General features: G+C 72.6%; 50 protein-coding genes and 1 tRNA gene (1 of these 51 only partly in view). 27 read left to right on the top strand and 24 right to left on the bottom strand.

All coding sequences use genetic code 11. The features are described from left to right. From ACEPPI_RS16215 to uvrB, 3 genes are all read right to left on the bottom strand, one after another. A partial coding sequence (locus ACEPPI_RS16215) for a TerD family protein (protein ID WP_373915926.1) occupies nt 1–663 on the bottom strand: 663 nt, incomplete at its 3' end. A gap of 59 nt (nt 664–722) precedes the next feature. After that, on the bottom strand, nt 723–1301 hold the full coding sequence (locus tag ACEPPI_RS16220) for a TerD family protein (RefSeq protein WP_356221145.1): 579 nt from the start codon (nt 1299–1301) through the stop codon (nt 723–725). Nucleotides 1302–1389: 88 nt separating this feature from the next. After that, nucleotides 1390–3564: an excinuclease ABC subunit UvrB gene (gene uvrB / locus ACEPPI_RS16225; protein WP_373915927.1), complete on the bottom strand. Its 2175-nt coding sequence runs from the start codon at nt 3562–3564 to the stop codon at nt 1390–1392. A 201-nt stretch (nt 3565–3765) separates the two neighbouring features. Between uvrB and ACEPPI_RS16230 the strand changes: the two genes are divergently transcribed. From ACEPPI_RS16230 to ACEPPI_RS16240, 3 genes are all read left to right on the top strand, one after another. Further along, nucleotides 3766–4686: a glycerophosphodiester phosphodiesterase gene (locus tag ACEPPI_RS16230; protein WP_373915928.1), complete on the top strand. Its 921-nt coding sequence runs from the start codon at nt 3766–3768 to the stop codon at nt 4684–4686. Nucleotides 4687–4727: 41 nt separating this feature from the next. Further along, the gene (locus ACEPPI_RS16235; protein WP_373915929.1) at nt 4728–5291 is read left to right on the top strand and encodes a methylated-DNA--[protein]-cysteine S-methyltransferase; all 564 of its coding nucleotides are present in this window, start codon (nt 4728–4730) and stop codon (nt 5289–5291) included. A 252-nt stretch (nt 5292–5543) separates the two neighbouring features. Beyond that, nucleotides 5544–6920, top strand: coding sequence for an MFS transporter (locus ACEPPI_RS16240; protein ID WP_373915930.1), 1377 nt, complete (start codon nt 5544–5546; stop codon nt 6918–6920). Here the strand turns inward: ACEPPI_RS16240 and ACEPPI_RS16245 are convergent. Then, nucleotides 6910–7290, bottom strand: coding sequence for a cupin domain-containing protein (locus ACEPPI_RS16245; protein ID WP_373915932.1), 381 nt, complete (start codon nt 7288–7290; stop codon nt 6910–6912). The genes ACEPPI_RS16240 and ACEPPI_RS16245 overlap by 11 nt on opposite strands. A 270-nt stretch (nt 7291–7560) precedes the next feature. Here ACEPPI_RS16245 and ACEPPI_RS16250 point away from each other — a divergent pair, with 270 nt between their 5' ends. Beyond that, complete coding sequence (locus ACEPPI_RS16250) at nt 7561–8493, top strand: pseudouridine-5'-phosphate glycosidase (protein WP_373915933.1); 933 nt, start codon at nt 7561–7563, stop codon at nt 8491–8493. Then, nucleotides 8490–9392, top strand: a complete 903-nt coding sequence (locus ACEPPI_RS16255; protein WP_373915934.1) for a carbohydrate kinase family protein — start codon at nt 8490–8492, stop codon at nt 9390–9392. Before ACEPPI_RS16250 ends, ACEPPI_RS16255 begins: the two co-directional genes overlap by 4 nt. Before the next feature lie 25 nt (nt 9393–9417). On the opposite strand, the gene ACEPPI_RS16260 is transcribed toward ACEPPI_RS16255, so the two are convergent. Continuing rightward, nucleotides 9418–10089, bottom strand: a complete 672-nt coding sequence (locus ACEPPI_RS16260; RefSeq protein WP_373915935.1) for a uridine kinase — start codon at nt 10087–10089, stop codon at nt 9418–9420. Between the two features lie 92 nt (nt 10090–10181). Between ACEPPI_RS16260 and ACEPPI_RS16265 the strand changes: the two genes are divergently transcribed. Both ACEPPI_RS16265 and ACEPPI_RS16270 read left to right on the top strand, forming a co-directional pair. Further along, nucleotides 10182–11627 (top strand): WGR domain-containing protein, encoded by a 1446-nt coding sequence (locus ACEPPI_RS16265; RefSeq protein WP_373915936.1) that lies wholly within the window; start codon nt 10182–10184, stop codon nt 11625–11627. Nucleotides 11628–11804: 177 nt separating this feature from the next. Then, nucleotides 11805–12458, top strand: a complete 654-nt coding sequence (locus ACEPPI_RS16270; RefSeq protein ID WP_373915937.1) for a DUF2293 domain-containing protein — start codon at nt 11805–11807, stop codon at nt 12456–12458. A gap of 7 nt (nt 12459–12465) precedes the next feature. On the opposite strand, the gene ACEPPI_RS16275 is transcribed toward ACEPPI_RS16270, so the two are convergent. Continuing rightward, the gene (locus tag ACEPPI_RS16275; RefSeq protein ID WP_373915938.1) at nt 12466–12894 is read right to left on the bottom strand and encodes a MarR family winged helix-turn-helix transcriptional regulator; all 429 of its coding nucleotides are present in this window, start codon (nt 12892–12894) and stop codon (nt 12466–12468) included. Between the two features lie 266 nt (nt 12895–13160). Here ACEPPI_RS16275 and ACEPPI_RS16280 point away from each other — a divergent pair, with 266 nt between their 5' ends. Further along, the gene (locus ACEPPI_RS16280) at nt 13161–13964 is read left to right on the top strand and encodes an MBL fold metallo-hydrolase (protein WP_373915939.1); all 804 of its coding nucleotides are present in this window, start codon (nt 13161–13163) and stop codon (nt 13962–13964) included. Between the two features lie 25 nt (nt 13965–13989). On the opposite strand, the gene ACEPPI_RS16285 is transcribed toward ACEPPI_RS16280, so the two are convergent. Continuing rightward, a complete protein-coding gene (locus ACEPPI_RS16285; RefSeq protein ID WP_373915940.1) occupies nt 13990–14700 on the bottom strand; it encodes a chaplin in 711 nt (236 codons plus the stop codon). Between the two features lie 126 nt (nt 14701–14826). Here ACEPPI_RS16285 and ACEPPI_RS16290 point away from each other — a divergent pair, with 126 nt between their 5' ends. After that, nucleotides 14827–15375, top strand: coding sequence for a hypothetical protein (locus ACEPPI_RS16290; protein WP_373915941.1), 549 nt, complete (start codon nt 14827–14829; stop codon nt 15373–15375). Here the strand turns inward: ACEPPI_RS16290 and ACEPPI_RS16295 are convergent. Then, nucleotides 15356–16564 (bottom strand): SWIM zinc finger family protein, encoded by a 1209-nt coding sequence (locus tag ACEPPI_RS16295; protein WP_373915942.1) that lies wholly within the window; start codon nt 16562–16564, stop codon nt 15356–15358. The genes ACEPPI_RS16290 and ACEPPI_RS16295 overlap by 20 nt on opposite strands. Next, on the bottom strand, nt 16561–19401 hold the full coding sequence (locus ACEPPI_RS16300; RefSeq protein ID WP_373915970.1) for an SNF2-related protein: 2841 nt from the start codon (nt 19399–19401) through the stop codon (nt 16561–16563). Before ACEPPI_RS16300 ends, ACEPPI_RS16295 begins: the two co-directional genes overlap by 4 nt. Nucleotides 19402–19748: 347 nt before the next feature. Here ACEPPI_RS16300 and ACEPPI_RS16305 point away from each other — a divergent pair, with 347 nt between their 5' ends. Beyond that, nucleotides 19749–20012: a DUF6343 family protein gene (locus ACEPPI_RS16305; RefSeq protein ID WP_373915943.1), complete on the top strand. Its 264-nt coding sequence runs from the start codon at nt 19749–19751 to the stop codon at nt 20010–20012. 1 nt (nt 20013) lies between these two features. Here ACEPPI_RS16305 and ACEPPI_RS16310 read toward each other — a convergent pair whose 3' ends face one another. The 4 genes from ACEPPI_RS16310 to rpsA all read right to left on the bottom strand — a co-directional run bounded on the left by ACEPPI_RS16310 (nt 20014) and on the right by rpsA (nt 23863). After that, nucleotides 20014–20346, bottom strand: a complete 333-nt coding sequence (locus ACEPPI_RS16310; RefSeq protein WP_371681308.1) for a tetratricopeptide repeat protein — start codon at nt 20344–20346, stop codon at nt 20014–20016. Between the two features lie 166 nt (nt 20347–20512). Then, nucleotides 20513–21142, bottom strand: coding sequence for a dephospho-CoA kinase (gene coaE, locus ACEPPI_RS16315; RefSeq protein WP_373915944.1), 630 nt, complete (start codon nt 21140–21142; stop codon nt 20513–20515). 82 nt (nt 21143–21224) lie between these two features. After that, nucleotides 21225–22163, bottom strand: a complete 939-nt coding sequence (locus ACEPPI_RS16320; protein WP_373915945.1) for a PAC2 family protein — start codon at nt 22161–22163, stop codon at nt 21225–21227. Nucleotides 22164–22342: 179 nt separating this feature from the next. Continuing rightward, a complete protein-coding gene (gene rpsA, locus ACEPPI_RS16325) occupies nt 22343–23863 on the bottom strand; it encodes a 30S ribosomal protein S1 (RefSeq protein ID WP_373915946.1) in 1521 nt (506 codons plus the stop codon). Nucleotides 23864–24204: 341 nt separating this feature from the next. Here rpsA and ACEPPI_RS16330 point away from each other — a divergent pair, with 341 nt between their 5' ends. Together ACEPPI_RS16330 and hrpB are read left to right on the top strand one after the other, a co-directional pair. Next, nucleotides 24205–25053: a class I SAM-dependent methyltransferase gene (locus tag ACEPPI_RS16330; RefSeq protein ID WP_373915948.1), complete on the top strand. Its 849-nt coding sequence runs from the start codon at nt 24205–24207 to the stop codon at nt 25051–25053. Between the two features lies 1 nt (nt 25054). Next, nucleotides 25055–27637 carry an ATP-dependent helicase HrpB gene (gene hrpB, locus ACEPPI_RS16335; RefSeq protein WP_373915949.1) on the top strand — a complete coding sequence of 861 codons (2583 nt, stop codon included), beginning with the start codon at nt 25055–25057 and terminating at the stop codon, nt 27635–27637. Here the strand turns inward: hrpB and ACEPPI_RS16340 are convergent. The 3 genes from ACEPPI_RS16340 to ACEPPI_RS16350 all read right to left on the bottom strand — a co-directional run bounded on the left by ACEPPI_RS16340 (nt 27627) and on the right by ACEPPI_RS16350 (nt 30172). Beyond that, on the bottom strand, nt 27627–28598 hold the full coding sequence (locus tag ACEPPI_RS16340) for a DUF3068 domain-containing protein (protein WP_373915950.1): 972 nt from the start codon (nt 28596–28598) through the stop codon (nt 27627–27629). The genes hrpB and ACEPPI_RS16340 overlap by 11 nt on opposite strands. 12 nt (nt 28599–28610) lie before the next feature. Continuing rightward, on the bottom strand, nt 28611–28751 hold the full coding sequence (locus ACEPPI_RS16345; protein WP_106979781.1) for an SPW_0924 family protein: 141 nt from the start codon (nt 28749–28751) through the stop codon (nt 28611–28613). A gap of 137 nt (nt 28752–28888) precedes the next feature. Continuing rightward, nucleotides 28889–30172, bottom strand: a complete 1284-nt coding sequence (locus ACEPPI_RS16350) for a lytic transglycosylase domain-containing protein (RefSeq protein WP_373915951.1) — start codon at nt 30170–30172, stop codon at nt 28889–28891. Nucleotides 30173–30319: 147 nt separating this feature from the next. Here ACEPPI_RS16350 and ACEPPI_RS16355 point away from each other — a divergent pair, with 147 nt between their 5' ends. Continuing rightward, entirely contained in the window at nt 30320–31204 is an 885-nt protein-coding gene (locus tag ACEPPI_RS16355) for a DUF4184 family protein (protein WP_373915952.1), read from the top strand. 42 nt (nt 31205–31246) lie between these two features. On the opposite strand, the gene polA is transcribed toward ACEPPI_RS16355, so the two are convergent. Then, nucleotides 31247–33967 carry a DNA polymerase I gene (polA, locus tag ACEPPI_RS16360; RefSeq protein ID WP_373915953.1) on the bottom strand — a complete coding sequence of 907 codons (2721 nt, stop codon included), beginning with the start codon at nt 33965–33967 and terminating at the stop codon, nt 31247–31249. 303 nt (nt 33968–34270) lie between these two features. Here polA and ACEPPI_RS16365 point away from each other — a divergent pair, with 303 nt between their 5' ends. From ACEPPI_RS16365 to ACEPPI_RS16405, 9 genes are all read left to right on the top strand, one after another. Continuing rightward, nucleotides 34271–36541 carry an FdhF/YdeP family oxidoreductase gene (locus tag ACEPPI_RS16365; protein WP_373915971.1) on the top strand — a complete coding sequence of 757 codons (2271 nt, stop codon included), beginning with the start codon at nt 34271–34273 and terminating at the stop codon, nt 36539–36541. 51 nt (nt 36542–36592) lie between these two features. Then, complete coding sequence (locus ACEPPI_RS16370; RefSeq protein ID WP_373915954.1) at nt 36593–37051, top strand: PaaI family thioesterase; 459 nt, start codon at nt 36593–36595, stop codon at nt 37049–37051. A 56-nt stretch (nt 37052–37107) separates the two neighbouring features. Further along, nucleotides 37108–37257: a hypothetical protein gene (locus ACEPPI_RS16375; protein ID WP_373915955.1), complete on the top strand. Its 150-nt coding sequence runs from the start codon at nt 37108–37110 to the stop codon at nt 37255–37257. 308 nt (nt 37258–37565) lie between these two features. After that, complete coding sequence (locus tag ACEPPI_RS16380) at nt 37566–37889, top strand: hypothetical protein (RefSeq protein ID WP_373915956.1); 324 nt, start codon at nt 37566–37568, stop codon at nt 37887–37889. A gap of 300 nt (nt 37890–38189) precedes the next feature. After that, nucleotides 38190–39419, top strand: coding sequence for a branched-chain amino acid ABC transporter substrate-binding protein (locus tag ACEPPI_RS16385; protein WP_356222487.1), 1230 nt, complete (start codon nt 38190–38192; stop codon nt 39417–39419). 118 nt (nt 39420–39537) lie between these two features. Continuing rightward, nucleotides 39538–40467: a branched-chain amino acid ABC transporter permease gene (locus tag ACEPPI_RS16390; RefSeq protein WP_030237322.1), complete on the top strand. Its 930-nt coding sequence runs from the start codon at nt 39538–39540 to the stop codon at nt 40465–40467. Between the two features lie 5 nt (nt 40468–40472). Then, nucleotides 40473–42290, top strand: coding sequence for a branched-chain amino acid ABC transporter permease (locus ACEPPI_RS16395; RefSeq protein WP_373915957.1), 1818 nt, complete (start codon nt 40473–40475; stop codon nt 42288–42290). Between the two features lie 3 nt (nt 42291–42293). Beyond that, entirely contained in the window at nt 42294–43427 is a 1134-nt protein-coding gene (locus ACEPPI_RS16400; protein ID WP_373915958.1) for an ABC transporter ATP-binding protein, read from the top strand. Then, nucleotides 43424–44140 (top strand): ABC transporter ATP-binding protein, encoded by a 717-nt coding sequence (locus ACEPPI_RS16405; RefSeq protein ID WP_030237330.1) that lies wholly within the window; start codon nt 43424–43426, stop codon nt 44138–44140. The genes ACEPPI_RS16400 and ACEPPI_RS16405 overlap by 4 nt, the downstream gene beginning before the upstream one ends. A 75-nt stretch (nt 44141–44215) precedes the next feature. On the opposite strand, the gene ACEPPI_RS16410 is transcribed toward ACEPPI_RS16405, so the two are convergent. Beyond that, complete coding sequence (locus tag ACEPPI_RS16410; protein ID WP_030237332.1) at nt 44216–44869, bottom strand: ANTAR domain-containing response regulator; 654 nt, start codon at nt 44867–44869, stop codon at nt 44216–44218. Between the two features lie 92 nt (nt 44870–44961). Between ACEPPI_RS16410 and ACEPPI_RS16415 the strand changes: the two genes are divergently transcribed. The 3 genes from ACEPPI_RS16415 (at nt 44962) to ACEPPI_RS16425 (ending at nt 46216) form a co-directional block, all read left to right on the top strand. After that, nucleotides 44962–45044: transfer RNA gene (locus ACEPPI_RS16415), tRNA-Leu, on the top strand. Between the two features lie 85 nt (nt 45045–45129). Next, a complete protein-coding gene (locus ACEPPI_RS16420; protein WP_373915959.1) occupies nt 45130–45918 on the top strand; it encodes a helix-turn-helix domain-containing protein in 789 nt (262 codons plus the stop codon). A gap of 46 nt (nt 45919–45964) precedes the next feature. Beyond that, on the top strand, nt 45965–46216 hold the full coding sequence (locus tag ACEPPI_RS16425; RefSeq protein ID WP_030237337.1) for an EF-hand domain-containing protein: 252 nt from the start codon (nt 45965–45967) through the stop codon (nt 46214–46216). Nucleotides 46217–46232: 16 nt separating this feature from the next. Here the strand turns inward: ACEPPI_RS16425 and ACEPPI_RS16430 are convergent, their stop codons facing one another. The 3 genes from ACEPPI_RS16430 to ACEPPI_RS16440 all read right to left on the bottom strand — a co-directional run bounded on the left by ACEPPI_RS16430 (nt 46233) and on the right by ACEPPI_RS16440 (nt 49180). Continuing rightward, a complete protein-coding gene (locus ACEPPI_RS16430) occupies nt 46233–46718 on the bottom strand; it encodes a hypothetical protein (protein ID WP_373915960.1) in 486 nt (161 codons plus the stop codon). A 137-nt stretch (nt 46719–46855) separates the two neighbouring features. Then, on the bottom strand, nt 46856–48283 hold the full coding sequence (gene pyk / locus ACEPPI_RS16435) for a pyruvate kinase (RefSeq protein WP_373915961.1): 1428 nt from the start codon (nt 48281–48283) through the stop codon (nt 46856–46858). 192 nt (nt 48284–48475) lie between these two features. Continuing rightward, on the bottom strand, nt 48476–49180 hold the full coding sequence (locus ACEPPI_RS16440) for an SIMPL domain-containing protein (protein WP_280914711.1): 705 nt from the start codon (nt 49178–49180) through the stop codon (nt 48476–48478). A 128-nt stretch (nt 49181–49308) separates the two neighbouring features. On the opposite strand from ACEPPI_RS16440, the gene ACEPPI_RS16445 reads away from it, so the two are divergent. Beyond that, complete coding sequence (locus ACEPPI_RS16445; protein WP_373915972.1) at nt 49309–51120, top strand: bifunctional UDP-sugar hydrolase/5'-nucleotidase; 1812 nt, start codon at nt 49309–49311, stop codon at nt 51118–51120. Between the two features lie 106 nt (nt 51121–51226). Here the strand turns inward: ACEPPI_RS16445 and ACEPPI_RS16450 are convergent, their stop codons facing one another. Further along, nucleotides 51227–52636 (bottom strand): lysine N(6)-hydroxylase/L-ornithine N(5)-oxygenase family protein, encoded by a 1410-nt coding sequence (locus ACEPPI_RS16450; RefSeq protein WP_373915962.1) that lies wholly within the window; start codon nt 52634–52636, stop codon nt 51227–51229. After that, nucleotides 52633–54024 carry an aspartate aminotransferase family protein gene (locus ACEPPI_RS16455; protein WP_373915963.1) on the bottom strand — a complete coding sequence of 464 codons (1392 nt, stop codon included), beginning with the start codon at nt 54022–54024 and terminating at the stop codon, nt 52633–52635. Before ACEPPI_RS16455 ends, ACEPPI_RS16450 begins: the two co-directional genes overlap by 4 nt. 951 nt (nt 54025–54975) lie before the next feature. Here ACEPPI_RS16455 and ACEPPI_RS16460 point away from each other — a divergent pair. Then, nucleotides 54976–55611 (top strand): hypothetical protein, encoded by a 636-nt coding sequence (locus ACEPPI_RS16460; protein WP_373915964.1) that lies wholly within the window; start codon nt 54976–54978, stop codon nt 55609–55611. On the opposite strand, the gene pepN is transcribed toward ACEPPI_RS16460, so the two are convergent. Further along, nucleotides 55612–56691, bottom strand: partial view of an aminopeptidase N gene (gene pepN / locus ACEPPI_RS16465; RefSeq protein ID WP_373915965.1) — the end only. 1431 nt of this gene lie beyond the right edge of the window; 1080 of the gene's 2511 nt are visible here — the last part of the coding sequence; its start codon lies off the right edge, out of view; its stop codon occupies nt 55612–55614.

Here is a 56691-nt window from a genome sequence, read left to right on the forward strand (position 1 = left end):
ATGTGTGGTATTCAGATCTCCCCCGGGGGCGCCGGGCGCGCCGTCCCGCGCGGCGCTAAGCCGGTGGGGTACGTTGGGCGCGGCCCCGGTCGGCAGGGTGGCCAGGGTGATGTCCCCGGAGGCCGTCAGACCCAGGGCGGCGGCCGTCAGCGCGTCGGCGGCCGGGCCGGTCAGGCCGGCGTCGGCCAGGAGGGCGCCGAGGCCGCCCGCGTAGCCCTGGCCCACGGCCCGGACCTTCCAGGCGCCCTGGCGCCGGTACAGCTCCAGGGCCACGACGGCGCTCTCGGAGTCGAGGCCGGTGACGGTGTACGCCGCGAGTTCGGCGCCCTCCGGCTCGGCCACGGCCACGTGCGGGGCGGCGACCGCGCCGAAGCGCGCCGGCCCGCCGGGCGGCAGCACCAGCAGCACCCGGACCCGGTGGACGGCCGCCCCGACCGCGTCGAGGTCGACGGTGAACCGGTGGCGGTCGCCGACCCGGTCCGGCACCTCCAGGCCCGGCAGGGCCCGGGCCCCGGGATGCGCCAGGGCCCCGGGGCCGGCCGGCCCGCCCGCCTCGTCGCCGGTGACGGCCAGGGCCAGCACGGCCGTGCCGGCCGAGACCCGGATCTCCACCCGATTGCGGGACAGGGGGTGGTTCTGCCCCCGGACCAGTTCGGCCGTCATCGTGCAGCCCTCCCCCCGTGCCTTCTTCTCTTGTTCCGTGGTGCTCTTGCCCGGTACCGCTACAGGTGCGGCAGGATCGCCGGCATCAGGTCCTGGAAGGTCCGGCCGTTGGCCGGGTTGCCGAGGGCCGTCATCTTCCATCCGGAGCCCTCGCGGGACACCTTCGCCATGATCTGCGCCGTGTACTGGCCGCCGCCGTCGAGGGTGTAGCGGGCCAGCTCCTGGCCGTTGGTCTCGTCGACGATGCGGCAGAAGGCGTTCTGCACTTCCTGGAAGGTCTGGCCGGTGAAGGAGTTCACCGTGAAGACGATCTGGTCGATGTGCACGGGCACGCGCTGGAGGTCGACGAGGATGGCCTCGTCGTCCCCGCCCTGGCCCGCACCGCCGACGAGGTTGTCGCCGGTGTGGCGCACCGAGCCGTCGTCGCTCTGCAGGTGCCGGAAGAACACCACGTCCACGGGCTGCTTGTCCGCGAAGAGCACCGCCGAGGCGTCCAGGTCGATCTCCCGGGTCCGCGAGCCGAACAGGCCCCGGCGCTTGGCCGCCTGCCAGCCGAGGCCCATCCGGACCGCGGTCAGCGTGCCGCCGTCCGACTTCTGCAGACTGATGGCCTGACCCTTGGTCATGTTGACCGTCACGCGCTGTCCCCTCTCCGTAGCCCGCCCGACCGACGGGCGCGCAGCGTGTAACTGCGGCTGTGTCCCAACCCTACTGACCGCCCCCGGGTCAGGCGAGACCCGCTTCCTTCATCTGCCGGAGCTCCTTCTTGAGCTCGCCCACCTCGTCCCGGATCCGGGCCGCGACCTCGAACTGGAGCTCGGCCGCGGCGCCGCGCATCCGCTCGGTCATCTGCTCGATCAGTGCGGCCAGTTCGGCCGCGGGCCGGTCCGTGAGCACCTCGGCCGCCTGCGCGCCCTTCGCCCCCTTGGCGCCCTTGGCCCCCTTGCCCGCCTTGCCCCCGGCGACGGCCGCGGCCGCCCTGCCGCCGAGCGCCGGCACCGGCGCCTTGGCGCCCTTGCCGTCCTTGGCCTGCCGGTAGCCGCTGCCGAGCAGTTCCTCGGTGTCCAGCTCCTCGCGGGCGATGGTGGCGACGATGTCGTTGATCTTCTTGCGCAGCGGCTGCGGGTCGATGCCGTTCGCCGTGTTGTAGGCGATCTGCTTCTCGCGGCGCCGGTTCGTCTCGTCGATGGCCTTCTCCATCGCCGGGGTCATCTTGTCCGCGTACATGTGGACCTGGCCGGAGACGTTGCGCGCGGCGCGGCCGATGGTCTGGATGAGGGAGGTCCCCGAGCGCAGGAAGCCCTCCTTGTCGGCGTCGAGGATCGCCACCAGCGACACCTCGGGCAGGTCGAGGCCCTCGCGCAGCAGGTTGATGCCGACGAGGACGTCGTACTCGCCGGCCCGCAGCTCGCGCAGCAGCTCGATGCGGCGCAGGGTGTCGACGTCGCTGTGCAGGTAGCGGACCTGGATGCCCAGCTCCAGGAAGTAGTCGGTGAGGTCCTCGGCCATCTTCTTGGTGAGGGTGGTGACCAGGACGCGTTCGTCCTTCTCCACCCGCTGCCGGATCTCGTGGACCAGGTCGTCGATCTGCCCGTCGGTGGGCTTGACCACGACCTCGGGGTCGACCAGGCCGGTGGGGCGGATGATCTGCTCGACGAACCCGTCGCCGCGGGAGAGCTCGTACTTGCCCGGGGTGGCGGACAGGTAGACCGTCTGGCCGATCCGCTCCTGGAACTCCTCCCACTTCAGCGGCCGGTTGTCGAGCGCGGACGGCAGCCGGAAGCCGTGGTCGACCAGGGTCCGCTTGCGCGAGGCGTCGCCCTCGTACATGGCGCCGATCTGCGGCACGGTGACGTGCGACTCGTCGATGACGAGGAGGAAGTCCTCGGGGAAGTAGTCGATGAGGGTGTTCGGCGCGGAGCCGCGCTCGCGGTCGTCCATGTGCAGCGAGTAGTTCTCGATGCCGGAGCAGGACCCGATCTGGCGCATCATCTCCAGGTCGTAGGTGGTGCGCATGCGCAGCCGCTGGGCCTCCAGCATCTTGCCCTGCTTCTCCAGCTCCGCGAGGCGCTCGGCGAGCTCCGCCTCGATGCCGACGATCGCCTTCTCCATGCGCTCGGGTCCGGCGACGTAGTGGCTGGCGGGGAAGACGTAGAGCTCGCGGTCCTCGCTGATGACCTCGCCGGTCAGCGGGTGCAGCGTGGACAGGGCCTCGATCTCGTCGCCGAACATCTCGATGCGGACGGCGAGTTCCTCGTAGACCGGGAAGATCTCGATGGTGTCGCCGCGCACCCGGAAGGTGCCGCGGGTGAAGGCCACGTCGTTGCGCGTGTACTGGATGTCGACGAAGCGGCGCAGCAGCTGGTCGCGGTCCATCTCCTCGCCGACCTTGAGGGGGACCATCCGGTCGACGTACTCCTGCGGGGTGCCGAGGCCGTAGATGCAGGACACGGAGGCGACGACGATCACGTCGCGCCGGGTCAGCAGCGAGTTGGTCGCGGAGTGACGCAGCCGCTCCACCTCCTCGTTGATCGAGGAGTCCTTCTCGATGTAGGTGTCCGACTGCGGTACGTACGCCTCGGGCTGGTAGTAGTCGTAGTACGAGACGAAGTACTCGACGGCGTTGTTGGGCAGGAGCTCGCGGAACTCGTTCGCCAGCTGGGCGGCCAGGGTCTTGTTCGGCGCCATCACCAGGGTGGGGCGCTGGAGCTTCTCGATCATCCAGGCCGTGGTGGCCGACTTGCCCGTGCCGGTGGCACCCAGCAGGACGACATCCTTCTCACCTGCACGGATGCGCTTCTCCAGCTCGGCGATGGCCGTCGGCTGGTCGCCGCTGGGCTGGTAGGGGCTGACGACCTCGAAAGGCGCCACCGTGCGTTCGATCTTCGATACGGGCCGCATGGGTCAACCGTACGGCCCCCCACCGACAGTCAGCGCGGTCTGGTCCGTTTGTCGTAGTCCGTTGGCGGGGCCGTGATCGTCGGCCCCATGATCGCCGTGGAACGGTCCTCCGTCAGCGCACGGCGGGCGCCGCACCGCAACGTCCTGGGCGCCGCGCCCGTTTGAGGCGAGAGCAGGCCTCACGACCCGAGGAGATCGCACATGCACGTCGTCCGACCCGCCGCCGCGGCGGCCGCCGCCTTCCTGGGCCTCGCCCTCGGCCTGCTGGGCGGGACGCCGTCGTCCGCCGCCTCCGGCGCCCCCGGCACGCCCGTGGCCCCCTCCACCGCGCAGAAACGGTTCCTGGGGCCCGTCGTGTACGCCCACCGGGGGGCTTCGGCGTACGCCCCGGAGAACACCGTCGCCTCGATCGACCGGGCCGCGTGGATGGGCTTCGCCTGGGTCGAGAACGACGTCCAGCGGACCCGGGACGGCGAGCTCGTGGTGATCCACGACGACACGCTGGCCCGTACGACCGATGTCGAGCAGGTGTTCCCCGACCGCAAGCCGTGGGCGGTCAAGGACTTCACGGCGGCGGAGATCGCCCGGCTCGACGCGGGCAGCTGGTTCGGCGCGCAGTTCGCGGGCGCCCGGGTGCCGACCCTGCGGGAGTACATGGACCGGGTCCAGGACAACGGGCAGCGGCTGCTCCTGGAGATCAAGAAGCCGGAGCTGTACCCGGGGATCGAGGAGCAGACGCTGGAACTGCTCGACGAGCTGGGCTGGCTCGACGCGCAGCACGTCGCGGAGCGCCTGGTGGTGCAGAGCTTCAGCGCCGACTCCGTACGGACCGTGCACCGGCTGCGGCCCGATCTGATCACGGCCTTCCTGGGCACTCCGAGCGTGGCCGACCTGCCGGAGTACGCCGGGTTCACCGACCGGATCAACCCGCTGCACACCACGATCTCCGCGGACTGGGTGAAGGCCGTGCACGGGCTGCGGGGCGCCCACGGCAACGCCATGGAGGTGGACACCTGGATCGTCAACGACGCGGCCACGGCCCGCAAGGTGCGGGAGATGGGGGTGGACGGCGTGATCACGAACGCGCCCGACGTCGTACGGGAGGCCGTCGGCGGATTCTGACCGGCGGCGGGACTGTCGGCGGGGCGCCGTACCGTGGGGGCGTGGACACCAGCGAGCGGCCCCGCGGACCGCACCTCGAATGGACCGTCGTCCCCAGCGACATCGGCCCCCTCCTCCTGGCCGCGACCCCCGAGGGTCTGGTCCGGGTCGAGTTCCACGCCGCGCCGGAGCGGGTCGAGCGGATGATCGGCCCGCTCGTCTCCCGGCTCGGCGCCGACGCCCGGCGGCCGGCGCCGGGCGAGGAGGAGCTGCTGGCCGAGCCGGTGCGCCAGCTCGCCGCGTACTTCGCCGGCACCCTGCGGCGCTTCGAGCTGCCGCTGGACTGGCGGCTCAGCTCCGGCTTCAACCGCCAGGTGCTGCGGGAGCTCGACCGCTCCGTGCCCTACGGAGCGGTGGTCGGGTACGGGGAACTGGCCGCCCGGGTCGGGCAGCCGGGGGCGGCCCAGGCCGTGGGCAACGCCATGGGGTCGAACCCGCTGCCCGTGGTCGTGCCCTGCCACCGGGTCGTGGAGAACGACGGGGGCATCGGGGGCTTCGGCGGCGGGGTGGAGACCAAGCGGATCCTGCTCGCCCTGGAGGGGGTCCTGCCCCAGCCCCTGTTCTGACACCCCTCCGGGACGGGGCTCCCCGGCCCCTGTTCCGCCCCCCTCCCGATCCCCTCCCCCCTCCCGGCCCCGGTTCCGCCCCCGTTCCGACCTGCGCATTCCGCCCGTTCCCGCGCCCGCATACCCGGTTCCCCCGGGCGGTGGCGGGTGGGACACTGCGGCGGTGACCCCTCCTGCCGCCGCAACCGGCCCCTCCGCGTACGTGCCCGCCCCGGTGCCGCCCACCGCGTACCCGCGACGGGGGTGTCGGGCGTGACCTCCTCCCCCGGAACGACCCCCGGGCGCGGAGCGCCGGACGCCTCCCCCGCGACCCCCGGTGCCTCCCCCGTGTCCCGCACCGCCGGGGCGGGGCACGGCGGGCCCGTCGACGCCGCCGACCTGCCCCGGCTGCAGCGCCGGATCTCCGGAGTGCTGATCGCCGCCCAGATGCTGGGCGGCCTGGGCGTGCCCATCAGCATCGCCCTGGCCCCCGTGCTGGCCACCGAGATCAGCGGCACCGAGGCCATGTCCGGCTTCGCCTCCACCGCCGCGGTGATCGGCACCGCCCTGGTCTCGCTCCCGCTCGCCGCCCTGATGACCGCGCGCGGACGCCGCCCCGGGCTGGTGGTCGCCTACGCGATCGGCACCCTCGGCGCGGCCCTCGTCGTCCTGGCCGCCTCCGTCAAGAGCTTCCCGCTGCTCATGCTCGGCATGGCCGCCTTCGGCGCCGCGTCCTCCGCCAACCTCCAGGCCCGCTTCGCCGCCGCCGACCTCGCACCGCCCGACCGGCGGGCCCGCGCCATCTCGGTGGTCGTCTGGGCCTCCACCGTCGGCGCGGTGCTCGGCCCCAACCTCTCCGCCCCCGCCAGCGACAGCTTCGCCGGGACCTCCATACCCCAGACGGCGGGTCCCTTCGTCTGGGCCGGCGCCGTCTTCGTCCTCACCGGCACGCTGATCGCCGTGTTCCTGCGGCCCGACCCGCTGCTGACGGCACGGGCACTGGCCGGCCCCGAGGAGCAGTCCCGGCAGAGCCGCTCGCTGCGCGCCGGGTTCGGTGCCGTCCGCGTCTCCCCGCGCGCCCGCCTCGCACTGCTCACCGTCGCCGTGTCCCACACCACCATGGTCTCGATCATGGTGATGACCCCGGTCGACCTCGGTCACCACGGCGCCGGCCTCAAGCTGGTCGGCCTGGTCATCAGCGGGCACATCGCCGGCATGTTCGCCTTCTCGCCCGTCATGGGGTGGCTCGCCGACCGGCTCGGCCGGCTCTCCGTGATCGGACTGGCCGCCGGACTGCTCTCGCTCGCCGCGCTGCTCGCCGGCACCGCCGGGGGCGACCACGCCCAGAGCGCGGCCGGCCTCTTCCTGCTCGGCCTCGGCTGGTCCGCCGGGATGGTCTCCGGATCGGCCCTGCTGACCGACTCGGTGCCGCAGGCCGCGCGGGCCGCCGTACAGGGGCTGAGCGACCTGACCATGAACGCTTCCGCCGGGATCGGCGGAGCGGCGGCCGGGCTGGTCATGTCCCGGGCGGGCTACGGCTGGCTCAACGCGATCGGCGCCGCGCTGCTGCTGCCGATGGCGGCACTGGCCCTGTTCACCGCCCGGCGCCACCCCGTGCGTCCGGCGCCCGCGAAGGGCGTCAGTAGCTGATGTGGTAGGCCTTGCGGAGCGTCTCGTGCACGGTCCAGGTGGTCCTGTCGCCCTCCCGGAGCACGCACGCGGAGCCCGGACCGACCTCCAGGGTCTCTCCGCCCTCCACCTCGATCGTGGCCCGGCCGCCGACCACGACGAACAGCTCGTTGGCCTCCGTGTCGGTGACCACTCCCGGGGTGATCTGCCAGATCCCCCGGATCTGCGAGCCGTCCTCGGCCTCCCACAGCACCTTGCCCGTCACCACGGGGGTGCCAGAGACGATCTGTGCCGGGTCGAGGTCCTCCGCCTCCAGTTCGGAGTCGGGGACGTCCGCGACGGACACGGCGAAGGAGGCGGGGGCGGGGGCGGTGTGATCACTGGTGCTCATGGCGCGTCAGCCTAATCCGGCCCTCCCGGGCCGGGGGGTGACCAGAGCGTCCAGCATGGACGCGGCGGACGCGTCACTCCGTCGAGCGCAGGCGGCACCCGCCCCTTTTCGGCCAGAGCCGTACGGTCGCTCCCGAGGCCGGGCGGGTACGCCGGGGCGCTGCGGTGCGGCGACCGCGCCGCCGCCCGCGGGGCCGCGCCACGGGACGGGTTCGCGCCGGAGCCCGGACGGCGCGTTTGGGGGCGCGAATCCCGTGCCATGGATGGGGACATGCCACTGCACAGAGCATCCGAGGTCCCGGTCCTGTCGGAAGAGGTGCGCGAGGCGCTCGCCGCGCGCAGGCCCGTCGTCGCCCTGGAATCGACGATCATCGCGCACGGGCTGCCGCGCCCCCGCAATCTGGAGGTGGGCCTGGAACTGGAGGCCCTGGTCCGGGCGGAGGGCGCAGTTCCGGCGACGGTCGCGGTCGTGGACGGGGTGGCCCGCGCGGGCCTGGACAAGGCCCGTCTGGAGCGGATCGCCGCGGGTGAGGGCGTACGCAAGCTCGGCCACCGGGATCTGGCCCCGGCCCTCGCGACGGGGGCGACCGGCGCGACGACGGTGTCCGCAACGGCCCTGCTGGCCGCGCGGGCGGGGCTGCGGGTGTTCGCCACCGGCGGGCTGGGCGGCGTACACCGCGAGTGGACGCGCTCCCAGGACGAGTCGGCCGACCTCGCGCTGCTCGCACGGACCCGGATCACGGTGGTGTGCGCGGGGGTGAAGTCGATCCTGGACGTGCCGGCCACCCTCCAGCGGCTGGAGACCCTGGGCGTGGGGATCCTCGGCTACCGCACGCGCCGCTTCCCCGGGTTCTACCTGGCCGACTCCGGCGAGCCGGTCGACTGGACGGTGGAGCGCCCCGAGGAGGTGGCGGCGGTGATGGCAGCCCAGGACGCCGTCGGCGGCCCGGATTCGGCACTGCTGGTGGCCAACCCGGTGGCGGAGGACGAGCAGTTGGATCCGCGGCTGCACGACCGGGTCCTGGCGGAGGCCCTCGCCGAGTGCCGCGAGCGCGGGATCGCGGGGCAGGCGGTGACCCCGTTCCTGCTGGACTTCCTGGTACGGGCGACGGGCGGGGCCTCGCTGGAGGCCAACCTGGCCGCGGTACGGGGCAACGTGCGGCTCGGGGCGAGGATCGCCGGGGCCTGGGCGGCCCGCGCATGACGGCGGCACCGGGGGCGCTGGTGGTCGTCGGCGACGTGGTCACGGACGTGGTGGCGATACATCCGGAGCCTTTGGCTCCGGCCACCGACACCGCCGCCCGGATCCGCACCCTGCCGGGCGGCGCGGGCGCCAACGCGGCCTGCTGGGCGGCCCGCACGGGGACGGCCGAAGTACGCCTCCTCGCGCGGGTGGGCGCCGAATCGGCGCGCTGGCACGAGCGGGCCCTGGTCGACGCGGGGGTGCGGCCGCGGCTGGTGGTGGACCCGGCGGAACCGACCGGAACGGTGGTGGCCCTGGTCGGCAAGGACGCGGAGCGGACCTTCCTGACCGACAGCGGGGCCTCGCTGCGGCTGTCCCCCGCCGACTGGGCGCCCGCGCTGCTGGACGGCGCCGCACACCTGCACCTGTCGGGCTACCTCTTCTTCGCGGACAGCAGCCGGGAACTGGCCCTGGTCGCGCTGCGGGCGGCCCGGACCCGGGGCGTGCCGGTCAGCGTGGACCCCGCTTCGGCGGGGTTCCTGGCCGCGCTCGGTCCCGAGCGCTTCATGGCCGCGGTGGCGGGGGTCGGCGCCCTCCTGCCGAACGAGGACGAGGCCCGGCTGCTGGCGGGGCTGCCGGAGCCGGCCGGGGTGGCGCGGGCGGCGGAGGAGCTGAGCCGGCGGGTGCCGCTCGTGGTGGTGACCCGGGGCACGGGCGGGGCGCTCGTCGCCGAGGCGGGCCGGATCACCGCGGAGGTCGCGGCGGAGCCCGCCGATGCGGTGGACACCACCGGCGCCGGCGACGCCTTCACCGGCGGCTTCCTCGCGGCCCGGCTCGCGGGCTCCGACCCGGTGGAGGCGGCGCGGGCGGGCTGCCGCGCGGCGGCCGAGGCGGTCACCCGCATCGGCGGCCGCCCCTGACCAGGGGAGGTCGGCGGGGTCCCGGTCACCCCGTACCCGCCCGGCCGGGGCACCCGGTCCACGCCGGGTGCCGTGCGTCGTCCGCCCGCACCAGCACGTCGGCGGCCGAGGCCGGTCCGGTCTCGCGGGCGTAGCGGGCGAAGGCGGGCAGGGTCCAGCGCTCGCCCTCCTCCGTACGACGGGCCAGCGCCCCCGGCGAGAGGCTGATGTGCACGCTGAGGTCGAAGGGGAACCAGTGGCCCAGCAGGAGGGGCCCGTGCACGATCAGGACGCCGCCGGCGGGCAGTTCGACGTAGGGGCTGCGGGTGGCGCGGTCGGTCACCGGGTCCCAGAGGTCCGGCAACACCCGTCCGGTGCCGCCGGGGTCGGTCGGGCCGAAGACCTCCCGCCACAGTGCGCCGGTGTCGTACCAGCCGCCGAGGTACGCGTCCACGTCCTCCCGCCCGAACTCGAAGCGCAGCGAGGCCGGCCGCAGGAACCCCCCGGCGGCGACCACGAGCACCGAACGGCCGCGCAGCCGCAGCGCGTCGGCGAGCCGGCCCGCGAGCGGTCCGGTGTCGGCAGCGGGCGCGCCGTCGATGCCGACGCGCTGCCAGGACCCGGTCCCGACGCCGTCGGGGGAGCCCTCGCGGACGTCGTCGAGGTGGCCGGCGAGCTGCTCCGCCATCCGCTGCCAGGTGATCGCTTCGAGCTTCACGAACCCATTGTCAGTGGTGGGCCTTAGCTTTTTTCACGAGGGATCACCGGTGAGAAGGAGCCGTTGGCCCGGCTCGTGGGGAGGGGTCTGTCATGGCTCGGGAGACGACGTATCTGGAGCTGTCCCAGGAGGACGGCGCGGCGCACAAGTTCTACGAGGTGACCGTCGACGGCACCGCGGTCTCGGTGCGTTACGGGCGCATCGGCGCGACCGGCCAGCTGCAGAGCTCCTCGTTCCCGACGCCGGACAAGGCCCGCGCCGCGGCCGCCAAGAAGATCGGCGAGAAGGTCCGCAAGGGGTACGCGCCGGCGGTACGAGGCGCCCGCGCGGCCCGCGCGGTGACCCGCCGCCAGGTCACCTCGGCGCCGTCGACGGCGCGCGCCGTGGCGCCGGTGCTGTGGCGCTTGCGCACCGGTTCCGCGGCCTTCGGCATCCACGTGGACGAGGACCGCTGCTGGGTCGGCAACCAGGCGGGCGACGTCTACACGGTGAGCCACGGCGGTGAGGTGCTGGCCCGCTACTCGCTGCCCGACGGGGTGAAGTGCCTGGTCGCGGACGAGTTCTGGATATACGCGGGCTGCGACGACGGCACGGTGTACGACCTGTCCTCCAAGGTGCCGTTCGGGGCGTACGACATCGCGGCGGACGTGGACATCTTCTGGCTCGACATCCGCGAGGGCGTGCTGAACGTCGCGGACCGCGACGGCGGCCTGACGGTCATCGACCACGAGGACGAGTTCCAGTGGTCGCGCAAGTCCTCGGGGTCCAACGCCTGGATGGTCCGGGCCGACGACCGGGCCGTCTACCACGGGCACAGCCTGGGGGTGACGGCCTACGCCCCGGACGGCGGCGGCCAGCTGTGGCACACGAACACCAGCGGCTCGGTGCTGTTCGGCTGGCAGGAGCGGGACGCGGTGTACGCGGGGACGGGCCACAACAGCGTGCAGCGGCTGTCGAAGGCGACGGGCGCGTTGGAGGCCTCGTACCGGTGCGACGCGGCCGTGTACTCCTGCGCGACCTCCCCGGACGGGCGGCACGTGTTCGCCGGTGACCTCGCCTCGTCGGTGTACTGCTTCGACGCCGAGGGGAACAGGCTCTGGAAGCTGGGCACGGGCAGCGGTTCGGCCCTGTCCATGCAGTACCTGGACGGGCGGCTCTACCTGGTCACCACGGACGGGTCCCTGGTGTGCGTGGACGCGAGCGAGGCGGCGATCGCGGCGGCCCAGCAGGGTTCCGTCCCGGCGCCGGTGGACGTCAAGTCGGCCGCGGCCCTGCCGGTGTTCACCCCGGCGGCCTCGGCCGCGGCGGTGGCCACGGTCTCGGTGGCCGCGGTGCCTACGGGCACGGTGGTCGTCGAGTGCGTGCAGCAGGGCGGCCGGATGCGCGTGCAGGTGGTGTCCGAGGGCTTCGAGCCCTCCTGGAACGTCCAGTTCCCGCGTGGGATCCGGGAGGCCGGAGCCCGGTACGTGGTGGACGGGCTGCACCCGGCGTCCGGGGGCTTCTACCGGGTGCGCGGCGAGATACGCCGACTGGTCTGAGGACCACGGCGGGGGCGCGCCCCACGGCCCGTGCCCTGGGGGACGGGGGTCACCACGGCACGGCCCCTCGGGCGTGCGCGCCGGGAGGACCTCACGAGGTCCCGGCCGATGCCACGAAGGGCCGATTGCCTTCCCGGACAAGGTGATTTGCGCACCGTCCGGCGGTATCACAACGGCATGAGTCTCGTCGTTTTCGAGTCACTGAAGCAGATCCACTGCGCCGAGTGCCGACGGGGCCCGCTGCGCCGTCTGGTGCGCGAGGCCGGTGTGCCCCGGTGCCTGGACTGTGCCGATCTGGGGCACCTGGTGTACCTGCCGCGGGGCGATACCGCGCTCACGCGCCGCGCCCGGGAGGCCAGTTCGCTCTCCGCCGTCGTCGTGCGCCGGCACCGGCGCCGGCGTCGTTACGAACGCCAGGGCCTGCTGGTCGAGGACGCGGCCCTGGCCCGCGCCGAACGCGCCTGCCTCGCGGACGCCGAGGCCCGGGCCCGCCGCCGGGAGCGCGACCGGGCGCGCCGCGCGGCCGAGGACGTCCGGTTCACGGCGGCGTTCGCCGCCGAGATCCTGCGGCTGTTCCCCGGATGCCCTCCGGAGCGCGCGCGGGCGATCGCCGCCCACGCCTCCGTGCGCGGCAGCGGCCGGGTCGGCCGCACCGCCGCGGGCCGGGCCCTGGACGAGCAGGCGGTGTCGGTGGCGGTACGGGCCGCCGTGCGGCACACCGACACCGAGTACGACGCGTTGCTGATGTCCGGTGTCCCCCGGTTCGCCGCCCGCGCCCGTCTGGCGCCCCTGATCGACGCGGTGCTGGACGGCTGGCGCACGGCCGCCTGAGGCCGGTTCACGGCAAGGTGACGGCCTGCTCAAGCAGTTGGTGCAGGACCCGCTTCTCCTGGTCGGTGAGCCCGGACAGCGGGGAGTCCACGACGAGGAGTTCGAGCAGGCGCGTCCGCAGCGCGGCGCCCTCGGCCGTGAGGACGAGATGTTTGGCGCGGCGGTCGGTGGGGTGCGGATGGCGCTCGACCAGGCCCTGCTTCTCCAGCTTGTCGACGACGAAGGTGGTGTTGGAGGGCTCGCAGGTCATGCGTTCGGCGAGCTCCCGCATGGTCATCGGCCCGGTCATCTCGCGCAGCGCGGTCGCCTGGGCCGCGGTGAGGCCCAGGGTGGCGGCGCGCGCCCGTACGTGGTCGGTGATCCGCTGGGCCAGTCCGTTCACCAGACCGCACAGCTGTCGCTCGGCGATGGGCTGTGGATCGGGTGACGTCGTCATGCCGCCACCCTATCAAACCCGTCAAGCTTGAATGTTTACAGCTTGAATGATTTGAGCTTGATGCTTATGGTGGGCGCCGTCGCCGCGGGACGGACCGCGGCGGGCTGACGCGCGTTCAAAGGAGATGCCCCGTGGCCGATGCGACGGTGACTCAGGTGAATCAAGTGGCTCAGGCGGCTCAGGCGAATCAGGTGACTCGGGACGCCCGGGACGGGCGACGGAGCCGGCCGGCGGGGATCCGCTCGATACGGCTCGGCGACACGAAGGTGACGTACGTCCCTGACGGCGATGTGCGGCTCCGGCCGCTGCCACTGCTCCAGGACACCACCGACGAGGTGTGGGCCGCGCACCCGGAGTACCTGGACGCCGAAGGCCACCTCGTGGCGAGCATCGGCAGCCTGCTCGTGGAGCACGGCGACCGGGCCCTCCTGATCGACGCGGGCTTCGGCCCACGGACGTACCAGGCCCCGGACGGCCCCCTCGCCGTGATCCACGGGGGCGCCCTCCCGCAGCACCTGGCCGAACTCGGCCGCCGTCCGCAGGACGTCGAAGCGGTGGCCTTCACCCACCTGCACGTCGACCACCTCGGCTGGGCGTCCCTTCCCGCCCCCGACGGCGACCGGCTCCTGTTCGCCCACGCCGACCTCCTGGTCTCCGGGCCGGAGTGGGAGCGGCGCGACCTGCTGGAGGCCCAGGGCACGAGCGAGCAGGTGGCGGCCATGGCGCCACAGGTCCGCACGATCACGGACCGGCAGGAGATCTTCCCCGGCGTCCACGTCCGGATCACCCCGGGCCACACCGTCGGGCACGCCGAGTACGTCATCACCGGGGGCGGGCGTCGCCTGATCGCCTTCGGCGACGCCGTGCACTCGCCGATCCAGATCGACCACCCGGAGTGGTCCTCGGCCTTCGACCACGACCCCGTCCTGACCGCCGGTCACCGCCGGCGTCTCGTCGAGGAGCTGGCGCGGCCCGACACGATCGGCTTCGGCGTCCACTTCGCCGACGTGGTGTTCGGACACGTCCGCCAGGACGGGGACGGCCCGGCCTGGCAGCCCGTGGACGCCTGACCCCCATCGGGTCGGCGGAACCGGCTCAGTTCAGACGGAACCGGCGGTAGAGCACGACCCCGCCGAGCAGCAGGACGCCGCTGCCGGGCAGCAGGTAGCCGAGGCCCTCGGAGCCCGTGTGGGCCAGGGCCGAGGTGTGGCGCGGGGGTACGGCCGGGGCGGGCGCGGCCGGCGGGGCGGGTGGGGTGACGGGCCGCACCGCGGCGGGCGGCTGGGCCGGCTTGCCGCCGGTCGGGGGCTGCTGGCCGTTGACGGAGGTGTTCCCCTGGGAGGCGTTGCCGACCCCGACCACGCTCACCGAGTTGCCGCTGATGTTGAGCGGCAGGTCGACGGGGAGCTGGAGGCCGTTGCCGGAGAGCAGTCCCGGGGAATCCTTTCCGCGCCCGTCGGCGACCGCGCCTCCCGCGTTGCCGGACGCCGATGTCGCCGCCCCCTGTGTGGAGGAGGCCGGACCGGCGGGCCGCGGCCGCGGATTCGCCTCGCCCGCGGATCCGTTGGCACAGCGGTTGCCGCTCGCGGAATTGAGCATCCCGACGACGCTCACGGTGTTCCCGCACACGTTCACGGGGACGTGCACGGGCAACTGCACCAGGTTCCCCGAGAGGAGGCCCGGCGAGCGCTCGGCACGCCCGCCCGCGTCCGCGTCGGCGTGGGCGAGGGCGCCCACCCCCGCGACCGCCAGTCCACCGCCCGCGACCATCGCCGCGATCAAGCCATTCCGACGACTGTGACGCATCAGATTTCCTGCTTTCCGGAGGGGTTCGGGGCATCTCGCCCACACCGGAAACAACGCCGTGAACCCATTCGGGTTATAGAGCCGGTAGGTATTTCACTCCATCGTGTACTGGGTAGTGCCTATTTCATGAAGGAACGACCGTTGCTGCTCCTGGACGTGGACGGCCCCCTCAACCCCTTCCGCGACCCCTTCGCCACCCTGCGCGGGTACGCGAGCCACCGCATGCGCCCTGACGTCTGGCTCTCCTACCGCGACCCGGAGTCCCGCCGTGCCCGGCGCGGCCTGCGGGTCCGTCTCCACCCCACCCATGGGGCCCGGCTGCTGGCCCTGCCCTTCGACCTCGCCTGGGCCACGGCCTGGACGCACCAGGCCAACACCCTGATCGCCCCGCGCATAGGCCTTCCCGACGATCTTCCGGTCATCGAGTGGCCGGAACTCTTCGCCCGGGACCCGGACGGGCTCTTCTGGAAGACCCGGCCCCTCCTGGACTGGGCGGCCGGCCGGCCCTTCGCCTGGGTCGACGACATGATCACCCCGGAGGACCGGGCGTGGGTGGCCGCCCACCATCCGTCCCCGGCCCTGCTGCTGCGCGTCCACCCCCGCCACGGCCTGCGCGAGCGCGACTTCACGGCCCTGTCGACGTGGGCCGCGGCCGTCACCGGGGCAGGGCCGTGAGGGGGTCCGTGGAGGCGGGGGCGGGGGTGGGCCACCAGTCGTCGCCGCCGGGGCGGGACTCATAGCCGTACCAGAGGCCCTCACGGCTCAGGCGGAGCTGGTGGGTGCCGCAGGTGAGCCGGTTGCGGTCGGGGCGGAAGGAGCCCTGCCCGGCGGCGAGGAGGGCGGGCCGGGCCCGGTCGAAGGGGCCGGCCGGGGGGTCCCAGGGCTCGTCGAGGACGGTCAGCGCCGACAGGCCGCCCTGGCACCAGGCCGCGGCGGCGCGGGCCAGGTCGGTGCTGGTGCGGCCGGTGGCCCGGGCCAGGTCCCGGTACAGGGTGCGGGCGGCGCCGGTGAGGCCGGCCGTGGGATGCGCGGAGGCCAGCCGGACGGCGTCCTGCCACTGCGTGAGCCCGCCGGTCGGGTCGGCTCCGGTGCCGAGCAGGACGAGGGCACGGGCGGCGGCGTCGGTGGCGAGCTGGTCCAGGGCCAGCGGGTCCGGGGCGGCCGGATCCGCCGGGTAGGCGGGCGGCAGGCCGACGGCGGCGGGCGCGGCGAGCGGGGCGGGCAGCGGGGGCAGGACGGTACGGGCCACCGCCGCGCGGGCGGGGACACCGGGGAAGTCCGGTGCGGCGTCGGGCTGTTCGCGGGCGGCGTGGGCCGCGTTGCGCCGGGCCAGCTCCTCCAGGAGCTCGCGCTCCCCGCGGCCGCGCAGGAGCAGCAGGACGAAGGGGTCCGCGTCCAGCAGCCGAGCCGCCCGATAGCAGAGGGCCGCGGCGTGCTTGCAGGGTGGCCGCCCCACGTCCGGGCAGGAGCAGCGCACGACGAGCTCGCCCGCGCCGGGCAGGACCGTCCCCGCGAGGGACTGCGGGACCTCTCGCTCCAGCAGGGCTCCCAGGGCTGTCGGGTCCGCCGCCACCTCCTCCAGGACCTCGGCCCACTCGGTGTCGGTGAAGGCGTCCAGCGACAGCTCGGTACGGTACGGGCGGGCCCGGCTGCCCCGCACGTACGCCACGATCCGGCCCGGGGTGACCGTGACCGCGTCGACGTGGCCCTCGGCGGCGTACTCACGGCCCCGCGCGAGCCGGGCGGCGTCGTGCGCGCGCTCCTCCAGGGCGGCCACCCAGGCACGGCCCCACCAGGTGATCGCCTCCAGGCCCGCGGGCACCGTCTCGAAGGTGCGGCGGCGGTCGTCGCGCGCGGTGATCACGCCGGCCTCCGCAGGGATACGAGATCGGCCAGCTCCCGGTCGGTCAACTCGGTCAGCGCCGACTCGCCGGAGCCCAGCACGGCGTCGGCCAGGGCCCGCTTGGCCTCCAGCATCTCGGCGATGCGGTCCTCGACGGTGCCCTCGGCGATGATCCGGTGGACCTGGACGGGCTGGGTCTGGCCGATGCGGTAGGCGCGGTCGGTGGCCTGTTCCTCGACGGCGGGGTTCCACCAGCGGTCGTAGTGGACGACGTGTCCGGCGCGGGTGAGGTTGAGGCCGGTGCCGGCGGCTTTGAGGGAGAGCAGGAAGACGGGGACCTCGCCGGACTGGAAGAGGTCGACCAGTTCCTCGCGGCGGGCAACGGGGGTGCCGCCGTGCAGGAGCCGGCAGGGGACGCCCCGGTCGGCGAGGTGCTTCTCCAGGATCCGGGCCATGGTCACGTACTGGGTGAAGACCAGGACCGAGCCGTCCTCGGCCAGGATCGTGTCGAGGAGCTCGTCGAGCAGGGCGAGCTTGCCCGAGCGGTGCGGGATCCGGGGCGGATCCTCCTTCAGGTACTGGGCGGGGTGGTTGCAGATCTGCTTGAGCGAGGCGAGCAGCTTCATGATCATGCCGCGCCGTTCCATGCCCTCGCTCGACCCGATCACCGCCATCGCCTCCTCCACCGCCGCCCGGTAGAGCGAGGCCTGCTCCCGGGTCAGGGACACCGGGTGGTCCGTCTCGGTCTTGGGCGGCAGTTCGGGGGCGATCCCCGGATCGGACTTCTTGCGGCGCAACAGGAACGGCCGCACCAGCGCCGCCAGCCGGGCGACCGCCGCCTCGTTGCCCCCGTCCTCCTCCTGCTGGTGCTCCACCGGGCGGGCGTGGCGGGCCCGGAAGGTGGTGAGCGGGCCCAGCAGGCCCGGGGTGGTCCAGTCGAGCAGGGCCCACAGCTCCGAGAGGTTGTTCTCGACCGGGGTGCCCGTCAGGGCCACGCGGGCCGGCGCCGGGATGGTCCGCAGCGCCTTCGCGGTCGCCGAGTGCGGGTTCTTGACGTGCTGTGCCTCGTCGGCGACGACCATGCCCCAGCGCTGCCCGGCCAGCTGGGCGGCCGCGGCGCGCATGGTGGCGTAGGTGGTGAGCACGAAGCCGCCGGCCGGCCCGTCCAGGCTGCGGCCCGCGCCGTGGAAACGGCGCACCGGCGTCCCCGGCGCGAACTTCTCGATCTCCCGCTGCCAGTTGCCCAGCAGGGACGCCGGGCAGACCACCAGGGTCGGCTCGGGCCGCGCCCGGTGCAGGTGCAGGGCGATCAGCGTGACCGTCTTGCCCAGACCCATGTCATCGGCGAGACAGCCGCCCAGCCCGAGCGAGGTCATCAGGTCCAGCCAGGCCAGACCCCGCAGCTGGTAGTCCCGCAACGTCGCCCGCAACCCCTCGGGCGGGGCAATGGGCGCGAGCTCCCCGGTCAGTCGCTCGCGCAGCGCGGCGAGCGCCCCGACCGGAACGGCCGGCACGCTCTCCCCGTCGACCTCGGCGGACCCGCTCAGCACGGCGGCCAGCGCCTCCACCGGGTCCAGCAGACCCAGCTCCCGCTTGCGCGCCTTGCGCACCAGTTCCGGATCGACCCGGACCCACCGGTCGCGCAGCCGGACCACGGGCCGGTGCGCCTGCGCGAGGGCGTCCATCTCGCCCGGGGTGAGCCGGTCCCCGCCCAGGGCCAGCTCCCAGGAGAAGGCGAACAGCCCCGCCGCGTCGAAGAAGGCGGTGCCGTCGGTGGCGGAACCGGGCGCGGTGGACCGTACGACGGCGGTCGCCGAGAGCGTACGGGCCAGCTCGCGCGGCCAGTGGACCGTCACTCCGGCCGCCGCGAGGCGGGACGCGGCGACGCCCAGCAGGTCTTCGAGCTCCGGGTCGGACAGGGCCAGGGCGTCGGGTACGGGCTGGTCGAGCAGGCGCAGCAGCGGCGGCCAGACCCGGGCGGCCCGGCGCAGCGCGAGCACGGCGTCGATCCGGGCGCGGGGGCCGAATCCGGCGGCGGCCACCCCGGCCCACAGCGGCCCGGCATCGGTCACCAGGGTCGGGTCGGCGAGGCTGTGCACCTGGACGACGGCGGCTCCGGCGCGGCGCACGTCCTGCGGCTCGGCCTCGTCGAACAGACGGAAGGAGGACAGGTCGAGCCGCAGCGAGATGCCCACCCCCGCATCGGCGCCGGCCGCGACCTGCGTGGCCCACTCCCGTATCCCCGGCACCCGCTGCGGCTCCCGCGCGGCGAACGGCCGCCCGGCGGCGAACGGCGCGGCCGGGGTACGGGGCAGGGTGTCGGCCACGGCGTCGAGGAACGCCCGGAGCAGGGCCTCCGGTTCGGGCAGCGTCAGCGGGCGGCGGCCGGCGAGCGGGGTGGCGTACGCCTCGTGGGGGAGGGCGGCCGCGACGGCGCGCAGGTACGCGACGTCCTCGGCGTCGAGCGGCCCGGCCCGCCAGGCGTCGACCCCGTCGGGGGTGAGCCCCGGCAGCAGGCGGCCGCGCGCGGTGAGGGACAGCGCGAGCCGCGCGGCGGTGCCCCAGGCACGGGTGGCGGGATGCGCGGCGGGGCTGTGGGGCGCCCCGACGAGCACGGGCAGGGCTTCGGCCACGGACAGGGTCACGGCGGGCACGGTACGGGTACGCACCCCCGCGCCGTGCGGCCGGACCACCTGGAGCGGGCCGGGGGCACCGGTCTCGGGCAGCGGATCCCCTTCGGGGCACCAGAAGGCCACCCGGCCCTCACGGGGGACGGCGGCGGGAAGGAACACGGCGGCCCGGCGGAGCAGGGGCGACGGGGGTGCGGGCGGCGGCCCCTGCCGGTACTGCTGCGGCATGGTCTGCGGCGTGCTCACGGCGCCCCCTCCCGGGTGTCCGGCCCCGCCCGGTCATGGCGGATCCACTGCCGTCGAGTCTAGGCGGGCCCTCTGACAACCGCCGCTGACCTGCGCGGACACCCTCGGGTGACGGGCGGACGGGGCGGACGGGGCGACGGGGCGGACGGGGCGGTTCCACGGTGACCGTCGTGCTGTGGGGGCAGATGGGGCACCTGGCCGACGCCCCCGTACCCGCCTTCGGGAAGACGACCACCACGGCCGTGAACAAGCTCGATCCCCGACCCCCCGGCCCCTGACCCCGGACACCTGCTCCCCGCCGGTGGGACCATGGACGTGAGGCGATGTCCATGCGTACCGGAAACGAGCCGGTGACCGCCCGCAGCCCGCTGCGCCTGCGGCTCTGGCTGAGTCTGTGGGGGCTGCTGTGGGGAGCCGCCGGGGCGGCCGTGTTCTCGATGGCCGGCCTTCCCGGGTGGGCGGCGGCGTGCGCGGTCCTCGTGCTGGTCGCGGCGGTGGACATGGCCGTCGTGGTCCGGCACATCCACCAGGGGCCGCACTACCAGCCGGGCCCGGACGTGCCCCCGTACGAGCCTCCCCGCCGCCGCCCCTGAGTCACTTCTCGAAACGGGCCGCGGCCAGGTACTCGGGCTGCGGGTCGAGGGCGGCGGCGAGCCGGAAGTGGCGCCGCGCCTGCTCGTGCCGCCCGGACCGCTCGTGGGTCCGGGCGAGCGCGAAGTGGGCGAAGGCGTTGTCCGGCTCGCGCTCCAGCACCAGCGCGAACTCCCGCTCCGCCGAACGCAGCTGCGCCGATGCGAAGAAGGCCCGGGCGCGCAGCAGCCGGGCCGCGGTGTTCTCGGGGTGGGCGGCTATCACGGAGTCGAGGAGCCGGAGCGCGCCGCGCGGGTCGCGGGCGGCGAGCAGCCGCTCGGCGGCCCGGTAGTCGATGACGTGGGTCTCGGGACTGGTCTCCGGCGGGCCCGAGCCCGGGGCGGGCGGCTGCTGGGGCGGCGGGGGCGGGGTATCGGACACGATGTCTTTCCTTCCCTCCGGGGGCGCGTTCAACGCCCCCCGCCGCCGCGTCCGTTCCACACCGCCGGCCGACCGGGCGGACTCAGTCCCCGGCGGGGGACTGCGGGGCCGCGGACTCCGCCGCCCGCGCCACGAGTTCCTTCCACACGGCGCGCACCTGCGGCTCCAGCGCCTCCAGCGGCCCGTCGTTGTCGATGACCACCGTGGCCACCGCCAGCCGCTGTTCCCGCGTGGCCTGCGCCGCCATCCTGGCCCGCGCCTCCTCCTCGGTCATGCCGCGCAACGCGGTGAGCCGCGCCAGCCGGGTCGCGGGGGCGGCGTCCACGACCACGACGAGGTCGTACAGGGGCGCGAGGCCGTTCTCCGCGAGCAGCGGTACGTCGTGCACCACGATCGCGTCGGGCCCCGCGGCCCGTTCCAGCTCGGCGGACCGGGCCCCGACCAGCGGGTGGACGATCGCGTTCAGCGTCCGGAGGCGCTCCTGGTCGGCGAAGACGACGGCGCCGAGCGCGGGCCGGTCGAGCGCCCCGGCGGCGGTCAGCACGCCCTCCCCGAAGGCCCGTACCACGGCCGCGAGCCCGGGGGTGCCGGGCTCCACGACCTCCCGTGCGATCCGGTCGGCGTCCACGACGACCGCCCCGTACCCCGCCAGCAGCCGCGAGACCTCGCTCTTGCCGGCGCCGATTCCGCCCGTCAGGCCCACTTTCAGCATGCTCCGCACCCTAGGCCCCGCCGGCCCGCGAAGACCAGGCCCCCCCACGACCGCCCGCCCCGCCTGCGCCGCGTCCCTCCGCCTACGCCTCGCCCTCGCGCTCGGCGAGGAAGCGCTCGAACTCGCGACCGATCTCGTCCGCCGACGGGATCTCGGCGGGTTCGGCGATCATGTTCCCCCGGCTTTCGGCCCCGGCCGCGGCGTCGTACTGGTGCTCCAGGCCCTGAACCAGGCTGACGAGCTCCTCGTCGCCCTCACGGATCTGCCGGTCGATCTCGGTCTGCGTGCGGTGCGCCTCGGTGCGCAGGGCGTGCGCGACGGCCGGCAGGACCAGCCCGGTCGCCGCGGTGATCGCCTCCAGCGCGGTGAGCGCGGCGTCCGGGTACGCGGAGCGGGCGACGTAGTGCGGTACGTGGGCGGCGACGCCCAGCACGTCGTGCCCGGACTGGCCGAGGCGGAACTCCACCAGCGACTCGGCGCTGCCGGGCACCTGCGCCTCGTCGAAGGGGCTGCGGTGGCCGGGCATCAGGTCGGTCCGGTTGCCGTGCGGGGTGATGCCGACGGGTCGGGTGTGCGGGACGCCCATGGGGATGCCGTGGAAGTTGACCGAGAGCCGGACTCCGAGCCGCTCGACGATCTGACGGACGGCGACGGCGAAGCGCTCCCACTCCACGTCCGGCTCGGGACCGGAGAGCAGCAGGAAGGGCGCTCCGGTGGCGTCCTGGACGAGGCGGACCTCCAGCCGGGGCTCCTCGAATTCCGTCCAGTGGTCGCGCTTGAAGGTCAGCAGCGGTCGCCGGGCCCGGTAGTCCACCAGCCGGTCCGCGTCGAAACGGGCCACCACCTGGTGCGGCAGGGTCTCCAGGAGCCGCTCGACGATCTGCTCGCCGGCCTCGCCCGCGTCGATGTACCCCTCGAAGTGGTAGAGCATGACCAGCCCGGCCGAGTCCTGGGCGAGCGCCAGGTCGGCCACCGCCAGGCCCTTGGCGTCCCATTCGTACAGACCCTGTGGATCAAGCACCCTCACCACTCCTCCCTCGCGCCGTGTTCTCCGGTGCCAACGTCCAAGGGGGCCCTGCCATTCCCCAGTTGGCGGCATTCACAGGAAGAACGACGCGACGAGGCCCGCCCCCCGGAGGGGACGGGCCTCGTCTTTCAGCTCAGCTCACGCCGTGGCGCGATGCCCGTGCTGCACTGCGATCAGCTCTGGCCGCCGGCCAGCTTCTCGCGGAGCGCGGCCAGGGCCTCGTCCGACGCCAGGGCGCCGGAGGTCTCGTCCGCACCCTCGGAGGAGTACGAACCACCGGAGAGGCTGGCGCCGCCACCGGCGTTGCCACCGGCGGCCGGGGCGGCAGCGCCCTCGGCAGCAGCGGCCTCGTCGGCCTCGCGGCTCTTGATGACCTGCGCCTGGTGCTGCTCGAAGCGGACCTGCGCCTCGGCGTACTGGCGCTCCCACGTCTCGCGCTGGGTGTCGAAGCCCTCGAGCCAGTCGTTGGTCTCGGGGTCGAAGCCCTCGGGGTAGATGTAGTTGCCCTGGTCGTCGTAGGACGCGGCCATGCCGTACAGGGTCGGGTCGAACTCGACCGACGCCGGGTCGGCACCGAAGGACTCGTTGGCCTGCTTCAGCGACAGCGAGATCCGGCGACGCTCAAGGTCGATGTCGATGACCTTGACGAAGATCTCGTCGTTGACCTGGACGACCTGCTCCGGGATCTCCACGTGGCGCTCGGCCAGCTCGGAGATGTGGACCAGACCCTCGATGCCCTCGTCCACGCGGACGAACGCACCGAACGGAACCAGCTTGGTGACCTTACCCGGGACGACCTGACCGATCTGGTGGGTCCGGGCGAACTGCTGCCACGGGTCTTCCTGCGTCGCCTTCAGCGACAGGGAGACGCGCTCGCGGTCCATGTCGACGTCGAGGACCTCGACGGTGACTTCCTGGCCGACCTCGACAACCTCGGACGGGTGGTCGATGTGCTTCCAGGACAGCTCGGAGACGTGCACGAGACCGTCGACGCCGCCCAGGTCCACGAAGGCACCGAAGTTGACGATCGAGGAAACGACGCCGGAGCGGACCTGACCCTTCTGCAGGGTGGTGAGGAACGTCTGGCGAACCTCGGACTGGGTCTGCTCGAGCCAGGCACGGCGGGACAGGACCACGTTGTTGCGGTTCTTGTCCAGCTCGATGATCTTCGCCTCGAGCTCCTTGCCCACGTAGGGCTGGAGGTCGCGGACGCGACGCATCTCGACGAGGGAGGCCGGCAGGAAGCCACGGAGGCCGATGTCGAGGATGAGACCACCCTTGACGACCTCGATGACGGTACCGGTGACGATGCCGTCTTCTTCCTTGATCTTCTCGATCGTGCCCCAGGCGCGCTCGTACTGGGCGCGCTTCTTGGACAGGATCAGACGGCCTTCCTTGTCCTCCTTCTGGAGAACCAGGGCCTCGATCTCGTCGCCAACCTTGACGACCTCGTTCGGGTCGACGTCGTGCTTGATCGAGAGCTCGCGGCTCGGGATCACGCCTTCCGTCTTGTAACCGATGTCGAGGAGAACCTCGTCCCGGTCCACCTTGACGATGACGCCGTCGACGATGTCGCCGTCGTTGAAGTACTTGATCGTCTCGTCGATCGCCGCGAGGAACGCGTCCGCGTCGCCGATGTCGTTGACCGCTACCTGCGGAGGGGTGGTGGCGGTGGTCTCGGTGCTGCTCGTCATGTGGGAAAGGGCTCCGGTTACGGACAGAAAGTCGTAGGTACTGCTACGCCGGGAGCCCTTATCGGCATCTGCCGAAGAAGCCGGACAGCCAAAGAAGCCCGGATTCCCACAGGGGGAGGGCCTCGAAAACCGAGGGGACATCAACAGATACAAGCGCAGCCTGCTAGGTCTGAGGAGCACAGGCTCGCAGCGCAACTTGTAGCATACGGGGGCAGCCGGACAGGGTCAATGCGCGAAGGCGCACACCACAGGCAGATCGCCGCATAACCGGCACAATTCGTGGGCGGGAACGCCCCGGTGAGCAATCCAGAACCCATCCGCAGACTACGACGACGGGCCCCATGAACCAAGAGGACTACGCCCCCGAAGACGCATCCGACGCCGGCGGTGCCGGCGGGGACGACGCCGAGGCCACCCGGCGTGACGCCGGGGAAGCGGAGAGCAGCCGGGCGAGCCGTGGCTGGTGGGACAGCAACGCCGACGACTACCAGAACGAGCACGGCGCCTTCCTCGGCGACGACCGCTTCGTCTGGGGTCCGGAGGGGCTCGACGAGGAGCAGGCCGCCCTGCTGGGGCCCGCCGCCTCCCTCAAGGACAAGGACGTCCTGGAGATCGGCGCCGGGGCCGCCCAGTGCTCGCGCTGGCTCGCCGCCCGGGGCGCGCGGCCCGTGGCCCTGGACCTCTCGCACCGCCAGCTCCAGCACGCCCTGCGCATCGGCGGCGACGTCCCGCTCGTCGAGGCCGACGCCGGCCGGCTGCCCTTCCGCGACGGATCCTTCGACCTGGCCTGCTCGGCCTACGGGGCCGTCCCCTTCGTCGCCGACCCGGTGAACGTGATGCGCGAGGTCCACCGCGTGCTGCGCCCCGGCGGCCGCTGGGTCTTCTCCGTCACCCACCCGCTGCGCTGGGCCTTCCCCGACGAGCCCGGCCCGGAGGGCCTCTCCGTCGCCGCCTCCTACTTCGACCGGACCCCGTACGTCGAACAGGACGAGCAGGGGCGCGCCGTCTACGTCGAGCACCACCGCACCCTCGGCGACCGGGTCCGGGACGTGGTCGCGGGCGGGTTCCGCCTGCTGGACCTGGTGGAGCCCGAGTGGCCCGCGTGGAACACCCAGGAGTGGGGCGGCTGGTCCCCGCTGCGCGGCAACCTGATCCCGGGAACCGCGATCTTCGTCTGCGAGCGCGACTGACATGATCCGCAGCGCCGCCCTCGACTCCCTGCCCGTACGGGAGGCCCTGCCCGCGCTGGCCTCGGCCCTGGAGGACCGGGGCACGGCGGTGCTGTGCGCCCCGCCCGGCACCGGGAAGACCACGCTGGTGCCCCTGGTGCTCGCGGGGCTGGTGGGGGGCGGCCCGGCGCGCCGGGTGCTGGTGGCCGAGCCCCGGCGGATCGCCGCCCGCGCCGCCGCGCGGCGGATGGCGTGGCTGCTGGGCGAGCAGCCGGGCGCCTCGGTGGGCTTCACCGTGCGCGGGGAGCGGGTCGTGGGGCCCTCGACCCGCGTGGAGGTGGTCACCACCGGCGTCCTGCTCCAGCGGCTCCAGCGGGACCAGGAGCTGCCCGGCGTGGACGTGGTGGTCCTGGACGAGTGCCACGAGCGGCACCTGGACGCCGACACCGCCGCCGCCTTCCTCCTCGACGTACGCGAGACCCTGCGCCCTGAGCTGCGGCTGGTGGCGGCCTCGGCGACCACCGACGCGGCGGGCTGGGCCCGGCTGCTCGGCGGCGCGGACGGGGCCCCGGCGCCGGTGGTCGAGGCCGCGGCCGTCTCGTACCCGGTGGAGACCGTGTGGGCGCCGCCGGCCCGGCCGGTGCGGCCCCCGCACGGGATGCGGGTGGACCCTGCGCAGCTGGCGCACGTGGCGTCGGTGGTCCGGCGGGCTCTGGCGGAACGTTCCGGCGACGTCCTGTGCTTCCTGCCCGGCGTGGGCGAGCTGGCCCGGGTCGCCGGGCAGCTGGGAGCGGTGGGGGCGGAGGTGCTCCAGGTGCACGGCCGGGCGGCGGCCGCAGTCCAGGACGCGGCGCTGACCCCGGCGGCGCACCGCCGGGTGATCCTGGCGACCGCCGTCGCGGAGTCGAGCCTGACCGTGCCCGGCGTACGGGTGGTCGTGGATTCCGGACTCGCCCGCGAACCCCGTGTGGACCACGCGCGGGGCCTGGGCGCGCTGGCCACCGTACGGGCGTCCCGCGCCGCGGGCCGGCAGCGGGCCGGGCGGGCCGGGCGGGAGGCGCCGGGAACGGTGTACCGCTGCTGGGCCGAGGCGGAGGACGCGCGGCTGCCCTCCTTCCCCTCCCCCGAGATCCGCACCGCGGACCTGGCGGCGTTCGCGCTCCAGGCCGCCTGCTGGGGCGACCCGGACGCCTCCGGGCTGGCCCTGCTGGACCCGCCGCCGGCCGGGGCCATGGCCGCCGCGCGGGAGGTGCTGTCGGTCGTCGGCGCGGTCGACCCCGCGGGCCGGCCGGCCCCTCGGGGACTGCGGATGGCCCGGCTGGGGCTGCATCCGCGGCTGGCGCGGGCACTGCTGGACGGTACGGAGGCAATGGGGGCGCGGCGGGCCGCGGAGCTGGTGGCGCTGCTGAGCGAGGAACCGCCGCGGGAGTACGGGGACGACCTCGCCGCCGCCTGGCGGTCGGCGCGGCGCGGCGGCGACGCCTACGCGGGGCGCTGGCGCGCGGAGGTCCGCCGGCTGGAGCGCGCGGCGTCCCCCGGCGGGGCGACGGGCGGCGGCGGCCGGAATCCGGCCCCCGCGGCGTCCGAGGAGCGGGGTCCGGGGCGGAGCCCCGGTGGCGGGGCCGAGCCCGATGACTCCGCCGCCGGGCTCGTGGCCGCGCTCGCGTTCCCCGAGCGGGTGGCGAAGGCCAAGGGGGGCGGCGGGTTCCTCATGGCCTCCGGGACCGGGGCCGAGACCGGCGAGGGGTCCGGGCTGCGCAGCGCGCCCTGGCTGGCCGTCGCCGTCGCCGACCGGGCCCCGCACTCCGCTTCCGCCCGCGTCCGCCTCGCCGCCGTCATCGGCGAGGACACCGCCCTGGCCGCCGCGGCCCACCTGCGGACCGGGGGCGAGGAGGTGCACTGGGAGGACGGGGACCTCGTGGCCCGCCGCGTCACCCGGCTCGGTGCGATCGAGCTGGCCTCGCGCCCGCTGCGCGACCCCGACCCGGCAGCGGTCCGGGCCGCCCTGCTGGACGGGCTGCGTGCCGAGGGTCTCGGGCTGCTGCGCTGGTCCGCGGACGCGCAAGGGCTGCGGGCCCGTCTCGGGTTCCTGCACCGCACCCTGGGCGGCGCCTGGCCCGACGTGGCGGAGGACGCGGCACTGCTGGAGCGGGCCGACGACTGGCTGGAGCCGGAGCTGTCGCGGGCCCGCCGCCGCGCCGACCTGGCCCGGATCGACGCGGGCCAGGCCCTGAACCGGCTGCTGCCGTGGGCCACCGGCGAGGCCGCCCGGCTCGACGAGCTGGCCCCGGAGCGGATCGAGGTGCCCAGCGGTTCCCGGATCCGCGTGGACTACGCGGCCGAGCAGCCCGTCCTCGCGGTCAAGCTCCAGGAGCTGTTCGGGCTGGCCGAGACCCCGCGCGTGGCCGGGGTGCCGGTCCTGGTCCACCTGCTGTCGCCCGCCGGGCGGCCGGCCGCCGTCACGGCCGACCTGGCCTCCTTCTGGCAGGGCGGCTACCGGGCGGTCCGCGCCGAGCTGCGCGGCCGCTACCCCAAGCACCCGTGGCCCGAGGACCCGGCGACCGCGGAGCCGACCCGGCACACCAACGCCCGGCTCAGGCGCTGACCCCGTCCGCCCCGCGGCGGCCGCGGGCCTCCAGCCAGAGGGCGGCCGCGAGCAGCGCGAGGCCGGCCGCCGCGAGGCCGGCCGGGGCGTACGTGTGGAGCGCGAGGACCTTCGTACGGTTCGAGGCGACCAGGTCGAAGGTGTACTTCGCGTAGTCGGGCCGGATCGTGACGTGCCCGGCGAAGGCGGTGAGCCTGCCGTCGGGGGCGCTCGCCGCGATGCCGCCGCGCATCTCCTGCTGGATGTCCTGCTCGGCGTTGACGGGGGCGCCGGTGACGGGGTCGACCCAGAAGCGGGCCTTGACCGTGTACCAGAGGGTGGTGCCGGTGGTCTGCTCGATCGTCGCCGGGTCGATGCCCTCGATGGGCATCTTCTTCGGCATGGGCACCTTGGTCCAGGGGACGGTCTGCTCGAAGTAGTAGACCTCCATGCCCCGGTAGGTGCGCGGTCCGACGTAGTGGATCGGGGAGGAGGTGCGGGTCTGCGCGTCGAAGTAGAGGTAGTCGCGGGGTTCGGTGAAGAACGGCCACTTGAACTCGATGCCCTCGCGTTTGACCGGGTCCCCGTCGACCATCTCGCCGGTGGCGTGCACCGGGTCCTGGGTGTGGGCGTCGAAGAGGTAGCGCTCGGGGATCCGGGAGACCATCTTGCCGTCCGGCCCGATGATGTAGGTCAGGGTGTCCCAGACGACGACGTCCTTGCCCGCGTCGGCCTCGACCTCCCGGGACGCCTCGACGTTGCCCTTGAGGGTCTGGACGATGGTGACCTTGTCGACCTTCTTCGGCTGCATGCCGCCCGCGTAGTCGAGGAGGGTCGCGTCCTTGGCCTCCAGGACCATCTCCTGGTACTGGCCCGGCGGGATCTTGGCGAGCCTGGGGTACGCGTACCAGCGCAGCAGCGGTGCGAGGGCTGCGCAGAACACGGCGAGGGCAAGCAGGACGAGACTCGCTCTGCGTCGCACGGCCGGCCTCCTCTACTTTCCGGGCGCGGCGGGCGCGGTGGTGAGCAGGGGCTTGGGGGAGGTCTTGCCCTCCGGCGCCCCGAACGCCGTGACGGCGAGGACGAGGGCCAGCGCGGCGGCCAGCCCGATGGCGGCGGCGACGAGTGCGCGCATGCCGGGGCCTCCGATATCTGATGGGGCGTCAGGGAGGCGTACCGTAGCAACGCGGGGGCGAGATGAGAACCGCCGGGGACCTGCGCGAACGGGCGGGCCGTGCGCGCGGGTCCCCGCCGGCGCCGGAGCGGGGGGTGCTACGGGGTCCGCGTGGAGGCGGGGGCGGGGCTCACCGCGGGCGGGGCGGACGCGGTGGGCTTGGCGCTGGGGGAGGCGGTCGTGGAGGGGGTGGGGGTGGGGCTGGGGGTCCGCGTCGGTGTCGGGGTCGACGTGGGCGTCGGGGTGGGGGTGGGCGTCGGGTCCGGCTTCGGGGTCGGCGTCGGGTCCGGCGTCGGGTCCGGCTTCGGGGTGGGCGTCGGGCTCGGCTTCGGCGTGGGGGTCGGCACGGGAGTCGGGGTCGGCGTCGGGGTCGGGGTCGGGGTCGGCGTCGGGGTCCGGGTCGGGGCGGGGGTCTGCGTCGGGCCGGCCGGCTGCCCCGCACCGGTGCCCGCACCCGTACCGCCGCCGGTGCCGGTGCCCGCGCCCGTACCGCCCGCGTCCGGGACCTCGTGCGTGCCCCGGAGGTAGTACGCGTACCAGGACCGCACCGTCCTCAGGTACTCCCCGGACTGGTTGTAGGAGAGCACCGCCCGGTCCAGGCCCGCCCCGGTCCGCAGGTCGCGGTCGCCCGCGCAGAGGTAGCGGCCGGCCGCCAGGGCCGCGTCGTGGACGTTGTTCGGGTCGCGCCGGCCGTCGCCGTTCGCATCCTGTCCCCAGGCGGCCCAGGTGGACGGGATGAACTGCATCGGTCCGACGGCCCGGTCGTACCGGGCGTCGCCGTCGTAGGCCCCGCCGTCCGTGTCGGAGATGTTCGCGAAGCCGTTGCCGTCGAGCACGGGTCCCAGGATGGGCCGCAGCGTGGTTCCGGCGGCGTCGACCTGCCCGCCGCGCGCCTGGCCCGACTCGACCTTGCCGATCGCGGCGAGCAGCTGCCAGCGCAGCCCGCAGCCGGGGTCGCTCTCCCCCAGCTTCTGCTCGGCCCGCCGGTACGCGGCGAGCACGCTCGCGGGGATCCCCTGCGCACCCTCCGACCCCACCTGCACCACGGCCTGCAAGGACACCGGACCGGCCGCGGAGTCGGGCGCCGGATCGGGAGTCGGCCGCACTGCCGCCTGCTCGCCCTCCGGCAGCAGCACGGCCGGGGGCTGCGGGCTGACCAGCGGCGGGAGTTCGGTGAAGTAGGAAGAGTCGCCCCCGGAGCCGCCCGAGCCGCCCGCCGCCGGAACGGACTGCGCGCCGGCGGCCTCCCCGGCAGCGGCCAGCCGGTCCGCGAGCCCGGCGGCCGGGCCCTGCGAGGCCGTCATCGCGGCGGCGACCAGTGCCGAGACCAGAGCGGCGGCCGCGCCCCTGCGCAGTCCGCGTCCGACTATTCGTGCCGACATGAGCGGGACCCCTCCCCTAGACGTCCGCGTGACCCTACGTCAACTCTCTGCACACGGCACGCAATGCGGCCCGGAAATTCACCGGATCCCCACGTCCCTGCCCAGGTCACGCATACTGTCCCGACGACCGGGACCAGGAGACGCGTCATGCCGTTCACTCTCAGCCATGCGGCCGCGGTACTTCCGGCCATCCGCCGGACCGGCCGGGCCCGGGGGCCGCTCGTCGCCTCCGCCCTGGTGCTGGGGTCCTTCGCGCCGGACACCTTCTTCTTCGCGGACGCCGTCGTCCAGGGCCTCATGGGCTACGGCACGTTCGCGCATTCGCTGCCGGGCGTGCTCACCGTGGACGCCGCCCTGACGGCCGTCCTCGCCGGGTGCTGGCTCCTGTTGCGCGAGCCGCTGGTGGCGCTGCTGCCGCGGGCCTGGCGGGGCAGGACGTACGCGTTCGTACGCGGCGCGTCCTGGCGGGAGCGCCGACCGACCGCGCTGGCGCTGTGGTTCTACCTGTCGGCGGTGACCGGCTCGCTCACCCACGTGGTGTGGGACAGCTTCACGCACCCGGACCGCTGGGGGACGAACGCGCTGCCGCGGCTGGGCGAACCCTTCGCCTTCGGCCTGCCCCTCTACTCCTTCGTCCAGTACGGCACTTCGGCGATCGCCGCCGTCGTCCTGCTCTGGTTCACCGCGACCGCGCTGCGCCGGCTGCCGGACGCACCCGTGCCTCCGTCGGTGCCGGTGCTCGGCCGCGCGGTGACGCTGTGGGCGTCCGCGCTGGTGGCCGTGTGCGCGGCGGCGGGGGTCACGCTGCGGGTGCTGCGCTTCTTCACGTTCTTCGACCGCATCCGCACCCCGCTCGACATCATCCCGACCGTCTGCTTCGGCGCGGGCGGCGGCCTGGCCGTCGGACTGCTGCTCTACGGGGTCCTCGTCCGCCTCCTGCAGCGCCGCGACCGCCACCGCGACCGCGGCCGCGGCCGGGAGGACGGCGACCGCACCGGCCCGGACGCGCGGACGCCCGTCCCCACCACCTAGACGGACCAGGCGGGGACGGGCGCCGACGCGGCCACGACGGGGTCAGTGCGCGGCGGACTCCCAGTCCGTGCCGACGCCCACGGACACGTCGAGCGGGGCCCGCAGTTCGACGGCGGCGGCCATCTCGCGGCGCACCAGCTCCTCGACCCGCTCGCGCTCGCCGGGGGCGATCTCCAGCACGATTTCGTCGTGGACCTGGAGCAGCATCCGCGAGGTCAGCCCGGCCTCGGCGAGGGCCTTGTCCACGCGCAGCATGGCGACCTTGACGATGTCGGCGGCGGTGCCCTGGATGGGGGCGTTGAGCGCCATCCGCTCGGCGGCCTCGCGGCGCTGGCGGTTGTCGCTGTTGAGGTCGGGCAGGTAGCGGCGGCGCCCGAACACGGTCGCCGTGTACCCGGTCGCCCGGGCCTCGTCCACCACGCGCTGGAGGTACTCGCGCACCCCGCCGAACCGCTCGAAGAAGGTGTCCATCAGACCGCGCGCCTCGGCGGGCTCGATGTTCAGCTGCTGGGCGAGGCCGAAGGCGGACAGCCCGTACGCCAGACCGTAGGACATGGCCTTGATCTTGCGGCGCATCTCGGCGTCGACGGCGGAGCGCTCCACCCCGAACACCTGGGAGGCGACGGTGGTGTGCAGGTCCTCGCCGGACAGGAACGCCTCGATGAGGCCCTCGTCCTCGGAGAGGTGGGCCATGACGCGCAGCTCGATCTGGCTGTAGTCGGCCGTCATCAGCGACTCGTAGCCCTCGCCGACGACGAAGCCGCGGCGGATGGCGCGGCCCTCGTCGGTGCGCACCGGTACGTTCTGCAGGTTGGGGTCGGTGGAGGAGAGCCGGCCGGTCGCGGCGACGGTCTGGCTGAAGCTGGTGTGCACCCGGCCGTCGGCGGCGATCGCCTTGACCAGGCCCTCCACGGTGACGCGCAGCTTGGCCTGCTCCCGGTGCCGGAGCATGATCACCGGGAGTTCGTGGTCGGTCTGCGTGGCCAGCCAGGCGAGTGCGTCCGCGTCCGTCGTGTAGCCGGTCTTCGTCTTCTTCGTCTTCGGCAGGTCCAGCTCGCCGAAGAACACCTCCTGCAGCTGCTTGGGCGAGCCGAGGTTGAACTCGTGGCCCACCGTCGCGTGCGCCTCCTTGACCGCCTGCTGCACGGCCGCGGCGAACTGCTGCTCCATGCCCTCCAGGTGGTCGCGGTCGGCGGCGATGCCCGCCCGCTCCAGCCGGGCCAGCAGCACGGAGGTGGGCAGCTCCATCTCGTGGAGCAGCTCGACCGCGCCGACCTCGGGCAGCTTCGCGGTGAAGGCGTCACCGAGGTCGAGGACGGCGCGGGCCTGCGCCATCAGGGCGTCGGCCTCGGCGGTCTCATCGGCGCCGAAGGCCAGCTGGCCGTCGGCGGCCGGGGGCTGGAGCTCGCGGCCCAGGTACTCGACGGACAGCACGTCCAGCGCGAAGGACCGCCGGCCCGGCTTGACCAGGTACGCGGCGAGCGCGGTGTCCATGGTGACCCCGGCCAGGGTCCAGCCGTGCTCCGGGAAGACCCGCATCAGGCCCTTGGCGTTGTGCACGACCTTGGGGCGGTCCGCGTCGGCGGCCCAGGCGGCGAAGGCCTTCTCGTCGGCCTCGTCCAGGGCGGACGGGTCGAACCAGGCCGCCGCCCCGCCGGCCGCGGCCAGCGCGATCTCGGAGACGTTGCCCTGGCCCAGGCCCCAGCTGTCGACGGTGGAGACGCCGAGGGGGCCGTCCGCGTGGGCCGCGAGCCACGGCGCGAGCTCACCGGCGCCCAGCACGGACGCGTCCAGCTCGACGGCGGCCGCCGGAGCGGGCGCCTCCTCCTCGGCCGCGCCCGGGTCCACGGCCAGCAGCCGCTCGCGCAGCGAGGCGTTGCGGATCTCCAGCACGTCCAGCACCCCGGTGACCGCGGACCGGTCGTAGGGGGCGCGCTTCAGGTCGACGGGGGTCTTGGGCAGCTCCACGTCCTTGACCATCTCGGTCAGGACCCGGTTGAGCTTCACGGCCTCCAGGTGGTCCCGGAAGTTCTGCCCGGCCTTGCCCTTGACCTCGTCGGCGCGCTCGACCAGCTCCGCGAACGACCCGAACTGGGTGATCCACTTCGCGGCGGTCTTCTCGCCGACGCCCGGGATGCCGGGCAGGTTGTCGGACGGGTCGCCGCGCAGCGCCGCGAAGTCCGGGTACTGCTGCGGGGTGAGGCCGTACTTCTCCTCGACCTTCTCCGGGGTGAAGCGGGTCAGCTCGGAGACGCCCTTGGTCGGGTAGAGCACGGTGGTGCGCTCGGACACCAGCTGGAAGGAGTCCCGGTCGCCGGTGACGATCAGCACGTCGAAGCCCGCGGCCTCGGCCTGGGTCGCGAGCGTGGCGATCACGTCGTCGGCCTCGAAGCCGTCGACCGCGAACCGCGGCACCTTCATCGCGTCGAGCAGCTCGCCGATCAGCTCGACCTGCCCCTTGAACTCGTCGGGGGTCTTGGAACGGTTCGCCTTGTACTCGGGGAACTCCGTCGAGCGCCACGTCTTGCGGGACACGTCGAACGCCACCGCGAAGTGGGTGGGCGCCTCGTCGCGCAGCGTGTTCGCCAGCATCGACGCGAAGCCGTAGATGGCGTTGGTCGGCTGGCCCGTCGCGGTCGTGAAGTTCTCCGCGGGCAGCGCGAAGAACGCCCGGTACGCCAGGGAGTGCCCGTCCATGAGCATCAGGCGGGGGCGGTCCGCTGCGGTCGGCTGGTCGGTCTTCTTCGATGCTGAATCTGCCACGCCCCGATCCTATGGCTCCCCACCGACATTCCCGGCGCGGACGCCGTCCGGGGCCTCCGCACCGGAACCCCGGCCCGACGGGCCACCCCGACGGGCCCGCACAGCGTCCCGCGGCCGGGCCGCGGGCGGGCGGGGCGTCACCCCCTCCTCCCCGGGCGTACCCGCCCCACCGGGCGCCCCCGGCGCACCCGTCCCGGCGGCGGGGAGCACCGGACCGCCCTCCCCCTCCCCCCGCGGCCGTGCAAGGATCTGGCGATGCGGCAGCACGTGCTGCACCCGTACGTACGCTCGAAGGAGAGCGCGATGGCGACCAAGCCGCCCACAGGCGACCCCGTGCAGGACGCACCCCAGGTCACCCCGCCCCAGCACGCGGCCGCCGGCCTCCCGGCGATCGGCCACACCCTCAAGATCGCGCAAGCGCAGATGGGCCTGGCCCGCACCGCCCGCACCCTCCTCAAGGTCAACCAGAAGGACGGCTTCGACTGCCCCGGCTGCGCCTGGCCCGAGGGTGACAAGCGGCACACCGCCGAGTTCTGCGAGAACGGCGCCAAGGCCGTGGCCGAGGAGGCCACGCTGCGCCGGGTCACCCCGGCGTTCTTCGCCGAGCACCCCCTCGCCGACCTCGCGACGCGCTCCGGGTACTGGCTCGGCCAGCAGGGCCGCATCACCGAACCGATGTACCTCCCCGAAGGCGGCGACCGCTACGAGCCGGTGAGCTGGGAGCGGGCCTTCGAGGTCATCGCCGAGGAACTGCGCGCCCTGTCCTCCCCCGACGAGGCCCTCTTCTACACCTCCGGCCGCACGAGCAACGAGGCGGCGTTCCTCTTCCAGCTCTTCGCCCGCGAGTTCGGCACCAACAACCTGCCGGACTGCTCGAACATGTGCCACGAGTCCTCCGGCTCCGCCCTGAACGAGACCATCGGCATCGGCAAGGGCAGCGTCTCCCTCGAAGACCTCCACCAGGCCGAACTGATCATCGTCGCCGGACAGAACCCGGGCACCAACCACCCGCGCATGCTCTCCGCCCTGGAGAAGGCGAAGACGGCCGGCGCGAAGATCATCTCGGTGAACCCGCTGCCCGAGGCCGGCACCGAACGCTTCAAGAACCCCCAGAACCCCCTCGGCATGCTCAAGGGCACCGCCCTGACCGACCTCTTCCTCCAGATCCGCATCGGCGGGGACCAGGCCCTCTTCCGGCTCCTCAACAAGCTCGTCATAGAGACCGAGGGCGCCACCGACGAGGCCTTCATCGCCGAGCACACCCACGGCTACGAGGAACTCGCCACCGTCGCCCGCAAGGCCGACTGGGACGAGACCCTCACCGCCACCGGCCTCACCCGCCCCGAGATCGAACGCGCCCTGGCCATGATCCTGGCCTCCAAGCGCACCATCGTCTGCTGGGCCATGGGCCTCACCCAGCACAAGCACGCCGTCGCCACCATCCGCGAGGTCGTCAACCTCCTCCTGCTCCGCGGCGACATCGGCCGCCCCGGCGCCGGCGTCTGCCCCGTCCGCGGCCACTCCAACGTCCAGGGCGACCGCACCATGGGGATCTTCGAACGCCCCGCACCCGCCTTCCTCGACGCCCTCGACCGCGAATTCGCCATCACCTCGCCGCGCGCCCACGGCTTCGACGTCGTCCGCTCCATCCAGGCCCTGCGCGACGGCGAGGCCAAGGTCTTCTTCGCCATGGGCGGCAACTTCGTCGGCGCCACCCCCGACACCGACGTCACCGAGGCCGCGGTCCGCCGCGCCTCCCTCACCGTGCACGTCTCCACCAAACTCAACCGCTCCCACGCGGTCACCGGCCGGCGCGCCCTGATCCTGCCCACCCTCGGCCGCACCGACAAGGACGTCCAGGCCACCGGCAAGCAGTTCGTCACGGTCGAGGACTCCATGGGCATGGTCCACGCCTCCCGCGGCAACCTCGCCCCCGCCTCCCCGCAGCTGCTCTCCGAACCGGCCATCGTGGCCCGCATGGCCCGCGCCGTCCTGGGCGACGCCTCCGCCACCCCCTGGGAGGAGTTCGAACGCGACTACGCCACCATCCGCGACCGCATCGCCCGCGTCATCCCCGGCTTCGAGGACTTCAACGCCCGCATCGCCCACCCCGGCGGCTTCAGGCTGCCGCACGCCCCCCGCGACGAACGCCGCTTCCCCACCAAGACCGGCAAGGCCAACTTCACCGCCGCCCCCGTCGAGTACCCGCGCGTCCCCGCCGGCCGCCTGCTCCTGCAGACCCTGCGCAGCCACGACCAGTACAACACCACCATCTACGGCCTCGACGACCGCTACCGCGGCATCACCGGCGGCCGCCGCGTCGTCATGGTCCACCCCGACGACGCCGCCGAGCTGAACCTGCCCGACGGCTCCTACACCGACCTCGTCAGCGAATGGAACGACGGCGTCGAACGCCGCGCCCCCGGCTTCCGCGTCGTGCACTACCCCACCGCCCGCGGCTGCGCCGCCGCCTACTACCCCGAGACCAACGTCCTGGTCCCCCTCGACTCCACCGCCGACACCAGCAACACACCCGCCAGCAAGTCCGTCGTCGTGCGCTTCGAACCGGCCTGATAGAACGGCCCCACACATCGGTTAACGATCGTTGACGAACGGAGCAGACCCATGGGCGAGCAGCACGCCGTGAAGTTCCCGCAGGAAGTCCTCGACGAGTACGCCGCCCTGGGCATAGACCTGCCCTCGCTGTTCTCGGCGGGCGCCCTCGGGATCCGGATGGACATCCGCATACTGGAGGCCTCCGCCGAGCGGGTCGTCGCCACCATGCCCGTCGAGGGCAACACCCAGCCCTACGGACTCCTGCACGGAGGCGCCTCCGCCGTCCTGGCCGAGACCCTCGGCTCCGTCGGCGCGATGATGCACGGCGGCATCAAGAAGGTCGCCGTCGGCGTGGACCTGAACTGCACCCACCACCGCGGCATCCGCTCCGGCCTGGTCACCGGCGTGGCCACCCCCGTCCACCGGGGCCGCTCCACCGCCACCTACGACATCGTCATCTCCGACGAACAGGACCGCCGCGTCTGCACCGCCCGCCTCACCTGCCTGCTGCGCGACACGGACTCTTAACAACAGGGCCGATACGGGCAGTTGTGCCGCCACCGGCGCCGGTCTAGCGTTCCCGCATGGGATCGGGACCGGCGCCGCCGCGCACCACGACCGCGCGGGCACTCACACCGACGGCCCTCCCGGCCGCCACCCCCTCCGGCCGCACCGAACGCCGCCGCACCGAACGCCGCCGCGCGGACGCCCCGACCGGCGGGCCCCGGCGGTGAGCGGCGGCATCGGGCCCGTGGAGCCCGGGGAGGGCACCAGCGGCCGCGAGGGCCCGCGCCCGGGCCCCCGTACGCCCACGAGCCGGTGGGCGGGCCGCGCCCGGACGGCCGCGGCGCGCCACAGGCGGGTCCTGGTGGCGCTGGGAGCCGCTGCCGTACTGACCGCGGGCACCGCCCGCTGGTACGCGACCCGGCCCGCGACGCTCCCGCCCGTGGCGCCGCCTCCCCCCTCCCAGGCACTGTCCCTGACGTACGGGGAGCCGGTGGAGCCGGCCCCCGACGGGGCCGCGTTCGCGTTCACTGTCCGTGTGCGGACCTCGTCCGGGCCGGCCGTCACGGTGGAGCGGATCGGCCAGCCGTCGGAGGCGCTGAGCGTGCTGATCCGGCCACGGCTGCCGGTCACGGTCGCGGCGGGAGAAGTCCGCGAGCTGGTCCTGACGATTCAGGCGAAAGACTGCGTGCATGTGGCACGGAATTCCGGCATGCCATTCCTGGAAGTGACCCTGAGTAATGGATCCCAGAAAGAGGATCACAGTTACATCCCCGGTGACCGATATGCGCGAGATCTTTCCGTCGCGCTGACCAGGGCCTGTCCCGAAGACCGAGACGACGGCACACCTGCGCCGTCATGACCAAAACCCCCCAGGGTCCTGGCGTGACAGGACTAAAACCGCCCCACGGTCCTCACCCGTCTCAGCATGCGGACGCGACGAACCGGCCTGAATTCCCCCGTTCCACCCGCACAGATCCGCTATGTATTACGCCGTGGCATAACAAGAGAGTCACATCATTGGCCTCAACCCTCCATATCCCCCGAAGAGCCGCCTAGAGTCACCGCCAGTTACCGCGACCGCCGGATTCGATTCAGTTCGGTTCCCCGCGTTCGACTCGACGCGTCCCACGGGGGACGCGGCGCCAGGAAAGGACTGATCGTGCGTCATCGTCAGCTCATCGCCGTAACCGCCGCCCTCGCCGCGGGCGCCCTCACCCTCACCGCCTGCGGCTCCCGCGACAGCGGCAGCACCGCCGGCGACGGTGGCAACACCACGGTCGTCATCGGCGTCGACGCCCCCCTGACGGGCGACCTCTCCGCACTGGGCCTCGGCATCAAGAACTCCGCCGACCTCGCCGCCAAGCAGGCCAACGAGAAGAAGTACGTCAAGGGCGTCACCTTCAAGATCCAGGCCCTCGACGACCAGGCGCAGGCCTCCTCCGGCCAGCAGAACGCCACCAAGCTCACCGCCGACAAGGACGTCCTCGGCGTCGTCGGCCCGCTGAACTCCTCGGTCTCCGAGTCCATGCAGAAGGTCTTCGACGACGCCAAGCTGGCCCAGATCTCCCCGGCCAACACCAGCCCGTCCCTGACCCAGGGCCCCAAGTGGGCCGAGGGCCAGAAGGTCCGCACCTACAAGAGCTACTTCCGCACCGCCACCACGGACGCCATCCAGGGCCCGTTCGCGGCGCAGTACCTCTTCAACAAGGCGGGCAAGAAGAAGGTCTTCATCATCGATGACAAGAAGACCTACGGTGCCGGCCTCGCCGGAACCTTCAAGGGCGAGTTCACCAAGCTCGGCGGTCAGGTCGCCGGCGAAGGCCACATCGACCCGGAGTCCAAGGACTTCTCGGCGATCGTGACCCAGGTCAAGAGCTCCGGCGCCGACGTCGTCTACTACGGCGGCGAGTACCCCGCGGCCGGCCCGCTCAGCAAGCAGATCAAGGCCTCCGGCGCCAACATCCCGCTCGTCGGCGGTGACGGCATCTACGACAAGAAGTTCGTCGAGCTCGCGGGCGACGCCGCCACCGGCGACTTCTCCACCTCCGTCGGCGCCCCGGTCGAGAGCCTGCCCTCCGCCAAGGAGTTCGTGGCCAACTACACCAAGGCCGGCTACAAGGACCCGTTCGCGGCCTACGGCGGCTACTCCTACGACTCCGCCTGGGCCGTCATCGAGGCCGTCAAGAAGGTCGTCGACGCCAACAACGGCAAGCTCCCCTCCGACGCCCGCGCCAAGGTCCTCGAAGCCGTCCAGGGCGTCTCCTTCGAAGGCGTGACCGGCAAGGTCTCCTTCGACGAGTTCGGCGACGCCACCAACAAGCAGCTCACCGTCTACAAGGTCGACGGCGGCGAGTGGAAGTCCGTCGAGTCCGGCACCTACGGCGGCTGACCTCCAACGGCTAGCCCGCTAGCTCGCTAGCCCCTCACCCCTCATCTTTGCCGCGCGGGGCGCGCACCATTGCGCCCCGCGCGGTGTCACATCCGTCGAAAGACTCGGAGGACCTGCGGTGCACGAACTGCCGCAACAGCTGGTCAACGGCCTGCTACTGGGATCCATGTACGGGCTCGTCGCCATCGGCTACACGATGGTCTATGGCATTGTCCAGCTCATCAACTTCGCCCACGGCGAGATCTTCATGACCGGTGGGTTCGGAGCCCTCACGGTCTGGCTGATGCTCCCCGGCGGCACCACCATGTGGGTGGCCCTGCCCCTCATGCTCATAGGCGCCATCATCGTCGCCACCCTCATAGCCGTGGGCGCGGAACGCTTCGCCTACCGCCCCCTCCGCAGCGCACCCCGCCTCGCGCCACTCATCACCGCCATCGGACTCTCCATCGTCCTCCAGCAGGCGGTATGGGCCTGGTACCCCGACGCGAAGTCCTCCGTCGTCTTCCCCGAAATCCCCGGCGGCCCCTTCCACATCGGCAGCATCACCATCCAGACCGGTGACGTCTTCCTCCTTCTCGCCGCCCCCGTCTCCATGGCCTTCCTCGGCTTCTTCGTCAAGAAGACCCGCACCGGCCGCGGCATGCAGGCGACCGCCCAGGACCCCGACACCGCGAAGCTCATGGGCATCAACACCGACCGCATCATCACGGTCGCCTTCGCCCTCGGCGCCACCTTCGCCGCCGTCGGAGCCGTCGCCTACGGCCTCAAGTACGGCGAAGTCAACTACCGCATGGGCTTCATCCTCGGCCTCAAGGCCTTCACCGCCGCCGTCCTCGGCGGCATCGGGAACATCTACGGCGCCATGATCGGCGGCATCGTCCTCGGCCTCGCCGAGACGCTCACCACCGCCTACATCGCCGACGTCCCCGGCATGAGCCAGCTCGGCGGCCAGTCCTGGGGCAACACCTGGGCGTTCGTACTCCTCATCCTCGTGCTCCTCTTCCGACCCCAGGGTCTGCTGGGCGAGCGCGTGGCCGACAGGGCGTGAGAACCATGACGACTACCACCACGGACACCACGCAGCAGACCGCGGAGACCGGCCGCAAGGGAATCGCCTTCCCCGAGAAGACCGCCCGCGCCCTCGCCACCGCCGGCGGCGCCCTCACCGTCATCTCCTGCTTCCTCGCCTGGACCTGGACCTCCGCCTTCCCCGGCGACCTCACCGTCTACGGATACCCCGGCGGCCTCCAGTGGCTCGTCCTCGTCGGCGGCGCCCTCACCACCCTCTTCGGCCTCTCCTCCTACGGCGTCAAGGGCCTCCGCTGGCTCACCCCCGCCGGAGCCGACGCCGCGATCAAGCTCTCCGCCCTCGGCACCCTGCTCACCATGGCCTACACCGCCTGGGCGATCAGCAACACCCTCGGCGGCCTCGTCAACCTCGAACCCGGCGCGTTCGTCGCCCTCGTCACCGCGCTCGCCGCCTACCTCGGCGCCCGCTCCCTCCCCTTCGAGCGCCCCGCCACCGACCCGGCGGACCCCGAAGACTCCTGGTGGGAGCAGACCAAGCACAACATCGGCAACAGCTGGGCCGTCACCAAGGCCGCCCACGCCGGCGGCACCGCCAAGCCGGCCCGCCCCCTCCCGGCCTACGCCGAAATCCTCATCATCACCGCCGTCCTCGCCGTCGGCCTCGGCGTCTTCACCTACGGCGTCACCACCCCGTACCAGGAACTCTTCATCGGCTTCCTGATCGCCGCCGGCTTCGGCTTCACCGCCCTCAACAAGGCCGGCCTGGTGGCCCGCTTCACCGCGCTCACCACCAAGCACCGCAACGTCGCCCTCGTCGGCGCCTTCGTCGCGGCCGCCGCCTTCCCCCTCACCCAGACCGACGACCAGTACGCGACCCTCGGCGTCAACATCCTCATCTTCGCCACCGTCGCCCTCGGCCTGAACATCGTCGTCGGCCTCACCGGCCTCCTCGACCTCGGCTACGTCGCCTTCCTCGGTGTCGGCGCCTACACCGCGGCCCTGGTCTCCGGCTCCCCCAACTCCCCCTTCGGAGTGCACTTCCCCTTCTGGGCCGCGATCCTCCTCGGTGCGGTCGCCTCCATGGTCTTCGGCGTCCTCATCGGCGCCCCGACCCTGCGCCTGCGCGGCGACTACCTCGCCATCGTCACCCTGGGCTTCGGAGAGATCTTCCGGATCTCCATGAACAACCTCGACGGCGTCTCCGGTCCCGACCTCACCAACGGCCCCAACGGCATCGCCGGCATCCCCAACGTCGACCTCTTCGGCTTCGACTTCGGCGCCAGCCACAGCATCGCCGGATTCACCGTCGGCCGCTTCGCCAACTACTTCCTGCTGATGCTCCTGGTCACCCTCATCGTGATCATGGTCTTCCGCCGCAGCGCCGAATCCCGCATCGGCCGCGCCTGGGTCGCCATCCGCGAAGACGAGACCGCCGCCGAAGCCATGGGCATCAACGGCTTCCGCGTCAAGCTCATCGCCTTCGCCCTCGGCGCCACCCTCGCCGGCCTCGCCGGAGCCGTACAGGCCCACGTGAACTACACCGTCACCCCGGACCAGTACGTCTTCGCCAACGCCGTCCCCCCGAACTCCGCCTTCCTCCTCGCGGCGGTCGTCCTCGGCGGCATGGGCACCATCTCCGGCCCCCTCGTCGGCGGCGCCCTCCTCTTCATGATCCCCAACAAGCTCCAGTTCCTGGGCGAGTACCAGCTCCTCGTCTTCGGCATCGCGCTCGTCGTCCTGATGCGTCTGCGCCCCGAAGGCCTCATCCCCAACCGGCGCAACCAGCTCGAACTCCACAAGGACCTCGAAGCGCCCACAGTCCTCGGCAAGACAGGGGCCTGATCCATGACCACCACCACGACCGAGACGACCACCGAGACGGTCCTCGACGCCCGCGGCGTCACGATGCGCTTCGGCGGCCTCACCGCCGTCAAGAACGTCGACCTGACCGTCCGCAGCGGCGAGATCGTCGGCCTCATCGGCCCCAACGGCGCCGGCAAGACCACCTTCTTCAACTGCCTCACCGGCCTCTACATCCCCACCGAGGGCGAAGTCCGGTACAAGGGCACGGTCCTGCCCCCCAAGTCCTACAAGGTCACCGCCGCCGGCATCGCGCGCACCTTCCAGAACATCCGTCTCTTCAACAACATGACGGTCCTGGAGAACGTCCTCGTCGGACGCCACACCCGCACCAAGGAAGGCCTCTGGTCCGCCCTCCTGCGCCTGCCCAGCTTCGGCCGCGCCGAAGAGGCCAGCCGCCAGCGGGCCATGGAACTCCTGGAGTTCATCGGCCTCGACCACAAGGCCGACCACCTCGCCCGCAACCTCCCCTACGGCGAGCAGCGCAAGCTGGAGATCGCCCGCGCCCTCGCCAGCGACCCCGGCCTCATCCTCCTGGACGAGCCCACCGCCGGCATGAACCCGCAGGAGACCCGGGCGGCCGAAGAGCTCATCTTCGCCATCCGGGACAAGGGCATCGCCGTCCTCGTCATCGAGCACGACATGCGCTTCATCTTCAACCTCTGCGACCGCGTCGCCTGCCTCGTCCAGGGCCAGAAGCTCATCGAAGGCACCGCCACCGAGGTCCAGAGCGACGAGCGCGTCATCGCCGCCTACCTCGGCGAGCCCTTCGAAGGCGCCCCCGGCGCCGAGGAGGCCGCGGAGGTCGAAGCGGCGGAGGCCAGCGCCGCCGAGGCGGCGGAGCCGGTGGCCCCGGAGGCCGAGGCCGAGGCTGAGGAGCCGGAGGCCGAGGCCGCGGAGCCCGTGGCCGACGCTGCGGAGCCGGAGCCGGAGGCGGCGGAGGCCGAAGCCGAGGCCGCCGAGCCGGAGGCAGCGGCCGCCGAGGCCGACGCCACCACCGCCGAGGCCACCGAGCCCGAGGCCGCGGAAGCGGACGCCACGGAGGCCGAGACCCCGGCCCCCGCGACCGAAGCCGCGCAGCACAACCGCACCACCAGCACGGACGGAGAAGCCAAGTGACCGCCCTCCTTGAGGTCGAAGACCTCCGCGTCGCCTACGGCAAGATCGAGGCCGTCAAGGGCATCTCCTTCACCGTCCAGCAAGGCGAGATCGTCACCCTCATCGGGACGAACGGCGCCGGCAAGACCACCACCCTGCGCACCCTCTCCGGCCTGATCAAACCGCGCGGCGGCCAGATCAAGTTCGAGGGCAAGTCCCTCAAGAAGGTCCAGGCGCACGACATCGTCGCCCTCGGGCTCGCCCACTCCCCCGAGGGGCGGCACATCTTCCCGCGCATGACGATCGAGGACAACCTCCTCCTCGGCGCGTACCTGAAGAACGACAAGGTCGGCATCCAGCAGGACATCGACCGGGCCTACGAGCTCTTCCCGATCCTGGGCGAGCGCCGCAAGCAGGCCGCCGGCACCCTCTCGGGCGGCGAGCAGCAGATGCTCGCCATGGGCCGCGCGCTCATGTGCCGCCCGAAGCTGCTCATGCTCGACGAGCCCTCCATGGGCCTCTCGCCGCTCATGATGCAGAAGATCATGGCCACGATCGCCGAACTCAAGGCGGCCGGCACCACGATCCTGCTCGTCGAGCAGAACGCCCAGGCCGCGCTGTCCCTGGCCGACCAGGGCCACGTCATGGAGATCGGCAAGATCGTCCTGTCGGGCCCCGGCCGCGAGCTCCTCGTCAACGAGGACGTCCGCAAGGCCTACCTCGGCGAGGACTAGTCCCCGCCACCCCGCTCACGCGTGAGGCCCGTCTCCCCTCGGGGGGAGACGGGCCTCACGCGTGCGTACCCGGGACTACTTCGCGGCGTTCTGCTTCTTCTCCTCGGCGTCCTCGATGACCGCCTCGGCGACCTGCTGCATCGACATGCGGCGGTCCATGGAGGTCTTCTGGATCCACCGGAAGGCGGCGGGCTCGGTCAGCCCGTACTGGGTCTGCAGGATGCTCTTCGCGCGGTCGACGAGCTTGCGGGTCTCCAGGCGGGCGGAGAGGTCGGCGACCTCCTTCTCCAGTGCCTTCAGCTCGGCGAAGCGGGAGACGGCCATCTCGATGGCCGGGACCACGTCGCTCTTGCTGAACGGCTTCACGAGGTACGCCATGGCACCGGCGTCCCGGGCCCGCTCGACGAGGTCGCGCTGCGAGAACGCGGTCAGCATCAGGACGGGCGCGATGGACTCCTCCGCGATCTTCTCGGCCGCGGAGATCCCGTCGAGGACGGGCATCTTCACGTCGAGGATCACCAGGTCGGGGCGGTGCTCGCGCGCGAGCTCGACGGCCGTCTGGCCGTCCCCGGCCTCACCGACGACGGAGTACCCCTCCTCTTCGAGCATCTCTTTCAGATCGAGACGGATGAGCGCCTCGTCCTCGGCGATGACGACCCGGGTCGTCAGCGGCGGAACGTGCGACTGGTCGGCGTCGGGCGTGGGCGTCGACTCGTGCTCGGCGGTCACGGGGGCTCCTCTTTGCGGGGCTCTGCTGCTTGTATGAGCCTACCTAGCAGCGCCGCCGCATGGTCACCCGGTACACTCCGACGAGCAGCCCTGCCGGGTTGGTGGAATGGCATACACGGATGTCTCAAACACATCTGCCCGTGAGGGCTTGCGGGTTCGAGTCCCGCACCCGGCACATGTCCGAAAAGCGGACGTTCACCTTCGCGTGAACGTTCGCTTTTTGCTACACGTAGCCACGAGTCGTGACGCACGGTTGTGCCATGGAATTCCACACGCTCGAAGTACGCCAGACGGCCCTGTCCCTCTTGCGCGGCGGCGCGAGGAACGCGGACGTGGCCCGGCAGCTCGACGTCCCGCTGGGGACCATCGGCTACTGGAAACACATGGACCGCGCAAAGCGCGGCGAGTGTCCTGGCCCCCATGAGCCGGACTGCCCCCGATGCGATGGCAGTGCTCTCGACGAGGCGGCGTACTCGTACCTCTTCGGCCTATATCTCGGCGACGGCCACATAAGTCAGTACTCTCGCCACCGCATACCCAACCTGATGATCACTTGTGCGGACTCTTGGCCAGGCCTCATGGACGACGCCGAACAGGCCGTGAGGCGCGTCTTCCCCTTCAACCAGGTGTGCCGCGTACGGAGGATCGGCTGCCACAACATCAAGGTCTACTCGAAGCACCTGCCGTGCCTGTTCCCGCAGCATGGGCCGGGCAGGAAACACGAGCGGCCAATCACCCCGGAAGGCTGGCAGCAGGAGATCGTCGACGCTCACCCATGGGCCTTCCTCCGGGGCCTGATCCACTCCGACGGGTGTCGGATCACCAACTGGACCACGCGGATGGTCGGTGGGGAGCGCAAGCGCTACGAGTATCCGCGCTACTTCTTCACCAACAAGTCGGACGACATCCGGAGGCTGTGCACCGACACCCTCACCAAGGTCGGGGTGCAGTGGACGGTGCTCGCGAGAGGCAGCGATCCTTTCAACGTCTCGATCGCCCGGAAGGAATCCGTCGCGCTCATGGACGCGCACATCGGCCCGAAGTATTGACCAGGTGCCGCCTAGGCTGGAGGCAACGACTACGAGGGGACCCGTGATGAGCGAGAAGGCCCGGACGCTGTTCGACGCGCTGGATCTGGACCACAACGGCGTGCTGACCCGCGCGGAGGTGATCTCGGCGTTGCGGAGCAAGGGGCCGACTCTGGCGGCGCGGGGGGAGTTGCCGTTCTGGGCGGTGGGGGACGCGGAGGCGTCGTCGGCGTTGTTCGACGCGGCGGACGCGAACGGGGACTCGGTGCTGACCTTCGAGGAGTTCGCGGCGGTGGTGGACCGGCGGTTCGGCTGGTGACACCCGCCGGGCGCGGCTACAGGACGTGGGGGCCGCCGAAGTCGGTGATCAGGTAGGCGGTGGTGCTGTCGCCCTTCTCGTCCAGCAGTACGGAGAACTCGGACCCGTACGGCGTCTTGAAGGTGTGCTCGGGGTAGGTCCTTGAGGCATCGAGCCGGAGCTTGAACCGGCTCATGGTTTTGGGGGTGAAGGGTGGATCGGTCGGCTTGATCGGTTCGCCGCCCACGAAGCTGGTCCCGCTCCTGGGCCAGGTTGTGACGGGCTTGGCCGGATCGGCCCCGCGGGCCACCAGGTAGGCGTCCATGCAGTTCTTCGGCACGGTGTAGCTCATCTCCACCCAGCCCGGCGGCCACCAGGCCTCGTCCGCCGCGTAACTGTGCATTTCGGCGTGGCAGTCGGGCATCTCCAGGTGCACGGCGTCCAGCACCTGCTGCCGGCTGTGGGTGGTACATCCTCCGAGGAGGGGCGCCACCGCGAGCAGGGCCAGCGGGGCCGCCCTCACGTTCCGTCGGCTCTTCCCCACATCCACCCCTTGATCGTTTTGAGCGTGTTCGAAACGTCAGGACGCAGGGGGCCGGGTGTCGGTTCCCGGGGCGGTGGCGGGATCGGCCGTCGGTGATCCCGCCGCGGTCCGGCGGGCTAGCGGACGGCGTCGCCGATGTGGTGGATGCGGACGAGGTTGGTCTTGCCGCTGACGCCGGGCGGGGAGCCGGCGGTGATCACGACGACGTCGCCGGGGACGCAGCGTCCGATGCGCAGGAGTTCTTCCTCGACCTGGGCGACCATCGCGTCGGTGGAGTCGACGTGGGGGCCGAGGAAGGTCTCGACGCCCCAGGTGAGGTTGAGCTGGGAGCGGGTGGCGGCGTCGGGGGTGAAGGCGAGGAGGGGGATGGGTGAGCGGTAGCGGGAGAGCCGGCGGACGGTGTCTCCGCTCTGGGTGAAGGCGACGAGGAATTTGGCGCCGAGGAAGTCGCCCATTTCGGCTGCGGCGCGGGCGACGGCTCCGCCTTGGGTGCGGGGCTTGTTGGTGTCGGTGAGGGGCGGGAGGCCCTTGGCGAGGATGTCCTCTTCGGCGGCCTCGACGATGCGGGCCATGGTGCGGACCGTTTCGACGGGGTACTTGCCGACGCTGGTTTCGCCGGAGAGCATCACGGCGTCGGTGCCGTCGATGACGGCGTTGGCGACGTCGGAGGCTTCGGCGCGGGTGGGGCGGGAGTTTTCGATCATCGAGTCGAGCATCTGGGTGGCGACGATGACCGGCTTGGCGTTGCGCTTGGCGAGTTTGACGGCGCGCTTCTGGACGATGGGAACCTGTTCGAGGGGCATTTCGACGCCGAGGTCGCCGCGGGCGACCATGATGCCGTCGAAGGCGGCGACGATGTCGTCGATGTTGTCGACGGCCTGGGGCTTTTCGATCTTGGCGATGACGGGGAGGCGGCGGTCCTCCTCGTCCATGACGCGGTGGACGTCCTCGATGTCGTGGCCGCTGCGGACGAAGGAGAGGGCGATGACGTCGACGCCGGTGCGCAGGGCCCAGCGGAGGTCTTCGATGTCCTTGTCGGAGAGGGCGGGGACGGAGACGGCGACGCCGGGGAGGTTGAGTCCCTTGTGGTCGGAGACCATGCCGCCTTCGATGACGCGGGTGTGGACGCGGGGGCCGTCGACGGTGGTGACTTCGAGGGTGACGCGGCCGTCGTCGACGAGGATGCGTTCGCCGGGGGTGACGTCGTTCGCGAGGCCGGGGTAGGTGGTGCCGCAGGTGTGGCGGTCGCCTTCGTGGTGTTCGACGGTGATGGTGAATTCGTCACCGCGTTCAAGGAGTACGGGTCCTTCGCGGAAGCGGCCGAGGCGGATCTTCGGGCCTTGAAGGTCGGCGAGGATGCCGACGCTGCGGCCGGTCTCGTCGGAGGCCTTGCGTACGCGCTGGTAGCGCTCCTCGTGTTCGGCGTAGGTGCCGTGGCTGAGGTTGAAGCGGGCGATGTCCATTCCGGCTTCGACCAGGGCTTTGATCTGGTCGTATGAGTCGGTGGCGGGGCCCAGGGTACATACGATTTTCGCTCGGCGCATGGGTCGAGCGTATGCCCCTACCAGACAGTAGGAAATTGGTTCCGGGTGTCTACTCAACAACCTTTGGGCAAAAGGTTGTTGACAAATGTTGAATGTGCGCGGGGGTGCTCCGATGAGCACCCCCGACGGGGCACCGGTTCGGCGTTTTGTGCGGGTTTCGGGGCGGGTCCGGAGGCGGGTCCGGGGCGGGTCTCAGAGCTGCGGCGGGGTCATCGTGAAGCGGGCGTTCACCTGGGCGTAGACGGTCTGCCGCTGGGGTTCGAGGTCGAGGGGCGGGGCTCCTCCGTCTTCGGTGCCGCCGAAGGACATGGCGCGCATCATGCCGCCGGGGGCGGCCATGGCGACGGGGGCGGCGTTCTCGGCTCCGAGGTCGGCGAGTTCGACGAGGGCGGCGAGGTCGGCGCCGAGGGCGCGGGCGTATTCGCGGGCGCGCTGGACGGCTTCGAGGACGGCCTGCCGGCGGGCTTCGCCGTGGGCGGGCGAGGTGGGGCGCAGGGCCCACCAGGGGCCGTCGACCTGGGTGAGTTCCTGGTCGGCGAGGCGGGTGGTGAGTTCGCCGAGGGTGGTGAAGTCGTTGAGTTCGGCGGTGATGTGGACGCGGCCGTGGTAGGCGCGGATGCGTTCGCCGCGGCCGTGGCGGGTGAGTTCGGGGGTGATGGAGAAGGCGCCGGTCTCGATCTTCTCGACGGGTTCGCCGTAGCTCTTGAGGAGTTCGAGGACGGTGTTGTTGCGGCGGGTGAGGTCGTCGAGGGCGGTGCGGCGGTCGGTGCCGCGGGCGCTGACGGTGATGCCGATGCGGGCGATTTCGGGGTCGACTTCGAGCCTGGCTTCGCCGCGGACGGCGACGCGCGGGGTGTCGGGGGTTCCGTAGGGCTGGTGCGTGGCGTCCTGGGTCATGGATTCACTGTCGCACTGTCATTCGTGGGGGTGTGGTCATCGGATCGAAACCTGGCGGGGGTGTTGCAGGTTGTTACCGGTGGGTCATGATCTACGCGCGTTGTTCACGCCTCACAAGGGGAGATGGCATGGCGTTCGACCGTAGGAAGTTCATGGGGGCATCGGCCGCGACCGGTGCGGCCGTCGCGTTGGCGGGGGCCACGAGCTCCCCGGCCTCCGCGCAGGAGGCGCAGGCGGACCGGCAGGCGTCGAAGGGGCCGCGGACGTACGCGTTCACGGTGATGGGGACGACGGACCTGCACGGGAACGTCTTCAACTGGGACTACTTCACGGACAAGGAGTTCGACGACAAGGCGCACAACGACGTGGGTCTGGCGAAGATCTCGACGTTGGTGAACCAGGTGCGGTCCGAGAAGGGCCGTTGCAACACGCTGATGATCGACGCGGGTGACACGATCCAGGGGACGCAGCTGTCGTACTACTACGCGAAGGTGGATCCGATCACCGCGCGTCGTGGTCCGGTGCATCCGATGGCGCAGGCGATGAACGCGATCGGGTATGACGCGGCGGCGCTGGGGAACCACGAGTTCAATTACGGGATCCCGGTGCTGCGGAAGTTCGAGGAGCAGTGTGATTTTCCGCTGCTGGGGGCGAACGCGCTGGATGCCAAGACGTTGCGGCCGGCGTTCGCGCCGTACAGCATGCACCGGTTGCGGACGCCGCACGGGCGGGACGTGAAGGTGGCGGTGCTGGGTCTGACGAATCCGGGGATCGCGATCTGGGACAAGGCGAACGTGGCGGGGAAGATGACGTTCCCTGGGCTGGAGGAGCAGGCGGCGAAGTACGTGCCGAAGCTGCGTTCGATGGGTGCGGACGTGGTGATCGTGTCGGCGCACTCGGGTTCGAGCGGTACGTCCTCGTACGGGGACCAGCTGCCGTACATCGAGAACGCGGCCGGTCTGGTGGCGGAGCAGGTGCCGGGGATCGACGCGATCCTGGTGGGTCACGCGCACACGGAGATCCCGGAGTACCGGGTGAAGAACAAGGCGACCGGCAAGGACGTGGTGTTGTCGGAGCCGTTGAAGTGGGGGCAGCGGTTGACGCTGTTCGACTTCGAGCTGGTGTGGGAGAAGGGCCGCTGGTCGGTGGCGAAGGTGTCGGCGAAGGTGCTGAACTCGAACACCGCGGTCGAGGACCCGAAGATCGTGCGGCTGCTGTCGGACGAGCACCGCAAGGTCGTGGCGTACGTGAACCAGGTGATCGGTACGTCGACGCAGGCGATGTCCTCGGCCGAGGGTCCGGTGAAGGACGTGCCGATCATCGATCTGATCAATCACGTGCAGGCGGAGACGGTGAAGGGGGCGCTGGCCGGTACGGAGTGGGCGGCGTTGCCCGTGCTGTCGCAGGCGTCGTGTTTCTCGCGGACGGCGGTGGTTCCGGCCGGGCAGGTGACGATCAAGGATGCGGCGGGGCTGTACCCGTTCGAGAACACGCTGGAGGCGCGGCTGCTGACGGGTGCGCAGTTGAAGGACTATCTGGAGTATTCGGCGCGGTACTACGTGCAGACCGCTCCGGGTGGTGTGGTGGATCCGGCGAAGATCACGAACTCGGAGAGCGTTCCGGACTACAACTACGACGCGGTGTACGGGCTGACGTACGACATCGACATCGCGCAGCCGGTGGGGTCGCGGATCGTGGGATTGTCGTTCCAGGGGAAGCCGGTGGATCCGGCGGCGCGGTTCGTGTTCGCGGTGAACAACTACCGGGCTTCGGGCGGCGGGAACTTCCCGCACGTGCCGAAGGCCCAGCAGCTGTGGGCGAACTCGGAGGAGATCCGTAACACGATCATCCAGTGGGTGAAGGCGAAGGGGACGGTGGATCCGTCGGCGTTCGCGTCGGTGGACTGGCGGCTGACGCGGGCCGGGGTGCCGGTCTTCTAGGGGCCGGTCTTCTGGGGGCCGGTCTTCTAGGGGCCCATCTTCCGGGGGCCGGTGTGCGTGACGGGGGTCGGGGTCCGTGGTGGCGGGCTCCGGCCCCCGTCCGTTGTTACGGGTGTTCGACGAGCGGGAGCAGTTCGCCGGCGGGGTGGGGGCGGGTGTGTTCGCGCTGTTCGAGGCCGAAGGTGGTGAAGGCGGTGCGGTGGGGCTGGGGGTAGGGCTCCTTGTCGGTGAGGGTGTTGAGGATGGCGGCGCTGCGCCAGGCGGCGAGGCCGAGGTCGGGGGCGCCGACGCCGTGGGTGTGGCGTTCGCCGTTCTGGACGAAGACGCTGCCGGTGACGGAGGGGTCGAGGATCATCCGGTAGCGGTCGTCGATGCGGGGGCGGCCGGAGGAGTCCTTGCGGAGGTAGGGGTCGAGTCCGGCGAGGAGGCTGGTGAGGGGGCGTTCGCGGTAGCCGGTGGCGAGGACGACGGCGTCGGTGGTGAGGCGGGAGCGGGTGCCCTGCTGGGTGTGTTCGATGTGGAGTTCGACTTTGGTGGTGGCGACGCGGCCGGCGGTGCGGACGCTGACTCCGGGGGTGAGGACGGCGTCGGGCCAGCCGCCGTGGAGGGTGCGGCGGTAGAGCTCTTCGTGGATGGCGGCGATGGTGGCGGCGTCGATGCCCTTGTGGAGTTGCCATTGGGCGGGGACGAGCTGGTCGCGGACGGGTTCGGGGAGGGCGTGGAAGTAGCGGGTGTAGTCGGGGGTGAAGTGTTCGAGGCCGAGTTTGGAGTACTCCATGGGGGCGAAGGAGGGCGTGCGGGCGAGCCAGGTGAGGCGTTCGCGGCCGTGGGGGCGGGCGCGGAGGAGGTCGAGGAAGACTTCGGCGCCCGACTGGCCTGAGCCGATGACGGTGACGTGGTCGGCGCCGAGGATGCGCCGGCGGTTGTCGAGGTAGTCGGCGGAGTGGATGACGGGGACGGTGGGGGCGTCGGCGAGGGGGCGCAGGGGTTCGGGGACGTAGGGGGCGGTGCCGATGCCGAGGACGAGGTTGCGGGTGTAGGTGCGGCCGAGGGCTTCGGCTTCTCCGTCGGTGTCGACTTGGGTGTAGTCGACTTCGAAGAGGTCGCGTTCGGGGTTCCAGCGGACGGCGTCGACGTGGTGGCCGAAGTGGAGTCCGGGGAGGCGGCCTGCGACCCAGCGGCAGTAGGCGTCGTATTCGGCGCGTTGGATGTGGAACTGCTCGGCGAAGTAGAAGGGGAAGAGCCGTTCCTTGTGCTTGAGGTAGTTGAGGAAGGTCCAGGGGCTGGTGGGGTCGGCGAGGGTGACGAGGTCGGCGAGGAAGGGGACTTGGAGGGTGGCGCCGTCGATGAGGAGGCCGGGGTGCCAGCGGAAGTCGCGGCGCTGGTCGTAGAAGGCGGTGGCGAGGGTGCCGATGCCTTGTTGGGGGAGGCCGTGGGCGAGGGCGGCGAGGGAGAGGTTGAAGGGGCCGATGCCGATTCCGACGAGGTCATGGGGGGTATCGAGCTGGGCGGTCATCGGTGGGTTCTGCCTTCCAGGAGGGCGACGAGGGTGTCCAGGTCCCTGGCCGTGGTGTGGGGGTTGAGGAGGGTGGCCTTGAGCCAGAGGCGGCCGTCGGCGGTGGCGCGGCCGAGGACGGCGGTGCCGTCCTGGAGGAGGGTGCGGCGCAGGGTGGCGAGCTGGTCGTCGTCCGTGGGGGTGGGTCGGAAGAGGACCGTGGTGAGGGTGGGGTGTGCGTGGAGTTCGAAGCCGGGGTGGGCGTCGAGGAGGTCGGCGAGCCGGTGGGCTGCTGCGCAGGTGAGGTCGATGAGGTGGGCGAGGCCGTCGCGGCCGAGTGAGCGCAGGGTGACGGCGATCTTGAAGGCGTCGGGGCGGCGGGTGGTGCGCAGGGAGCGGCCGAGGAGGTCGGGGAGGCCGGCGTCTGTGTCGTCGGTGGCGTTGAGGTAGTCGGCCTGGTGGGTGAGGGGGGCCAGGTCGGTGGTGTCGCGGACGGCGATGAGTCCGGCGGCGACGGGTTGCCAGCCGAGTTTGTGCAGGTCGAGGGTGAGGGTGCGGGCGCGGGTGAGTCCGTCGAGCCGGTGGCGGTGGCGGGGGCTGAGGGCGAGGGTGCCGCCGTAGGCGGCGTCGATGTGGAGGTCGGCGCCGTGGCGGTCGCAGAGGTCGGCGAGGGGGGTGAGGGGGTCGATGAGTCCGGCGTCGGTGGTGCCGGCGGTGGCGGTGACGAGGACGGGGCCGGGGGTGTGGGTGAGGGCTTCGGCGAGGGTGGCGGGGTCGAGGGTGCCGTTGGGGGTGGGGAGGGTGCGGGCGGGGGGCAGGCCGAGGAGCCAGGCGGCGCGGGGGACGGAGTGGTGGGCGTTGGCTCCGTGCAGGACGGTCAGGTGGGGGCCGTGGCGTTCGCGGGCGAGGAGGAGGGCGAGTTGGTTGGCTTCGGTGCCGCCGGTGGTGAGGAGGGCGTCGGCGCGGGGGGTGCCGTAGAGCTCGGTGGCGAGGGTGCGGGTGAGGTGGGCCTCGATGGCGGAGGCGGCGGGGGCCTGGTCCCAGGAGTCGAGGGAGGGGTTGAGGACGCTCGCGGCGAGGTCGGCTACGGCGGCGACGGCGAGCGGGGGGCAGTGCAGGTGGGCGGCGCACAGGGGGTCGGCGGGGTCGGCGGCGCCGGCGGTGAGGGTGTGGACGAGGGTGCGCAGTGCTTCGTCGTCGCCGGTGCCGTGGGTGGGGAGTACGTCGCCCAGCGCGGCGGCGACGCGGGCGGCGACGGCTTCGGGGCCGCCGGCGGGGAGGGGGCCGCCGCGTTCCTTCGTGCCGGTGGTGAGGGCGGTGAGGGCGGTGTCGAGGAGGGGTCGCAGCGCGTCGGCGGCGTGGCGGCCGCCCGCGAGTGGAGGCGTCGGCGCGGGCTTGGGCACGGTCATGGGGCCTCCGGGGGCTGGGCGGGGCGTGGCGCTGCGTGGCCGAGGCTGGGCGGGACACCCGGCCGGTACAACGATCAGACCCGAATGGGGTAACCGCCGGGGTGTGTCGGGGGGTCGATTTCCGGCCGCCGTCGCTGTCTTCGGGGCCGGGGCGGGGGCGGGCCGGGGGGCGGGTTCCGGTCCTGGGCAGGCTTCGGGGGCCGGAGGTGATCCGGGTGGGCGGCGCGGCCCCGGCCCGGTCGGGCGGCCGCGGGATGCGGGGGCGGCCGGGTGGGCGGCGGGGGCCGGGCGGGGCGGATCCTGGGCGACCGTGGGGTGGCGCCGGTGCCGTTGGACCGGCTGATGCCGGGAGCGGGTACGGGTACGGCCGCGTTCTGGGAGGTGTCGGTGAATCCGGGGGACGGAGCTGAGCAGTCGTTCCTTCCCGATGTCGGACTCGTCGGACGTGGTGCGCAGGACGCGGATCGTGGATCCGCAGCCGCCGCAGGCCAATTTCGCGGTCGGGGTGCGGCCGGTGTGCGTGAAGGTGAACGACTGGTCGGTGGTGGGTGTGGAGGTGCCGGTTTCGGCGGGTGGCGCCGCGGAGGCGGTGGTGCGGTGTCCGAAGGGGCGGCTGGTGGTGGGCGGGGGTTTCCGGTTCCCTGCGTCCAACGAGTCGGGGGCGCTGGAGGCCCCGCAGCGGTTCTTCGGGGACGGCTGGCTGTACGCCTCGGCGGACGCTCCGGTGGCGGCGGGCGTGCCGTCGGGGCGGACGGTGAAGGACTGGCACGTCACGGGGGTCAACCAGCAGCGGGCGGGGGACCTGTACCGGGATTCGGTGTGGATCGAGCACAGTGACCGGGAGACGTTGACGGGCAACGGGTACTTCGAGGCGCGGGCGCACGGCGCGGACGACCAGGAGCTGCGGACGTCGGCGGTGCCGGCGGGGCAGCCGCTGCTGGCGGGCGTGGTGTGCGGGTCGATCCCGGGGGCGCCGACCTCGCCGTCGAAGGGGGCCTCGGCTCCGGTGGTCGTACGGCCGGACCTGCCGTCGGCGGCGGTGGTGCCGCCCGGGCCGACGGCGGTCACGGTCTCGCCGGGGGCGTCCCCCGGCGTCTCCCCCGGGGTGTCCCCGAGCGCGTCCGCGAGTGCGGGCACCCCGTCGGCTCCCGGCCGCTCCCCCGGGCCGTCGCCGTCCTCCCGTACGTCCGGAGCCCCGAACGGGCCGGGGGGGGTTCCTCCGGCACGGGCGTCCCGGGGACACCGGGCCGTACGTCCTCCGGTCCCCCGGCGCAGCCGCAGCCGCCGGTGGTGTCGATCCAGCGGCCGGGTGCGGGCGGGCAGGTGCGGCGCGGCTGTGAGGAGGTGTTCGCGGGGACGGCGCGGACGCGGCCGGGGGACCGGCCGCTGACCGATCCGCGGTACGCGGACTGGCGGCTGACGGGGCCGGACGGGCCGGTGGTGCTGGGGGCGGGCCCGTCGGGCGGCTTCGTGGTGCCGTTGCTGCCCGACGGGACGTATCCGCTGACGTTCACCGCCACCGATCCGGACAGTGGCCTGACGGCCACGGCCCGGGTGTCGGTGCGGGTGGTGGGCTGTCTGCGCTGATCAGGCTCCGCGCACGCGCAGGGCGCGGGCGAGGTCGTCGAGCCGGTCGACGAGCTGGCGGCGCAGCAGGGGCAGGATGGCGGGGTCTTCCAGGCAGGTGCGGCCGGTCTGGAGGTTGGCCTGGTCGACGGCGTGGGCGGGGAAGGCCCAGCGGCCGGCGGCCTGGCCGATGGCGGGTCCGCGGCGGGCGGCGAGGGCGACGGCGTCGGGGTAGAAGCGGGGGACGTACTCGCGTACGAGGTCGGCCTGTTCGGGTTGCCAGAAGCCCTGGGCGGTGGCGGTGAAGAGGTAGTTGGACAGGGTGTCGTCGTGGAAGAGGCGCTGCCAGGCGGCGGCCTTGGCCTCGGGGGTGGGCAGGGCGGCGCGGCAGCGGGCGGCGCCTTCCTGGCCGGTGGCGCTGGGGTCGGCGGCGAGGGCGGCGTCGACGGCGGCTTCGTCGACGGCTCCGAGGACGGCGAGGCGGGCGAGGATGCTCCAGCGCAGTTCGGGGTCGAGGGCGGGGCCGCCGGCGATGGTGCCGTCGGCGAGCCAGGCGGCGATGGTGTCGGGCTGGGTGGCGCAGGAGATGAGGGCGCGTACGGCGGCGAGGCGCAGGCCGGGGTTGGTGCCGTCCTCGGTGCGGCGCAGGAGGTCGCGGGCGATGGAGCCGAGGGTGGCGAGGGCGGCGGCGCGCCGGTCGGGGTCGGTGTACTGGTCGGCGACGTGCGTGCGGGCGAAGGTGAGGACGCCCTGGACGACGGCGAGGTCGGTTTCCTCGGGGAGGTGGGCCTCGGCGGTGGCGAGGTAGGCCTCGGGTTCGAGTTCGCCGTCGCGGACCATGTCGCGCAGGGCTCCCCAGACGACGGTGCGGGTGAGGGGGTCGGGGATGCGGGAGAGGCCGCGCAGGGCGGTTTCGAGGGAGGTGTCGTCGAGGCGGACCTTGGCGAAGGTGAGGTCGCCGTCGTTGAGGACGAGCAGGGCGGGGCGGGGGCCGCTGACGGAGAGGATCTCGTCGGAGGGGACGTCGAGGTCGAGGAGCTCGGCGCGTTCCAGGAGGCCGTCGGGGGCGAGGGTGTAGGTGCCGGCGGTGATGCGGTGGGG

It is taken from the genome of Streptomyces sp. AB3(2024) (assembly GCF_041862025.1).
GTDB lineage: Bacteria > Actinomycetota > Actinomycetes > Streptomycetales > Streptomycetaceae > Streptomyces.

Coding starts and splice junctions, on each gene's coding strand:
- uvrB (WP_373915927.1), bottom strand. CDS start 3,564: ATGCGGCCCGTATCGAAGATCGAACGCACGGTGGCGCCTTTCGAGGTC.
- ACEPPI_RS16230 (WP_373915928.1), top strand. CDS start 3,766: ATGCACGTCGTCCGACCCGCCGCCGCGGCGGCCGCCGCCTTCCTGGGC.
- ACEPPI_RS16245 (WP_373915932.1), bottom strand. CDS start 7,290: ATGAGCACCAGTGATCACACCGCCCCCGCCCCCGCCTCCTTCGCCGTG.
- ACEPPI_RS16250 (WP_373915933.1), top strand. CDS start 7,561: ATGCCACTGCACAGAGCATCCGAGGTCCCGGTCCTGTCGGAAGAGGTG.
- ACEPPI_RS16255 (WP_373915934.1), top strand. CDS start 8,490: ATGACGGCGGCACCGGGGGCGCTGGTGGTCGTCGGCGACGTGGTCACG.
- ACEPPI_RS16265 (WP_373915936.1), top strand. CDS start 10,182: ATGGCTCGGGAGACGACGTATCTGGAGCTGTCCCAGGAGGACGGCGCG.
- ACEPPI_RS16270 (WP_373915937.1), top strand. CDS start 11,805: ATGAGTCTCGTCGTTTTCGAGTCACTGAAGCAGATCCACTGCGCCGAG.
- ACEPPI_RS16275 (WP_373915938.1), bottom strand. CDS start 12,894: ATGACGACGTCACCCGATCCACAGCCCATCGCCGAGCGACAGCTGTGC.
- ACEPPI_RS16285 (WP_373915940.1), bottom strand. CDS start 14,700: ATGCGTCACAGTCGTCGGAATGGCTTGATCGCGGCGATGGTCGCGGGC.
- ACEPPI_RS16290 (WP_373915941.1), top strand. CDS start 14,827: ATGAAGGAACGACCGTTGCTGCTCCTGGACGTGGACGGCCCCCTCAAC.
- ACEPPI_RS16300 (WP_373915970.1), bottom strand. CDS start 19,401: ATGCCGCAGCAGTACCGGCAGGGGCCGCCGCCCGCACCCCCGTCGCCC.
- ACEPPI_RS16305 (WP_373915943.1), top strand. CDS start 19,749: ATGCGTACCGGAAACGAGCCGGTGACCGCCCGCAGCCCGCTGCGCCTG.
- coaE (WP_373915944.1), bottom strand. CDS start 21,142: ATGCTGAAAGTGGGCCTGACGGGCGGAATCGGCGCCGGCAAGAGCGAG.
- rpsA (WP_373915946.1), bottom strand. CDS start 23,863: ATGACGAGCAGCACCGAGACCACCGCCACCACCCCTCCGCAGGTAGCG.
- ACEPPI_RS16330 (WP_373915948.1), top strand. CDS start 24,205: ATGAACCAAGAGGACTACGCCCCCGAAGACGCATCCGACGCCGGCGGT.
- hrpB (WP_373915949.1), top strand. CDS start 25,055: ATGATCCGCAGCGCCGCCCTCGACTCCCTGCCCGTACGGGAGGCCCTG.
- ACEPPI_RS16345 (WP_106979781.1), bottom strand. CDS start 28,751: ATGCGCGCACTCGTCGCCGCCGCCATCGGGCTGGCCGCCGCGCTGGCC.
- ACEPPI_RS16350 (WP_373915951.1), bottom strand. CDS start 30,172: ATGTCGGCACGAATAGTCGGACGCGGACTGCGCAGGGGCGCGGCCGCC.
- ACEPPI_RS16355 (WP_373915952.1), top strand. CDS start 30,320: ATGCCGTTCACTCTCAGCCATGCGGCCGCGGTACTTCCGGCCATCCGC.
- ACEPPI_RS16365 (WP_373915971.1), top strand. CDS start 34,271: ATGGCGACCAAGCCGCCCACAGGCGACCCCGTGCAGGACGCACCCCAG.
- ACEPPI_RS16370 (WP_373915954.1), top strand. CDS start 36,593: ATGGGCGAGCAGCACGCCGTGAAGTTCCCGCAGGAAGTCCTCGACGAG.
- ACEPPI_RS16375 (WP_373915955.1), top strand. CDS start 37,108: ATGGGATCGGGACCGGCGCCGCCGCGCACCACGACCGCGCGGGCACTC.
- ACEPPI_RS16395 (WP_373915957.1), top strand. CDS start 40,473: ATGACGACTACCACCACGGACACCACGCAGCAGACCGCGGAGACCGGC.
- ACEPPI_RS16400 (WP_373915958.1), top strand. CDS start 42,294: ATGACCACCACCACGACCGAGACGACCACCGAGACGGTCCTCGACGCC.
- ACEPPI_RS16420 (WP_373915959.1), top strand. CDS start 45,130: ATGGAATTCCACACGCTCGAAGTACGCCAGACGGCCCTGTCCCTCTTG.
- ACEPPI_RS16425 (WP_030237337.1), top strand. CDS start 45,965: ATGAGCGAGAAGGCCCGGACGCTGTTCGACGCGCTGGATCTGGACCAC.
- pyk (WP_373915961.1), bottom strand. CDS start 48,283: ATGCGCCGAGCGAAAATCGTATGTACCCTGGGCCCCGCCACCGACTCA.
- ACEPPI_RS16440 (WP_280914711.1), bottom strand. CDS start 49,180: ATGACCCAGGACGCCACGCACCAGCCCTACGGAACCCCCGACACCCCG.
- ACEPPI_RS16445 (WP_373915972.1), top strand. CDS start 49,309: ATGGCGTTCGACCGTAGGAAGTTCATGGGGGCATCGGCCGCGACCGGT.
- ACEPPI_RS16450 (WP_373915962.1), bottom strand. CDS start 52,636: ATGACCGCCCAGCTCGATACCCCCCATGACCTCGTCGGAATCGGCATC.
- ACEPPI_RS16455 (WP_373915963.1), bottom strand. CDS start 54,024: ATGACCGTGCCCAAGCCCGCGCCGACGCCTCCACTCGCGGGCGGCCGC.